A 53732-nucleotide genomic window follows, 5' to 3' on the forward strand; every position below is an offset into this window, starting at 1 on the left:
ACCGCTACATCGCCGCCATCGACCGCAACGGGGTGGTGTCCACCGGCCACTCCGCATTGGAATTGGCGCCCGACCTGTATATCAGCCACTATCCGGCCGACGAGATCGACCAGTCCGGCGTCAGCTTCGTGACCGCGTTGCGCAGCGGAGCCGAGAACGACGTGCCCGGCCGCTTCCTGCCGTCGTACGAGGAAGAGATCGCCGACTGGTGCCCCGCCGATGCGACGGTGGAGCTGTGGACCTACGATCGCTGGCGTCTGCGGGCCTTCTGGGCCGGATACCGGCAGGACAGCACCTACAACCTCTCCAACCGGAACTGTTCCGTCGTCGTCGCCGCAGCCCTGGACGCGACGCTGGAGGGCGCGCTGGCCAGCCGCTTCCCCTGGGTGCGTCTGCTGCGCCTGCTGATGGACCCGGATATCTGGGTCGCCTCCCTGATCCGCAGCCGTGCCGATGCGATGAGCTGGACGCCGGGTTTCGTGCTGGACTATGCGGCGGCCTTGGCCCGTGTCGTCGACCGCCCCGACCTGTCCTGGCGCCGCCGCCTGGACGGTTTTCTCAAACAGTTGCGCGGCACCGCCCGTCCGCCGGAAGGCAGCATGGATGGCCGGCCGGATACCCAGCCGTCATGACCGATACCCAAACACTTTCGGAAAAGGAGCAGGCATGACATCGGAGCCGACAGCGGATGACGGCGGCCTGCTGTCGCGCGCCGCGGTGATCGCCACGGCGATGATGTTCGGGCTGACCTACAGCCTGAGCGCCGCCCTGATCGCGCTGGACCTGTCGCGGCAGAATCTGAGCGACCTGACCATCGGCGCCAACGCGGCGATGCATGCGCTGGGCGTGCTGGCGATGGCGGTGCTGCTGCCGCGGATCGTGGCGCGGCTGGGCATTCGCCGGCTGGTGATCCTGGCGCTGGCGGGGGCGGCGGTTCTGCTGGCCCTGTTCCCCGCCACCCCGATCTGGATCTGGTTTCCCCTGCGCATCCTGCTGGGGGCGGCGTCGGAAACCCTGTTCGTCCTGTCGGAGACCTGGACCAACAGCCTGAGCAGCGAGGCGACACGCGCCCGCGCCATGGCGGTCTACACCGCGGCGCTGTCCTCCGGCTTCGCGCTGGGACCGCTGATGCTGTCGCTGCTGGGCTCCGGCGGGGCGCTGCCCTATCTGGCCGGCGCCGGAGTGGCCGCCGCCGCCGCGCTGCTGGTCGCCTCCCCCCGCATCCGGGCGCCGGAGTTCGAGCGGCCGTCGCGCGAGGGGCCACTGCATTTCATCCGGCTGGCCCCGGTCGCCATCGGCGCCATCGTACTGAATGCCGCCATCGAGACCGCCGGCCTGTCCTTCCTGGCGATCTACGCCACCAAGCTCGGCTGGTCGGAGACGGGAGCGACCAGCCTGATGTCCTGCATGATGATCGGCGCCATCCTGCTGCAGCTTCCCATCGGCTGGCTGGGCGACAAGATGGACCGGCTGACGCTGGTGATCGGGCTTGCGGTCTGCGCCGCGCTGGGGGCTCTGGTCTGGCCGGTCGCGCTGATGAGCGAGGTCGCCACCTACGCGCTGCTGTTCGTCTGGGGCGGCGCCTTCGTCGGCGTCTACACCATCATGCTGGCCATCGTCGGCAGCCGGTTCCAGGGGTCGGAACTGGTGGGAATCTACGCCGCCATGGGGCTGATGTGGGGCGTCGGCGCGCTGGCCGGTCCGGTGCTGGCCGGGGCGGCGATGGAGCTGACCCGGCATGGGCTGGCCTACTTCGCCGCCGCCGCCTGTCTTGCCTTCGCCGCGTCGGCGCTGCGCCAAAGAACGGTCGAAGGCGGCACCCAAGCGGGCACGGGGGCTTGAAGGCGGGCGGGAAAGGCCGTACGGTCGCGGCCTTACCTTTCTCTACTGCAAGAGCAGTCCCATGAGCGGCGCGTCCGGCAAACAGATCAAGAAAGTGGTGCTCGCCTATTCGGGCGGCCTCGACACCTCGGTCATCCTGAAGTGGCTGCAGGAAACCTATTCCTGCGAGGTGGTGACCTTCACCGCCGACCTCGGCCAGGGCGAGGAGTTGGAGCCTGCCCGCAAGAAGGCCGAGCTTCTGGGCATCAAGCCGGAAAACATCTTCATCGACGATCTGCGCGAAGAGTTCGTGCGCGATTTCGTCTTCCCGATGTTCCGCGCCAACACGCTCTATGAAGGCACCTACCTGCTCGGCACCTCGATCGCCCGGCCGCTGATCGCCAAGCGCCAGATCGAGATCGCCAACATGGTCGGCGCCGACGCCGTCGCCCATGGCGCCACCGGCAAGGGCAACGACCAGGTCCGCTTCGAGCTGGGCTATTATGCCCTGCGCCCGGACATCACGGTCATCGCGCCGTGGCGCGAATGGACCCTGAACAGCCGCACCACGCTGCTGGACTACGCCGAGAAGAACCAGATTCCGATCGCGAAGGACAAGCGCGGCGAGGCCCCTTACTCCACCGACGCCAACCTCCTGCACATCTCGTATGAGGGCAAGGCGCTGGAGGATCCGTGGGTCGAGCCGGACGAGGATATGTACACCCGCTCCGTCGCCCCGGAAAAGGCGCCGGACACCCCGACCTACATCGAGGTCGAGTTCAAGAACGGTGACGCGGTCGCCATCGACGGCAAGGCGCTGTCGCCGGCGGCCCTGCTGACCGAGCTGAACCGCCTGGGCGGCGAGAACGGCATCGGCCGCCTCGACCTGGTGGAGAACCGCTATGTCGGCATGAAGTCGCGCGGCGTCTACGAGACGCCGGGCGGCAGCATCCTGCTGGTGGCGCACCGCGCGATGGAGAGCATCACGCTCGACCGTGGCGCCGGCCACTTGAAGGACGAGCTGATGCCGCGCTACGCCGAGCTGATCTATTGCGGCTATTGGTGGAGCCCGGAGCGTCTGGCCATCCAGGCTCTGATCGACCAGACCCAGTCGCTGGTCAACGGCACCGTCCGTCTGAAGCTGTTCAAGGGCAACGTCACGGTCGTCGGCCGCCAGTCGCCCAACTCGCTGTACCGCATGGACTATGTGACCTTCGAGCAGGACAGCGTCTACAACCAGAAGGATGCGGAAGGCTTTATCAAGCTGAACGCGCTCCGCCTGCGTCTGGGCGCGATGGCCAAGCAGAAGATCGGGTAAGGTTGAAGTTGCCCCACCGCCCGCCAGCCGGGCGGTGGGGCTTTCCTCTGTTTATTGTGCCGCCAGCATGTCGCGGCGGATTTCCACGGCCCGGTCGGCCGCCTTGCCGACCACCTCCTGAAGCCGTTCGAACTCGGCGCTGTAACTGCCGACGCCGAAGGTCAGCGACCGCAGCTCCACGATCAGATCCTGCATGTCGGCCTGCGGCATGCACGCCTTCACCTCGTCCCAGCCGGGCCATCCCGGCCGCGCATCGAAGCCCAGCAGCTGGCCGCGCCGTCCGCTGACCAGACGCTGAACCTTCGGCGTGAAGGCGTTGGGCACCGCGATTGTGACGGTCAGGATCGGCTCCAGCAGCACCGGCTCACAGGTCGGCAGAGCCTCGGCCATCGCCTGCCGCGCCACCGTCTTGAAGGCCATGTCGGAGCTGTCGACGGCATGGAACTGGCCGCCGGTCAGCGCCACTGCGAAATCCACCACCGGAAAGCCCAGCGGCCCGCGCACCGCCGCATCGCGCACGCCGGCCTCCACCGCCGGGATGTACTGGCGCGGCACGGCGCCGCCGACCACCGCATCCTCGAACTGGATGCCCGACCCGCGCGGCAGCGGCCGGATCTCCACATGGATGTCGGCGAACTGGCCATGGCCGCCGGTCTGGCGCTTGAAGCGGGCATGGTGGCTGGCGCCCTTGCGGATCGTCTCCTTGTAGGGCACCTGCGGCGGCTGGCCCTTCACCGCGACGTTGAAGCGGCTGCGCAGCCGGTCCATCGCCAGTTTAAGATGCACGTCGCCCTGGCCCCACAGCACCAGCTCGCCGGTCTCGGCCGACTGGTCGAGCGTCAGGGACGGGTCCTCCTCCCGCAGCTTCTGCAGGGCGGCGGACAGCTTCACCTCGTCATTGCGGTTCTCGGCGCGGAGCGCCAACCCATGCACCGGCGGGGCGGAGACCGGCCAGTCGGCGGGCGGACCGAGATTGGCCTTCTCGGTCAGACGGTCGCCGGTCGCTGCCTTCTCCAATCGGCCGAGCGCCACGAGATCGCCGGCGACGGCCTGCGGAACCTTGGTCTGGTCGCGGCCGAACAGCTGGAAGATGCCGGACACCCGCTCAGCCCCCAGCGTCATGCCGTCGGTGACGGTGCCGCGCCAGATGCGGGCAAGGCTGAGCTTCCCGGCATGGGATCCCATCATCGTTTTCACCACCTGCGCCGCCACGGCCGCGTCGGCCGAAATGTCGATGCGGGCCGCGGTGGCGACAACGTCCGGCCCCTCGTGCCGCAGGGCCTTCAGCAAGCGGCGGATGCCGTTGTCGTTCTCTGCCGACCCGAAGAAGACCGGCACGATCAGGTCGTCGGCCAGCTCGTGCGCCAGCGTTTCATATAGCTCGGCACTGTCGGGAGCCATGTCCTCCAGCAGCTTTTCCAGCAGGCCGTCGTCGAAGTCGGCCGCCGATTCCAGCATCGCCTGCCGCGCCTCCGCCTCCCAATCGCGGGCGCTGTCGGGCAGGGCGACCAGATCGGACGGCTTGTGCGGGTTGAAGCGCCAGGCGCGCTCGCTGACCAGATCGACCAGCCCGGTGATCTGGCCGTTCTCGCGCAGCGGCACCTCGCGCAGCACCAGCTTGCGGGTCGAGACTTCCTGATAGGCGGCGACGACGTCGCGCACCCTGATATCGCCCAGCGTGTCGATCTTGTTGATGAACAGCAGATGCGGGATGCGGTGATCGTCCAGCACCTTGAACAGCGGGGCCAGCAGCACCGCCTTTTCCGGTGCGGCTTCCGCCACGACGATGGCGATGTCGGCGGCCATCAGCGCCGCCTGTGCCTCTCCCGCCAGCTCCACCGAACCGGGGCAGTCCAGGATCGACCAGCGTTCTCCCAGGTAATCGAAGGAGGCGACGTTCAGCTCGGTGCTCATCGACCGGGCCTTCGCCTCCGGCGAGTTGTCGCCCACGGCATTGCCGTCGCGCACGCTGCCCTTGCGGGTGACGGCCCCGGCGGCGAACAGCAGGCTTTCCAGCAGTGTCGTTTTGCCGGCGAGATAGGGGCCGACCAGCGCCGCGCAGCGCGCCGTCCGGATTTGCGTATGCGGCATTCACACCTCCCGTGGAAGCTTCGGGCTGTCGTGACCGGGGAGCGGGGCCTGGGCCGGAGATGGGCCGCCGGCACCGGCCGCCGGGGCGGCCCGTTCGCGTGTGGCTCTTCAGACAAGTCCGTTTGAAACTGGCACTTCCAGAAGACAGGCACGTCCGGATCGGGGGGCGGCGGACGCGTGGCGGAAACGCGCATCGGGTCCGGGGCCGGCGGAGCGCCCGCATCGGACCTCCGATGCTCCACCCGAACGGCGCGGCTGTCGATGGAAAAAAGGGGCGGCAAACCGTCACGCGCGATGCGGCTGCGCGGCCAATGCGTCGATTGGCCGCATCGAACGGAGCCCGGCCCGTTCGTCCGCTTCCAACAGCGACAACCATCCGTCTAAAGCGTTCAAACTGAACGGAATACCTCCTGAAGCTGCTGCACTCCGCCGATCATTCGTAATATTGCTATGTTGCAACGCAATATGAGCGCGTCGAAATGTGGCGGACAAACGCATGAAACCTTCTGCTAGTAGCCTCAGGTGATAATGGCCGCGCGTTCAAGACGATGACGGCCGGATAACAATCGATGGGGCGCCCGGCGTCCGCCGACCGCCCTCCATTCCTTGGGGAAAGAGCACATGCGCCTGTGGTTTCGTTTGCTGACGGCCGCCCTGATTGCCGTCGGGACTGCCGTTTCGGTCCCTCTGTCCACCCCCGCCGTCGCCCAGGATGCCAAGCCGACGCAGGAGGACGCCAAGTCGATCACCCTGAAGGCGGCGGACCTGATCGCTGCCCAGGGCCTGGACGAGGCCGCCAAGGCCTTCAACGCCGAAGGCCCGTTCAAGCACGGCGAGATCTACGTCAACGTCATCGACTTCGCCGGCACCTGGAAGGTCTATCCGCCGCGCCCGGCCGGCGTCGGCCAGAGCGTCATCAACGTCAAGGATCCGGATGGCCGCTTCATCGTCCAGGACGTCCTGGCCGTCGCCAAGGAGAAGGACGAGGGCTGGGTCGAGTATCGCTGGCTGAATCCGGCCAGCAACAAGATCGAACCGAAGGTCACCTATGTGAAGCGCGTGCCCGGCCAGGAACTGGTCGCCTATGTCGGCATCTACAAGTGACGGCTGCGGCGTAAGACGTTGACGGGCTGGGAGCTGTTGGGGGTGAGCATGAACGGCGGTGTCTTTGCGCGTCTGTCCGGCCTGTCGGTGGCGGGCCGGGTCTTCGCGGCTCCCCTGATGGGGATCGTCCTGACGGTGGCGGCGCTGGCGCTGGCCGACCGCCAGTCGGAGCAGGCGCTGGGCGCGGTGGACGCAATCCACCGCGAGGCGGCGGAACGGCTGGGCCGGATCGACCGGCTGGTCGCCATCGCCTACGTCATCCACAGCGACGTGTCGCGGCATCTCGCCTTGTCCGGCTCCGGCATCGAAGAGGCCAAGCTGCAGGCCATGCGCGACGCCATCGCCGCCAATCTGGGCAAGGCGCGCACCGCCATCGCCCAACTGCGCGCCATGCCGCTGGCCGAGGCGGAGCGGGCGATGCTGGACGAGGTGTCGGCACGGATCGGCGCCTATGCCAAGGCGGTCGACGAGATGAACCAGATGGCGGCCATCGACCGCCTGATCGGCATCCCGATGATGGCCCACACCGACGACCAGTTCGCCGCCCTGACCGCCAAGGTCATGGAGACGCAGGAGGCGATCGGCCGCTCCACCGCCGCCGCCACCCAGACCACCCGCGATGCCGCGGCTTCCGCCCGCCGCGACTTCGCGCTGGTGATGGCTGGGCTGCTGGCGGCGATGATGGCGGCCGGGCTGCTTCTGGCGCGGTCCATCACCCGGCCGCTGCAGCGGCTGTCCAGCAACACGGCCGATCTGGCCGCCGGAAAGCTCGACACCGCGGTCGAGGGCGGCTGGATGCGCAACGAGATCGGCGCCATGGCCCGCGCGCTGGAAGTGTTCCAGACCAACGCCCGCGAGGTGGAGCGGCTGACCGCCGACCAGCAGCGCCAGAAGGCGGAGGCCGAGGCGGAAAAGCACCGCGCCATCCGGGAACTGGCCGACCTGTTCGAGGCCCGCGTGGCCGAGGTGGTGCAGCAGGTGGGGGCCGGCGCCCATCAGGTGCGCAGCAACGCCGCCGGCATGCTGGAACGCGCCAACAGCGCCAACCGGCAGGCCGCCACCGTCGCCGCCGCCAGCGCCCAGGCGGGAAGCAGCGTCCAGACGGCTGCCGCCGCGACGGAGGAGATGTCGGCCTCCATCGCCGAGATCGGCGGTCAGGTCCGCCGCTCCTTCGATATGGTGCGCGGCGCCGTGCGGGCGGTGGAGGAGACCAACGCCCATGTCGTCGGCCTGTCCGACGCCGCCAACCGCATCGGCGAAATCGTCGGCCTCATCAACTCCATCGCCGCCCAGACCAACCTGCTGGCGCTGAACGCGACCATCGAGGCCGCCCGCGCCGGTGAAGCGGGCAAGGGCTTCGCCGTGGTGGCGAGCGAGGTGAAGAGCCTCGCCACCCAGACCGCCAAGGCGACCGAAGAGATCGGGACCCAGATCACCTCCATGCAGCAGGTGACCGGGGCCGCCGTCGCCGCCATCAAGGGGGTGGGCGAGACGGTGGTCGGCATCGACGAGATCGTCGGCTCCATCGCCGGCGCCATGGAACAGCAGGCAGCCGCGACGGAGGAGATCACCCGCAACGTGCAGGAGGCCGCCGCCGGCACCGCCGAGGTCTCCCACACCATCGCCACCGTCTCCGCCAGCGCCGGCGAGACCGGCACCGCCGCCGGCGAGGTCCTGCGCGCCGCGGAACTGCTGGACGGTCAGGCGGTGACGCTGAACCGCGAGGTGACGCACTTCATCGGCCGGCTGAGGGCCGGCTGAGGGGGCATATTCGCCTGGGTCTACGTCTGGCTCGCATCACCCATCCGCGAAGTTTGGCCGCATCGGACTTGAAACGGTCCGCCTGCGCCCAAGCTGTTGTCCGGGACCGCGGGGGCGGTGGCCGGTCACGGCCGCGCCGGAGCCGGGGCCAATGCAGGACCCAACAAAAAGGGATCGAAGAATGAAGATCGACATCGGGATCTCGGACGCAGACCGCAAATCCATCGCCGAAGGGCTGAACAAGGTTCTGGCCGACACCTTCGCGCTCTACATCAAGACCCATTCGTTCCACTGGAACGTCACCGGGCCGATGTTCAACACGCTCCACACCATGTTCATGACCCAGTACACGGAGCTGTGGACCGCGCTTGACGAGATCGCTGAGCGTATCCGCGCCCTGGGCTATCCGGCGCCGGGCAGCTTCTCGCAGTTCGCGGAACTGGCCTCGATCAAGGAAGAGGTCGGCGTTCCCAAGGCGAACGACATGATCCGCCAGCTGGTCGAAGGCCACGAGGCCGCCGCCCGCACCATCCGCAGTGTCTTCCCGTTGGCCGAACAGGGCAGCGACGAGCCGACCGCCGACCTGCTGACCCAGCGCCTGCAGATCCACGACAAGACCGCCTGGATGCTGCGCAGCATGCTGGAATAGTCGCGGGACCGGCCGGCGGATCGCCCTCTCCCGCGCCCCGGGAGAGGGAAACCTTACGCGTCCCCCTAGGCCGCGGTCCTGGCGCGCTGGCGGGCCGGCTGTTCGGGAATGGTCAGGGTGAAGATGGTGCCGCCGTCGCGCTCGATCTTCAGCGTAGCGCCGGCCTGATGGGACAGCGCCTGCACCAGATTCAGGCCGAGCCCGCTGCTGGAGCCGCCACGGCCGGGACGCTTGTGCTGACTCGGCATGCCGGCCGGCAGCCCGACGCCGTCGTCACGCACGATCAGCCGCATGCCGGTCTCGTCGCGCTGCAGCATCACGCGGACGGTGCCGGGATGCCCGTGCGGGAAGGCGTGCAGCAGGGCGTTCGACACAAGCTCGCTGGTGGCGATGGCCAGCGGCGTGGCGCGGTCGGCGTCGACGATCCAGTCCTGAGCCTCCAGCTCCAGCCGGGCGGCGGTCGGATTGTCGGAGCGGACCAGCCCGTCGCACATCTGGCGCAGCGCGTCGGCGAAGTTGATGTGCGCCGGCTCGTCGGAGCGGTGGAGCAGCTCGTGCAGCAGGCTCATGGTCTGGATGCGGCGCAGGCTCTCGTCGAAGCCGCGCCGGGCCTGCTCGTCGATCCTTGCCGCCTGCAGGCGCAGCAGGCTGCAGATGACCTGCAGGTTGTTCTTCACCCGGTGCTGAACCTCCTTCAGCAGGACCTCCTTGTCGGTCACCGCCGCCTCCAGTTGGGCGTTTGCGCGTTCCAGCTGGGCGGTGCGCTGGTGGACATGCTCCTCCAGCGTGTCGTAGGCGTGCTGCAGGGCGTCCTCGGCCTCACGCTCGCGCCGGGCACGCTGGATGGCGAGGGCGCCGATCACCGCGACCGTGGCGCAGGCCGCGGCGGCGAAGGCGGCGTAGATCCACAGCCGCTCGCTCCAGCGGCGCAGCACGCTGCCGGTGGCGATGGTCACCACGGCCGACAGGCCGGTGTCGCCCACCGGGCGGGTGACGATGATGTCGTCGGCATGGCTGGCGGTGTCGTCGCCGGCATTGCCGCCCATGGTGCCGCCGCCCTCCGGCTCGCGCAGCAGCGGGGTGCCGTCCGGCTGCAGAATGGCGATGCTGTGGCCATAGCCGACGTCGAGCGAGCGGTAGACGTCGCGGAAGGCCCGCGCGTCCAATCCGGCCACCGCCCAGCCGCGCGGCTCGCCGCCTGCCGCACCCGGCAGGGGTTGCGCCAGGGTGATGACCGAACGTCCGCCCAAACCTCCGCCGGGCCGGCCGCCCATCCGCCCGATACCGATGGCCATGCCGTCCGGCTTCAGTGCCGGCCGGGCGCCGCCGGGCGCGGCGTCGGGCAGGCTCGACAGCCGCAGCGCGCCGGACGAATCGCGGATCTCCAGCCCGACCACATGGGGCGCGCTGGCCGCCAGCAGGGCCATGCGGTCGCGCGTCGCCGTGTCGTCGGGCAGCGGCGTTCCGGCCGGACCGGCCAGCGTCGCCGTTTGTGTCAGCAGCAGGTCTCCCGACTCGATCAGCCGGGCGGCATGCTCCGCCGCCAGCAGGCCGATGTTGCCGGCGACGCCGGTCGCCTGCCGGACCGCCTCGTCGCGGTCGCGCCAGGCGAAGACCGCCGACAGCCCGATGGTCAGCAGAACCGCGGCGGTGCAGGCGATCAGGACCAGCGCCGAACCGGGCAGCCGGTAGAGCGGAGAGGGATGGGAACGCAGCGCGCGCAACGGCATCGTTTCGGAAACCATGTGGGGATACGGCCACTTCTTGCTTAGCCGGAAACGGTAACACCGCCCGGCGGGTGACGGTTCCGCCGAACGCTACCCGTGATGAAGCGGCAGCGGCCACCACCTATTGTGGGGTGCCGACAAAGTCATCCCGCCTTGGTAGGGCCGGGGGGGCGCTTGGAACGGCAAGGAGGGGTAGGTTTTATGCCGATCGACGGGACAGCCTATCTCGCCATCCGGCCGGACGGGGGATGCCCCGCCGCCCTCACGCCTTCGAGATCCGGTTGGCCCTTCGGCCCGGGCTGTTTCCGAAGCGGGGCTGAAAGGAAGAACGGTCAGGGACGGCGATCGGCCAACAGCCGCCGCCACAACGGGCGGCCGAGCAGACGCGGCCTGTCTTCCGCATTCTTGGCGTCAAGCCACTGGTCGGCCAATTCACGGACCTGCCAGTCACCGAGAAAACGGTCGCAGTCGATGGCGGTATAGAGTCGAACCCGCTCTTTTCCCAGCCTTTCGAAATAGGCAAGCGTTCTTTGGCGGTCGATGTCTTCCATAGGCCCCAATGAAACGGAGATTGCGGAACGTCCAGTTCTGACGGCCGCCGATTCATCGGATATTGGAAGAAGCCCGTCACCCGCGCAACTGTCCGTTCGTCGCGTTCCCATCACCCGGAAGGAGAATGGCCGTCCCTCTATCGTCGGCTGGAACCGAGTCGGCCGGTGTGGACGACGACGTCGGACAGCTGCACGCCGGCTTCCGCCGCCGCGCGTTCCAACGAAGCGCGATCGGGCCAATAGAGTTGCCCGCCGACCTCCGTCAATGCCCCCCGGCGCCGGATCACCCACAAGCCGGTGAACGCCATCTCGATGATCCGCCCCATTGGTGCATCCGGCGTCGGTGCGGGCGCCGGTGCGGATGGCGGGCGAGGTGGTCCCCTCCTGTCCAAATCCCTGTCGTTGATCGTCATCTCTGGTCTTCCCTGTGCCGGCCTTTCGCTGCGCAGTGTCCATCGACATGCGGCAACGGCCGATCTCCGTTTCCCAAAACATGATGCTTCGAGGTCGAAAGGGTTTCCTAGACAAGTCGCAATGATTTTTCACCGGGAATTTTTCGTCTCTTTGTAATTGCTCGTACACAATTGATGTGGTCTTACCACACAATTCAGTAACCATATTCAAAGAAAGGAAATGCAAATCCCTCAACATTGGTCGTGCTGATAAGAGACAGCCTGAACGTCGCGGCCATCTTGCGCAGCTTTGGAAGGTCGAAAGGGGTGGGATACACCGGTGGGATGGGAAACATACCCCGAAATGGTCACAGCAGCGGGCGCCGGCGCTCACCAAACATAAGCTTGACCGCCCAGCCTTGCCCAACAACGCGGGATTCGGCGGCGGTCGCTCATGTTGCCGTGCCTATGCTTGAAGGAAGAGACCGATGAAGACCACCACGCGGACATTCACCACCGGGGCGACGGCGCTGCTGATCGGCGCGACTCTGCTCGGCGGCTGTTCCAACCTGAATCATCGCGAGAACCGCGCGCTGACCGGCGGCGCCATCGGTGCGGCCGGCGGTGCGGCCATCGGCGCCGTCACCGGCGGCAGCGCGATCTATGGCGGCCTCCTGGGCGGTGCCGCCGGGGCCGCTGTCGGCGCATTGACGGCGGATGAGGGCAAGCACCGCCGGTAACGGACGGAGGGGGCGGTCCGCCGCCCCCTTCCCTTCCTATTCCTCGTCGTCCTCGAACTGGTCGAGGCTCAGCGAACGGACTTCGGTGCTGGGGTTCGGCGCCGGCGGAGCGGGCGGCGGCATGTTGGCCGGCCGTGCAACAGCCGGTCGGGCGGCGGCGCGGCCCGGCGGCATATGGGCGTTGGGGCCCTTCAGCGGACTGTTCAGCGTGCCGCGCGGGCCGATGCTGGGCTCGTCGCCGAAATCGGGCAGCGGCGGAATGCGGTCCATCACGCGGCGGATCAGGGCGGCGATGCGGTCGGCCTCGGCACGCAGCGCCTGCCCCCGCTCCCCCTCATAGAGCGGGTCGTCGAGGAACTTGCGGATTTCCAGCACGCCGCGCAGTTCCACCCCGCACATCTCGTGGGTGCCGATGGGAAGCGCCTTCACCCGCGCGAAGCTGGAGAAGAAGCCGGCACTGCCTTCCACGAACTGGACCACCATGCGGGCGTGCAGACGTTCCAGCGCGGTGGTCATGGGGTCGATCAGATCCTCCATTTCCTCCGGCGCCGCATCCAGCCGCTCCTGCGTCAGGGCGGCCAGCGCGAAGAAGTCGCGCACCCGCCTGCTGAAGCGGCGGTAGCGGGCCAGCCCGCCGACCGACACCCGCTCGCGCGCCGTCTGCGCCAGCTCCGCCGACTGCTTCAGCATGGCGTCGAGCCGCATCAGCAGCGTCGCGATCTCGCGCTGCCGCTGGGCCGCGCTGCGGCCGGGGTTGGGCGCCGGCGGGGCGGCCGGGCGGCGGGGAGGGTTGGAACGCATCATGCCGGTACGGGGTGGCTCCTTGACGGTCAGCAGTTGCGGTCAGCGGGCGGTGCGGACGGTCAGCGACTTTTGCCCGCCCTCGCGCATCACCGTCAACTGCACCGGCGTGCCGACGCGCAGAAGACCGATGCGGTTGCGGAAGTCGGTAGCGCTGCGCACCGGCCGGCCATCGACCGCGATCACCACGTCGCCGCTGCGCAAACCTCCGCTGTCAGCCGGCGAGCCGCGCTCGATCTTGGCGATCAGCGCGCCCTCGTCGCCCTTCAGGCTCATGCTTTCCGCAAGGTCGGGCGTCAGATCCTGAATGGCGACGCCCAGCCGGCCACGCCGAACCTCGCCATACTCGCGCAGCTGTTCCATCACCGAGCGGACGATGCTGACCGGAACGGCGAAGCCGATGCCGACCGAGCCGCCGGCCGGGCCGATGATGGCGGTGTTGATGCCGATCAGCTCGCCCTGGAAATTGACCAGCGCCCCGCCGGAGTTGCCGGGATTGATCGAGGCGTCGGTCTGGATGAAGTCCTCGTACCCCTCGATCTTCAGCCCGCTGCGGCCGAGCGCCGAAACGATGCCGGAGGTCACAGTCTGCCCCAGCCCGAACGGGTTGCCGATGGCGACGACGAAGTCGCCGACCTTGGCCCGATCCGAGTCGCCGATGGGCAGGGCGGTCAGCCCGTCGGCCTTGATCTGCAGCAGGGCGATGTCGGTGGCGGCGTCGCGGCCGATCAGCTTGGCGCGCAGGCGGCGGCGGTCCTTCAGGGTGACGGCGATTTCCTGCGCGTTCTCCACGACATGGTTGTTGGTGACGACATAGCCGTTGCGGGCGTCGACGATCACGCCGGACCCGGCGCTGACCTGCGGACGCGACTGCGGCATCTGGTCCGGCATGTTGAAGAAGCGGCGGAAGAAGGGGTCGCGCAGCAGCGGGTTTTCCGCCTGGGGCGCCTGGCTCAACACCGAGATGTTCACGACGGCCGGCGTCACCTGCTCCAGCATCGGGGCGATGGTGCCGCCGCCGACCGCGCCCAGCGGCAGTGCCGCCGCCGCGGGCGAGGCGCCGAGGCCGATGGCGGACCCGAACCGGCCCAGCGCCGAGTCGGCCGGAGCGACCAGCGCGCCGCCGGTCAGCGCCGCCAGTCCGACCGCCGCAGCAAACACCACCGGACGCACCGCCTTCTTCATGACCTTTTCCTTTCTTGCCGGGAATTTCTTGTCGAGATCGTCGCTTGATCGGGCTGATTTGGGACAAAAAGGAAGGCGGTTCAAGGTTGTCCGCCCCTTCGCCGCCCTCCGGACACCCCGTCACGGCGATGATAGCGCGGCGACGGCGGAAACTCCCGGTAAAGAAATTGGGTGGTATAGGACAGGGTCGGCGCAGCCCCCGGACATGCCGGGGAGGCGCGGCTGTCGAAAACGGGTTGAGCGCTATGAGCGGCGGGTCACTGCTCGAACTGACCGAGCAAGAGTATCTGCAGATGGAAGAGGCCCTGTCGCAGACCGCGCGGGGGCGGGCCTTCCTGCGCATGCGCGACCGGCGCAGCCGCGTCGTCGCCTCCGACGAGTTCCACCGGCTGGTCGACAGGCTGGAAGGCCAGGTCGACCGGCTGAGCGGCACCTCGTCCAGCGCCTTCACCTCCTTCTCCCCCGGCGAGGACCCGCGCATCCAGCAGGAGCTGACCGCCATCACCCAGGTGGTGCGCGAGGCCCGCAGCGACATCGCCGCACTGAAGGCGACCGACACCGGGTCCAACCGCATCGAGGCGGCGACCGGCGAGCTGGACGAGATCGTCGCCGCCACCGAACGCGCCACCACCGACATCCTGAACGCGACGGAGAAGATTCAGGAAATCACCATGTCGATCCCGCGCGACGACGACGATCTGGCCGAACGGATCGACGCGATCGAGGCGTGGTGCATCGAGATCATGACCGCCTGCTCCTTCCAGGACATCACCGGCCAGCGCACCACCAAGGTCGTCAACACGCTGCGCTACATCGAAGAGCGCGTGAACACGATGATCGAGATCTGGGGCGTCGAGCGGCTGACCGCCGCCGATCCGCAGCATCACGCGCCGGGCGAGGTCGCCTCGCACCGCAAGCTGGGCGACACCCGCCCCGACGCCCATCTGCTGAACGGGCCGCAGCTGGGCGGGCCGGAGGTCAGCCAGGACGCCATCGACGCGCTGTTCGCCAGCGTGCCGGAGGTGGCGGAACGGGCGGAGCCGCTGCCGGCCGACGTGGCGCCCTCCCCTCCCCCTCCCCCGCCACCACCCCCTCCGCCACCACCCGTCGCGAAGCCGGCCCCGCCGCCCCCTCCGCCGCCAGCCGCCCCGACCGGCGGCGACGGCGGCGGCGGGATCTCCCAGGCCGACATCGACGCCCTGTTCGCGTGACCGGCCATGGCGCAAGACGGCAAATCCCGCATCCGCCTGACCCAGGACCAGCTCGACCGCGTGTGCGAGCGCCATGTCCGATTCGCCGAGGGCCGCCCGAACGGCGCCCGTGCCAACCTGCCCTTCTTCGACCTGTCGGGCCTGTCGCTGGCCGGCCGCAACCTGACCGGCGCCCATCTGGCCGGCGCCATCCTGCGTGACGCCGACCTGCGCGGCGCGGTGCTGGACCATGCCGACCTCTACGGCGCCGACCTGCGCGGGGCCGATTTGTCGGAGGCGCGGCTGTTCCGCACCGACATGCGCGGCGCCAACGTGCGCGGCGCCCGGCTGGACGGCGCCACCATGGTGGAGGTCGACCTGCGCGACGGCAGCATGGTCAACCGCAACAGCGCCGGCGAGCTGAAGGTGGTCGGCTTCGACCCCGGCCCGGCCGACATGGCGTCGGCGAAGCTGACCAACGCCGACATGGCGCGGGCCAAGCTGTCCGGCAGCTTCGCGCGGGCGGCCGACTTCACCAACACCCGGCTGGCCGGCGCCCGTCTGGATCGCACCGACCTGCGCGACGCCAACTTCTCCGGCGCCGACCTGCGCGGTGCCGACCTCAACGGTTCCGACCTGCGCGGCGCCATCCTGGACGGGGCCAGCCTGGATCAGGACGGGCTGGAGCAGGCGATCCGCACCGATGAGCAGGCCCATGCCGCCCGGCAGACGCCGCCCCAGGCTCCGGTGCCCGAGCCGGAGCCCGAAGAGACGACGGCCGACGAGTTGCCGGCCCTGCCCGTCGACCAGCTGGACAGCATGCTGCGCCAGCACATGATCTGGCTGGGCACCAGCGGCAAGCAGGGCAGCCAGCTCGACCTGACAGGACTGAACCTGGAGGGGGCCGACCTGACGGGCAAGATCCTGACGCTGGCCAAGGGCAGCGGTGCCCGGCTGCGCCATGCCCGGCTGAACGGCGCCCAGTTGCAGGCCGCCCAGTTCGACGGCGCCGACCTGCGCTCCGCCGATCTCAGCCGCGCCGACCTGCGCGGGGTGAAGCTGGACCGCGCCATCCTGATCGACAGCCGGCTGGACGGCGCCAATCTGGGCATGCTGCTGGTCAGCGCCGGGGCCAAGGTGATGCGTGCGTCGCTGGTGCGGGCGCGGCTGGCGGGCGCGTCGCTGACTGAGACCAACCTCAAGGGCAGCGACCTGACCCTGGCCGACCTGACCGGCTGCGACCGCTCGTCGGCGGTGCTGGAGGGCGCGATCCTGGAGGGGACGCGGCTGGGCGGCGCCTGACCCCGCACCGGGTTTTCTTTCGCGAAGCCGTTGATTGCTTTCAAATTTCCGTCACGATCCATGCCGGAGATTGCCGCAAACCCCTTGGACCAGTTTGGGGAAACCAGACGGAAAAACACTTCCACCGTCCGGAAAAACGATTGTGTCGTAACGGCTTAGCACGGCGGGTGGGGCTTGACGCCTCCTGCCGCCGGTGGCACGCTGCTGTCCAAGCGCGGCGCGGCCCGACCATAAGCGCCCGCATCGAATGGGGGAACGTCAACGATCATGACCAAGTCGGAACTGATCCAACGGCTGGCGGAGCGGAACCCGCACCTGTACCAGCGCGACATCGAGAAGATCGTCGGCACCATCTTCGACGAGATCACCGAAGCGCTGGCGCGCGGCGACCGGGTGGAACTGCGCGGCTTCGGCGCCTTCTCCATCAAGAAGCGGGACGCGCGCACGGGTCGCAACCCCCGGACCGGAGAATCGGTTGACGTCGGCGAGAAATGCATTCCTTTCTTCAAGACCGGCAAGCAGCTTCGCGAGCGTCTGAACACGGAGTGAGCGCCGGCCCGGCCATGTCTCAGCGCCGTATTCCGGCCGTATCTCTCAAGGAACCTTCGCCTTGCGCCATATTTCCTGGATCGTCACCATTCCCGTGGCCCTCGTCGCGATTCTGTTCGCGATCTCCAACCGCGGGATCGTGACGCTGTCGTTGTGGCCGCTGCCCTTCACGCTCGCCACGCCGGTCTATCTGGCCACGCTGGTGGCGCTGGTGCTGGGCTTCCTGGCCGGCGGCTTCGTCGTCTGGAACAGCCAGCGCCGCCATCGCCGCCGCGCCCGCCGCGAAGGCAACCGCGTCCTGTATCTGGAGCGTGAACTGAAGGAGGCGCAGGCCCGCGCCGCCGCCGCCGAAAAGCGTCTGGCCGAGAGCACCCGCCCGGTTTCCGGCCCGGTCGCCGGCACTCTGCCCGGCTCCGCCCTGCCGGTCCCGACCGCCGAGAACAACGCGCCGACCGTCCACTAAGCGTCACCGGTCGCAGGGCTCCCGCCCCCCATCCTTGTACGGTTCGGGGAGCGGGATTGGCCGCCGGGCGGCGGAAGGGGGTTCCATGCGCACCGTCAGCGGCGCCGAGCTTCGATCCGTTCTGCACCACCGCATGCTGATCGAGCGCCTGCGGCAGACCTTCCGCGCCGGCGTGGAGTCCCCGCCGGCCCATCGGCACCGCGTTGAAACCTACGGCACCAATGACGCCGCACTGCTGATCGCTCCCGCCTGGGAGGTGAACCAGGCGATCGGGGTGCGGATCGACAGCGTTTTTCCCGACAATTCCGGCGGCGACCTGCCGCAGACCCAGGGTGTCTATCTGCTGGTCGACGGCAAGACCGGGGTGCCGCAGGTGCTGATGGATTCCTCCGCCGCGCTGGGCCGGCGCAGCGGCGCGGCATCCTCGGCGCTCGCCGCCTCCTATCTGGCGCGGCCGGACGCCGAACGGATGCTGGTGGTCGGCACCGGCCCGCTGGCCCTGGAACTGGTGGAGGCCTACACCGCGGTGCGGCCGATCCGCCATGTGCTGGTCTGGGGACGGGATCCGCAGAAGGCGCGCAAGCTCGCCACCCGCTTCCACCGGCCGAAATTCCGCATCGAGGCGACCGCCGACCTGGAAGGGGCGGTGCGCGGCGCCGACATCGTCGCCTGCGCCACCACCGCGCGCGAACCGCTGATCCGCGGCGATTGGCTGCAGCCCGGCCAGCATCTGGACCTGTTGGGCGGCGTGACGCCGGACATGCGCGAGGCCGACGACGACTGCATCCGCCGCGCCCGCGTCTTCGTCGACAGCCGTGACCGCACGCCGGCCGGAGCCGGCGACATCGCCCAGCCGGTGTCTTCCGGCACGCTGAACCCCGACGACATCGCCGGCGACCTGTTCGAACTGAGTCGCGGCGAACGGGCCGGCCGGCGCTTCTACGACCAGATCACCCTGTTCAAATCGGTCGGCACCGCCCTGGCCGACCTGTGCGCCGCCCGTCTGGCGACCGAGATGGTGCTGCACAACGACTCGATCCGCTGAGCCGGGATTCGATTCGCTCAGCCTGCCCCGCCAGCATCGCCCCAAACGGTTTTATACCGACCGGACCCACACGCGTCATAAGGGAGTATGCCGCACTTCTTCCCGACAATTTACTTGCGTCCTTACGATTTTCTCCAGAGGATCATCGCTGCCTCCGCACCGGCTGCCGGTGTTCCGAACGGCTCAATGTTCGCGCTAACGCCGCGGGCAACGCGCTGGACCGGTTCATCCGCCAACGGTTTGTCAGGGACGACTGATCGTGACCGTCACCTCCCCCATGGCCGGCCCACGCCTGCGGGTACCGACCAACCGGCTTCTGCTCGGTGCCGGATACATGCTGCTGTCGGCGCTGCTGTTCGGGATCGGCAATACGGCCGTACACTGGGCCGCGACGGTGATGGACCCGCTGGAGGTCGTGTTCTTCCGCAACCTGTTCAGCCTGCTGTGGATGCTGCCCTGGGCGCTGACGGCCGGGGCGCCCGCCTGCCGGTCGGTGCTGGCGGAACGGCGGCTGGGGCCCTATGTGACGCGGGCGCTGACCACGCTCTGCGCCATGAGCGGATGGTTCTACGCCATCTCCCGGATTCCACTGCCGACCGCGACCGCGGTCAGCTTCGCCATCCCGCTGTTCGTTGCGGCGGGGGCGGCACTGATCCTGCGCGAGCGGGTGCGGCCACGGCGCTGGGCCGCGATCTTCGTCGGTCTCGCCGGGGTGACCATCGTGCTGAGGCCGGGCGCGGCGCCGCTCGATCTGGCCTTTCTGGCGCTGTTCGTCCATTGCGTCGCCGCCGCCGGCACCATCTTGCAGATGCGGCTGCTCAGCCGGCGGGACAATGCGATGGTGATCGTCACCTTCCTGGGCCTGCTGGTCACACCGATGGCGCTGGTACCGGCCCTGTTGGTCTGGACCTGGCCGAGTTGGAGCGTGCTGGGCGGATTGGCGCTGCTCGGCGGCCTGCTGACGCTGGGGCAGTTGGCGATGACGAAGTCGCTGTCGCTGGCCGAATCCTCGGCAATGATGCCCTATGATTATGCCCGGCTGCCCTTCACCGCCTTCGTCGCCTGGATCGCCTTCGGCCAGACGATGGATCCGTGGGGGTGGATTGGCGCCCTGGTGATTGCCGGCTCCGCCCTCTACACCATGCACCGCGACGCAGCCGACGGACGCAGACTGGCGCAGGAGCAGACGCAGCGCGCCTAGGCAGTCGTCTCCGCGTCGCCGGCAACGGTTTCGGCGCGCAGGACCTCCTTCGCCCGCCCCCAATGGGCCGGGGTCAGATTGGCGCGCACCGTCTGCACGGCGGCGGCGAGCACCGCGGCGTCATCGGTGAAGCCGGCGATCAGCAGCCAGTCCGGCACCGCATCCACCGGCAGCACGAAATAGGCCAGCGCCCCCAGCAGGATCGCTTTCGCCCGGTAGGGAGTCGCCGGATCGGTCGCACAGAAATAGGCGGCCAGCAGGTCTTCCAGAAAGGGAATACGGTGCAGGTTGGCGCGCAGCTTCTGCCAGAAGCGGCGGCGGACCAGCCGTTCGTCACGCTCGACCCGGTCGGGATCGGGAACCGACAGCGCGGTGCCGGTACCGAGGGAGCGGCCAAGGGAGGGGAAGGCGGACGGTGCTGTCATGGACGCTGAAACCCTTTCGGAAGACGGTCCCAATCGGAAATCGGCCGGCGGCATCTCCGTCGGCATGATGGCCCCTTCCATACGGTGTGGTATGGTGATCCGGCCATCTGGTAAACAAGCCATCTGGTAAACAACAAGTGCGATCGCATCCTGTTGGACACAAGGCCGGCGCCATGCGCGGACCGGTCGCAATTAAGGAGGAGATGCCATGAACATCCAGGGTCTGTCCGCCATCGTCACCGGCGGCGCCTCGGGCATGGGGGCGGCGACGGCGCGTCATCTGGCCGGCCTCGGCGCCAAGGTGACCGTGCTGGACGTCAACGAGGACGCGGTTCTGAAGACCGCGCACGAGATCGGCGGGCTGGGTCTGGTCTGCGACGTCACCGATGGCGCCTCTGCCGAGCGGGCGCTCGATCAGGCGCGCTCCGCACACGGCCCGGCCCGCATCGCCGTCAACTGCGCCGGCATCGCGCCCGCCCAGCGCATCGTCGGCCGCGACGGCCCGATGCCGTTGGAGAATTTCCGCGCGGTGATCGAGGTCAACCTGATCGGCAGCTTCAACATCCTGCGGCTGGCCGCGGCCGACATGGCGAAGCTGGACCCGCTGGACAGCGGCGAGCGCGGCGTGATCGTCAACACCGCCTCCGTCGCCGCCTATGAGGGGCAGATCGGGCAGGCTGCCTATGCCGCGTCGAAGGGCGGCATTGTCGCCCTGACCATCTGCGCCGCCCGCGATCTGGCCCGTCACGGCATCCGCGTGATGACGGTGGCCCCCGGCCTGATCGGCACACCGATGCTGCTGAACATGCCGCAGGAGGTTCAGGACAGTCTCGCCGCGACGGTCCCCTTCCCCAAGCGCTTCGGCAAGCCGGAGGAATATGCCCGCCTCGTCCAGCACATCCTTGAGAACGAGATGCTGAACGGCGACGTCATCCGCCTGGACGGCGCCATCCGCATGGCGCCCCAGTAAGAACGTCGATCATGTGGCGGAGCGGCCCTGTTGCGGGGCCGCTCCCCCAGGCTTCAGGGCAGGCTTCAGGCCTCGGTCATGGCGGCTTCATCCGCCCGTTCCGCCTCGCCCAGCAGGTCGATCAGCAGAGTGGTGCAGTGCTGAAGCCGCTGGTCGGCGGTGGCGGTCGCCATATCGCGGCCGGTCTGCTCCTGCCATTCCTGCAGCATCAGCGCCAGATGTTTACGGACGTGGTCATCCCGATCCAGTCGCCGCGTTGCCATGTCGCCTCCCCTATTTCCGATCCACCCACATATAAGGCCAAATCCGATAGACACGCCCGGTTGCGCGCACCATCCTTTGTGTACCCTCTAATTAGGTAGCCGTCCCCTCCGTCAACAGTCGGATCCCAAGATGGTCACAGCTGGTCCGGCGCCCCCCGTCGGACCTGCCCTATCGACAAATCGGCCATGACCGGTTGGAAAGCTGCGCCTGGACCGACCATGTCAGCGGCATCGGATCCAGTGCCGGGAATGGGTGGGAAGCGACCCGCAGGAATACCCGCCGCCGCCCCGGCGAAAACCAAAGAAAGGCAACCGCTTCATGACCGACGCAACGGTGCGTGCCAAACTGCTGGGGCTGCCCGGCAGCCTGCGCAGCAACTCCAACTCGCTGGCCGTGCTGCGCGGCTTGCAGGATGCCCTGCCGGCCGGTGTCGGCATGGACATCCGCGACCTGCGCCTACCGCTCTACGACCAGGACATCGACACCCACGACGCCCCGGCGGAAGTCCATGCCCTGCGTCAGGCCATCGCCGAGGCCGACGGCGTCGTCATCGTCACGCCGGAATACAATTACGGCATGCCGGGCGTGCTGAAGAACGCGCTCGACTGGGCCTCGCGCCCCTACGGCAAGTCGGCGCTGATCGGCAAGCCGGTGCTGGTCATTTCCAACTCCCCCGCCTTCACCGGCGGCGTGCGGGCGCATCAGCAGGTTAACGACACGCTGCTGGCGCTTCCCGCCAAGCTGACGGCCGGCCCGCAGGTCGTCATCGGCGGCGTCGCCGACAAGATCAAGGACGGCAAGCTGGCCGACGAGGCGGTGCTGAAATTCTCGCTGGGCGCCATCGACCGGATGCTCGCTGCGAAGTAATGCCCACCAAAGAAGAAGGGCCGGCACCCCATGGGATGCCGGCCCTTTTCTTACTCGGTCACCGAAGCGCTCAGCGCAGGTTGCCGCAGGCGCGCTGGATGCGCTTGCACGCCTCTTCCAGCGCTTCCGTCGAGGTCGCGTAGGAGATGCGGAAGTGCGGGGCGAGGCCGAAGGCGGAACCCTGGACGACGGCGACGCCTTCCGACTCCAGCAGGTAGGTGACGAAATCCTCGTCGGTCTCGATCACCTTGCCGTCCGGGGTGGTCTTGCCGATGGTGCCGGCGCAGGACGGATAGACGTAGAAGGCGCCTTCCGGCTTCGGGCAGCTGATGCCGTTGGCCTGGTTCAGCATCGACACCACCAGGTCGCGGCGCTGGCGGAAGGCCTCGCCACGCTCCTTGATGAAGTCCTGCGGACCGTTCAGCGCCTCGACGGCGGCGGCCTGGGCGATGGAGGTCGGGTTGGAGGTCGACTGGCTCTGGATGACGCCGATGGCCTTGATCAGCTCCTTCGGGCCGCCGGCATAGCCGATGCGCCAGCCGGTCATCGCGTAGGACTTCGACACGCCGTTGACGGTCAGGGTGCGGTCGTACAGCGCCGGCTCGACCTGGGCCGGGGTGACGAACTCCAGGCCGTCATACAGCAGGTGTTCGTACATGTCATCGGTCATCACCCAGACATGCGGGTGCTTGACCAGCACGTCGGTCAGCGCCTTCATCTCGGCGCGGGTGTAGGCGGCACCCGACGGGTTCGACGGCGAGTTCAGGATCAACCACTTGGTCTTCGGCGTGATCGCCTTTTCCAGGTCGGCGGGCTGCAGCTTGAAGCCCTGCTCGGCCGGGCAGGAGACGAAGACCGGCGTGCCTTCGGCCAGTTCCACCATGTCCGGATAGCTGACCCAGTAGGGAGCCGGGATGATGACCTCGTCACCCTGGTTCAGCGTCGCCATCAGGGCGTTGTACAGCACCTGCTTGCCGCCGACGCCGACGGTGATCTGGTCGGGCGTGTACTTCAGGCCGTTCTCGCGCTCGAACTTGGCGCAGATCGCCTTCTTCAGGGCGGGGGTGCCGTCCACCGCGGTGTACTTGGTGTCACCGGACTCGATCGCCTTGATGGCGGCGGCCTTGATGTTGTCGGGGGTATCGAAATCCGGCTCGCCGGCACCCAGGCCGATGACGTCGCGACCGGCCGCTTTCAACTCGCGGGCTTTGTTGGTCACGGCGATGGTCGGCGACGGCTTGATGCGGGACAGGCGGGACGCGATGATCGACATGGCGATGGGCCCCCTCAGGGCTATGGAGACGGTGTGGCGGAGACGTCGTTGAGACGCATGCCCCTCCGGGTGGAAGGCGCGAGGCGGGACCTTACTTCCGCTCCACCCCGGTTGCAAGGCCGCTTGGCCGGTGAAAACCGCGGGGATCGGCGGTTTTTCCGTCCTGTGGCGGCGCCGTACCGGGCCGCAGTCTTCGGCGTTCCCAACCATTCAAGGGTCGAGATGTCGCCCCCCGCAAATCCCGACTCCAACCCTTCGCAGCATTATTTCTTACAACACAAATGAACGCGATGACGGCGCGGCATCGTCACCCCCACTTCACTTGACAGCTTCAGCATGGCGGTGTGTAACGTCTGGCGTGGGGGACAAAATTCGAAGAAGGAATGAGAACCGTGTTTTCCCGTATCGTGCTTGCGGCGTCGGCCGCGCTGATGCTGACCGGCGGCGCTGCTCTGGCCCAGGACGTGATCCAGACCCGCAAGGCCGGGTTCGAGGACTACAAGAAGGCGATGGGCGAGATCAAGGACGCGGTGGGCAAGGGCGACCTCGCCGCCATCGGCCCGGTCACCGACCGCATCGACGCCTTCGCCGCCAAGATCCCCAGCCTGTTCCCGCCGGGTTCCGACAAGGGCAAGACGGCGGCCAAGGAAGTGATCTGGGCCAACTTCCCGGATTTCACCGCCAAGGCGCATGACCTGCAGGCGTCCGCCAACGCCCTGAAGGTCGCCGCCGCTTCCGGCGACAAGGCCGCGACGGGCAAGGCGTTCGGCGCCATGGCCGACAGCTGCAAGGCCTGCCACCAGCGCTACCGCTCCGAATAAGCGGCTGGCCTGATGACAAGGAAAAGCCCTTCTCCACGGCCGTGGGGAAGGGCTTTTCCTTTGGCGGCTCCTTACTTGAACACGGGCTGCGGCGTGGCCGGGGTGCTGGCCGGCAGCAGCGGGTAGTCGACGCGCGGCTGCTGACCGGTCAGCGCCGTCAGGAAGGCGGTTATCTTGTCGATCTCCTGGTCGGACAGGGTGGCGCCGAGCTGGCTCGACCCCATCACCGCAACCGCCTGCCGCAGGTCCCACACCTTGCCGGAATGGAAATAGGGCGCGGTCAGCGCGACGTTGCGCAGGGTGGGCGCGCGGAAGACATATTCGTCGTCGGCGGTCTTGGTGACGGCGAAGCGGCCCTTGTCGCCCGGCGGCAGGATCTCCGCCCCCGGCTTGGTCACGACGCCGAAGGGGAAGTAATCGTGGCCGCCGACATTGACGCCGTTGTGGCAGCCGGCGCAGCCCTTGTCGATGAACAGCTCCAGACCGGCCTTCTGCGTGTCGGTCAGCGCGTCGGCCTTGCCCTCCAGATACTGGTCGAAGGGAGCGGCGGGGGTGGTCAGCGTCGCCTCGAACGCTTCGATCGCCATGGCGACATTGTCGAAGCTGACCGGGGTTTTCTCGTTGGGGAAGGCGTCGGCGAACCTCGCCTTGTAGGCGGGGATGCTGTTCAGCACCGCCATCACGCGGTCGGGCGTGCTGTTCATCTCCACCCCGGCCTGGATCGGCCCCTTGGCCTGGGCCTTCAGGTCTTCCGCCCGGCCGTCCCAGAACTGGGCGACGTTCAGCACCGCGTTCAGCACGGTCGGCGCGTTGCGCGGCCCCTTCTGCCAGCCATGGCCGACCGAGGTCTCCAGCCCGTCGACACCGCCGAGCCCCAGATTGTGGCAGCTGTTGCACGAGAAGACGCCACTGGCCGACAGGCGCGGATCGAAGAACAGCATCTTGCCCAGTTCGATCTTCTCATGGGTGACCGCATTGTTGCGGACCACCGGCAAGGTGGCGGGCAGCGGCTTGAACAGCTCGCGCGCGCGGCCCATCAGGGTGTCGCCACCGGCAGCGGCGCCAGTTGCGGCCCCGGATGCGGCCGGATCGGCGGCCGGTGCCGTGCCTGCGGTGGCGGCCAGGATGCCGAGAGCGGCGGCGGTGGCGACCAGCAGACCCTTCAGCGCTGCGGTCGGGCGGTGTCCGGTTTGTGCGTGCATGACTGGCGGTCTCCCGGCCGGCCTACATTTTCACCGCAACCTGAAGGTTCATTCAGGCAAAGGTCGATCGATCCCGGAAATCGGGCCGGCTTCATTGGTTTGGTGACGTTTCGTGCGGATCAATCTGGAGTTATTCTAGACTAGAAGACGCGAAGCCCCAGACGGCGCATTGTCGCACGATCCATCGGCATATGCCGCGGAGGTTCGGCTCCCCGCCGGCCGGCAGATCAACCAGCGGCCCGCAGCACCACCAAGACCAGCCCGGCGGTCGCGGCCAGAACCGCCAGCGCCAGTGCCGCCGGGGCACGCCGCGGCTCCGCCGCCGCCAGCCGCGCCGGCAGGGTCTTGCGGCCGGTCACCATCGGACGGATCAGATTGTCGCGCTTGACCAGCAGATAGAAGAACACCGCCACCACATGCAGCCCGACCAGCACGAAGATACCGTTGGCGAGCAGACGGTGCAGCGAACTCAGCAGCGCCACCGTGGCGCCGGAGACCAGCGACACCAGCGGGCCGTCGACCAGGATGTCGTCGCTGGTGAACAGCCCGCTGCCGGCCTGGACCAGAAGAATCAGCAGCAACGCCACGACCATCAACGCGCCAAGCGGGTTGTGGCCCAGGGTGACGGCGGCCTCCCCGCCCGCACGCGACCGCATCAGATAGTCGCGGATCGCGCCCGGCCCCTTCACGAAGTCGGCGAAGCGCGCGGTCTGGCTGCCGACCACGCCCCAGACCAGCCGAAACAGCACGAGGATCAGAACTGTTTCACCTGCCAACATATGAACATCAAGCACACCAAGCTCGGCCGCCAGAATCGCGACCGCCACCGCGGCGACCAGCCCCCAATGAAACAGGCGAGTCGGCAGGTCCCAGACCCGCAGCTCGCGCCCGTGTTTCTCCCGAGTCGCGGTATGACCACTTGGCATCGCTCGATCCTCGCAGTGTTCGGCCGTGTTTTCGGCGTCCGTCATCTGCGGCAAATGGACGGATTCTTTATGCTGATCCTGAAAACGCCGCGGTTCCGTGGTGGCAAAGGTCGGTGGGCCTGTCAACAGGCTTGAAGCGCCGCCCGGACGGCGGATATGAGAATGCGACGCATCAGCCGGCCTGCCGGCGCAACGACAGCCATAACTCCCCAATCACTCCCGGCTACAAGGACAAAGGTCATGCCCGACAAACAGCTCCTCCATCTCGTGTTCGGCGGCGAACTCGTGCGTCCGGATTCGGACCAGTTCGTCGATCCGTCGAAGCTGCACATCGTCGGCATCTTCCCGAGCTATGAGGACGCCTACAAGGCATGGCGCGGCGCCACCGGCCAGACCATCGACGACGCCCACACCCGCTACTACATCGTCCACCTGCACCGCTTCCTCGACCCGGCGGCGGACGACCACAAGCACTGAGCATCGGGCGGCCGGCGCCGGCCGCGGGCTCCCGGTTCGGGAACAGCCCGCGGCGCGCCGGCGTTGACCGATCGATGACCGTATACTTCACCAGCGACACCCATTTCGGCCATGGCGGCGCCCGGGGCCGCTTCCGCCGCCCCTTCGAGTCCACCGCCGAGATGGACGCGGCGATGGAGGCGAACTGGAACGCCACCGTCGGCCCCGGCGACGAGGTCTGGCACCTCGGCGATTTCGCCCTCCACATGAAGCCGGAGGCCATGGCCGCCCTGCTCGGCCGGCTGAACGGCACCAAGCACCTGATCGCCGGCAACAACGACGGCCCGGCGACGCTGGCGCTCCCCGGCTGGGCCAGCGTCGGGCATTACGCAGAACTGACGCTGGACGGCGTCGATCTGGTGATGTGCCATTACGCCTTCCGCACCTGGAACGGCATGCACCGCCGGGCGCTGAACCTGCACGGCCACAGCCACGGCCAATTGAAGCCGCAGCCCCGGCAGATCGACGTCGGCGTCGATGTCTGGAATTTCCGCCCCATCACGCTGGCAGATCTGACGATCCCCCGCCCGCGGCGGAAGGCGATCCCGGTTTCTGGCCCGGTTTCTGGCCCGGCTTCAGGCGGCCCCTAGCGCCGCCTGCCGCAGCCGCTCCATCAGCAGGCGGCAGGCGGCGTCCGCCGGCACCGGGCGGCCGGTCAACCAGCCCTGGACCTGGGTGCAGTTGTGGTGGCGCAGGAAATTGGCCTGCTCGGTCTTCTCCACCCCTTCGGCCACCACATGCAGGCCCAGCATGTCGGCCATGGCGATGATGGTGGAGACGATGCCGGCGTCCTCGCGCTCGTTCGGCACGCCGTTGATGAAGGAGCGGTCGATCTTCAGCGTGGTGATCGGCAGCCGCTTCAGATAGCTCAAGGACGAATGGCCGGTGCCGAAATCGTCCACCGCCACCCGGATGCCCATCGCCTTCAGCGACGCCAGCACGGACAGCGCGTGGTCGAGATCCTGCATCACCGCGCCCTCGGTGATCTCCAGCTCGATCAGGCCGGGCGGCAGGCCATGGCGGTCGATGATGCGCTGGAAATCCTCGGCGGTGCGGTTGCGCAGATGCTTGGGCGAGATGTTGACGGCGACCGGCACCGGCTCCATCCCCGCATCCAGCCATTCGCGCATCTGCCGGCACGCCTCGTCCAGCACCCAGTCGCCCAGCGGCACGATGAAACCGGTTTCCTCCGCAACCGGGATGAACTCGCCGGGCGGGATCATCATTCCCTTCTCCGGCCCCTCCCCCGGCTTCTCCCAGCGCAGCAGGGCCTCGAAGCCCTCCAGCGAATAGTCGATCAGCGACACCTTGGGCTGGTAATGCAGGCGGAACTGCTTCAGCGCCAGCGCCGCCCGCAGATCGCCGTCCAGCGCCAGTTGCCGCCGCGCCTGTTCGGCCAATTCGGGACGGAAGAAGGCATGGCGGCGTCCACCCATCCGCTTGGCGGCATAGAGCGCCGTTTCGGCCGAGCGCAGAAGCGCCTGCGGGTCGTCGCCATCCCAACGTTCCTCGGCGGTTCCCTCCCCCGCAAGATCGGACGGATAGACGGCGATCCCGACCGCCGGTCGGACGTAATGCTCGCAGCCCGGCAGGGTGACCGGCGCGTCGAAGGCGTCCAGGATGCGCCCGGCGATCGCTGCCGCTTCGTCGGCGTCACGGATCTCCTCCAGCACGACGGCGAAATCGTCGGTGCCGATGCGGCCGACCAGATCGGCGGCGCGCACCGAGGCGACGATCCGCCGCGCCACTTCCTGCAGCAGCGCGTCGCCGGCCTGATGGCCCAGCGTGTCGGTGATCAGCTTGAAGCGCGACAGGTCCAGGCACAGCACGGCGAAGGGGCGGCGATAGCGGCGGCTGCGCTCCACCGCCGCCTCCAGCAGCGATTCGATCATCGCCCGGTTGGGCAGGCCGGTCAGCCGGTCGCGGGTGGCCAGACGCATCAGTTCGCGTTCATGGCGCAGCCGTTCCGTCACGTCGGCCAGCGCGCAGACGAAGCCGCGCCGCCCCTGCACCACCAGCGGCGAGATGCTGAGCGACGCGTCGATCCGCTCGCCGCTTCCCGCGCGCTCGATCCCCAGCGTCTCCTCCCGAACCGGTTCAGGAGCCTCCGCCTCCGCCGCCAAGCCGGCCAGTAGCGAATCGATGCGCGCGCGGTCGGCGGCGGCGAACAGCCCGGACAGCGGCCGGCCGCGCAACTCCCCGGCAGGATCCCCGGCAGGCACGCCGAACAGCGCCACGGCGGCGGGGTTGTACTCCTCGATACGGCCGCGGGCATCGACCAGCAGGATCGCCTCGCCGACATTGTTCATGATGCCGGCCAGCCGCTCGTCCCGTTCGATCAGAGCGATGGCGGCGCGGCGGAAGAACTCCATGGCGCGAGCCATCGCGCCGAATTCGTCGCGGCGGTCGCAGCCGGGAATGTCGATGTCGGTCCGCCCCTCCGTCAGCAGGCGCATGCGGTCGGACAGCGCTTCCAGCGGGCCGACGACATGCTGCGACAGGAAGCGCGACCCCGGCCAGCTCAGCACCAGCAACGCCGCCAGGAACAGCAGGAAGCCCGACGCCTCGATCAGGAAGTCGCGGTCGAGGTCGCCGATGTCGCCGGCGGCGGCGATGGCCCAGCCCCAGGGCTCGAACCGTCCCTCGGCCGTCACTGCACGGTCGATGGCCGGCCAGCCCGACGGAACGATGCCGTCCGTGAAAATCCTGACATGAAAGGGCTTTGCGGACAGGGCCTGCAAGGCCGTCCTCGCGCGGTCGCGCGCCTCGTCGCCGGAGATCGCGCCGGAGGAGGCCGACCGCTCCAGATCGCGCAGCAGCAGGCCCGCCGAGTCCACCAGGGCGGCAGCGACCTGCCCCCGCTCGGCGATCATGCCCTGCCGCAGCAGGTAGAGCGCGGGAATCGCCGCCATCAGGCAGCCGATCAGGCCGATCCAGGTCAGCCAGCGAATCTTGCGGCGCAGCGTCATCGGGCCCGGCGTCGCTCTCTTGTCCGTTCGATAAACGGACGGTTAGTCATGCAGAGGAAAAGTGACGACTTCGTTTCAGTCGTGCAATGCAATTTTTCTTCGCACGCGCAATAGACACCTGTCCAACCTATACGAAGGTTGCAAGCTGCGGCGCTTTGTCCCTGTACGCATATCCGGTGTCGGCCGCCACTCGCCGTGTACTGGCGGGAATGGCGGCCGACGACGGCTCAACTCAGCGCTGGCCGGGATAGAGGCGCTGGAACCCTTCGGTGACGCGGGCGATCACCGCCGGATCACGGTCCCGCCAATAGCGCGGGTCGCGCATCAGGGTGCGCAGTTCGGCCTCGCCCTCGCCGCCGGCCGGCCGGTTGCCCGCCATCGACAGGGCGGCGGGCTCGCTGCCGGTCATCATCGCATAGAGCGCCATGACACCTTCGTAGGTGGTCGCCAGCCCTTCCACCGCGGCCGGCGGCAGGGTCTTGCCGGCCCAGGCCAGCAGTTGCCGCGACACCTCGCGCCAGCGCTCCTCGCCGCCGAACCGGGCGACCAGCCGCTCGACCTCGCGCTCCGCCTGGAACTCGGCGGCCATGGTCTGGATCAGCGGGATCATCCGCTCGGCGGCGAGATCATAGAGAAGCTGCGCCTGATCCGGGGTATAGCCGGCCTGATGCAGGCGGCCGTTGATCTCCGGATCGGACTGGAACAGGCCATGGTCGCAGGCGATGCTGTAGCCGTCCGGCGTCTCCGGCGCGCCCAGCAGCCGGCGGAGCTGCGCCGGGTCGAGGCTGGCGGGATCGAAAGGAATGGGAGTGGATTCGGGGACCGACTCGGATGCGGCGTCGGGCGGCGCCTGCCCGGACCGCCCCTGCGACGACAGGCGGCGTTCCAGTTCGAGGTAGGATTTCAGCAGAGCCTCGACGCGCAGGGCGCCGGTCCTGGGATCACGGAACTTCTCCGGGATCGGCAGCGGCGGAACGCCATCGATCGCGGCTGCGGATTCGGTCAGCAGAGTGTCGGCCATCATCAACTCCTGCAGGGAAGGGAAAAGAGGAGAGCGGCGGCACCGCCGGTCAGCCCGCCCGTCCGCGCGCGACCAGCGCGAGGATGGTGGCGACCAGTTGGCGCTGTCCTTCGAGGTGGCGCAGTGCCGCCTCCGGCGCATCGGGACCCAGCGCGCGGTCGAGCGTCATCGCCCGCAGCACCGCCAGCACCCGCATGCCGTCACCCCCGGCGAAGCAGCGGGCGAAGCTGGGCGCCGGATCGGCATCGGATGCCGCGGCAGGATCCGAGCCGGCGGAGGCCGATGCCTCCAGCCAGTCCCAGCCGGCCTGTTCGCCGGTCGGACGCTCAGCCATTGGCGGCTCCGGCGTCGGCCGCCACCACGGGAGGCGACACGGGAGGCGCCGGCGGTTCGGACGCAGGAGCGGCGACCTCCGCCCGCATCAGCTTGGCCGGCACGCCGAAGGCCTCGCCAAGCCAATGGGCGGTCGCCGCCGCGTCCACCGTCGCCTCCGCCTCCGGCCCCAGCGCCTTGACGCTGTCCAGCCAGCGCAGCGCCGCCTGCACGTCGCGCTGGGCCTGCGCCTGGGCCAGCGGGGAGCGGTGCTGCAATTCGACCAGCCGGCCATCGACGGTGATGTCCGGGATCTCGCCGCGCCGGCGCAGGATCGACACCGCCCGCAGCACCAGCGGCGTCATCAGCTCCGCCTGCAGCCGGCCATAGGTGGCGCCCAGCAGCCGCGCCATCTCGACGGAGCGTTCCAGCACCTCGGTCGCGGTCATCCGCGCCGACTCCACCGGCCCCAGCCGGTCGACCAGCAGAGCGTGGCGGATGCGCCCGCGCAGATCGTCCAGCACCAGCTGCGAGACGTCGAACCTCCCGGGGTTGGCCAGCGGCGTCAACCCGGCCGATCCCACCGCCTTGGGGATGATGGTGCCGGGCACCAGCCGGATGGTGGTGGGGTTCAGCACCCCGTCATCGTCCGCCTGCCAGATGCCGGTGACGGCGATGGAGGCGTTCTTCAGCACCAGCTCCACCACCTTGTTGGCGGTCTTGATGTCGGGCAGCGCCTTCATCACCGGCGAGCGGCCATAGGTCTCGCCCGGCGCCTTCAGCCAGCGGAAATTGACGAAGGGCGACTGGGCGAAGCGCCCCTGCGCCAGCCAGGACGGTTCGGCCAGTCCGCTGTCCAGCACCACGCCCCAGCGATAGGCCGCGCCGTCGGGCAGCACAGCCTCGACCAGGGGGAAGCGGCTGTCGGGATCCGCGGCGGCCTGCTTGCGCAGCTCGTCGGGCAGCTCGGCGCCGGGGAAGCGCTGGAGGAGCTGCGCCAACGTCGCCTCGCTGCGGCGGAAGGTGGCGTCGAGCCGGCCGTCCGGCCCCTCCTCCAGCACCGCTTCGGCGAGCGGCACGGCGGTGAAGCGCAGGCTGGACGGCGCGCCGGGGGCGGCCTCCTCCATCAGCAGGCTGGCGGTACCGACGGTGACGAGGTCGAGGAAGGCCTGATGGATCTCCACCGCGAAGTTGGAGCGGTCGAAATGGGCCTGGACGATGCCGGCGGCGCGGTCGAGCAGCGGGGCGACGCGGTCGCGCTCCGCCCCCGTCAGGGTGGGGCCGGGCTGGAAGCCGAACCAGCGCGACCAGGGCGGCGTCAGTTCAGACAGCAGGCTGGCGGCCAGCTGCTCCACCGCATCGGGCGCGGTGCCGTCGAACAGGCGGTCGACCCGGCGTTCGCCGGGCGTGCCGCCGCCGCGGAAAGGCCGGCCGTTGGGCAGCGCATGGTCGTAGCACTCCTGCCAATGGCTTTCCCACACCGTGCGCCGTTCGCGGGCGGCACGGTAGCGCTCCAGCAGGGTTTCGGGCTCCGACAGGTCCTTGCTTCGGCGGGCGGGCGGTTTCACGGCTGCGGAAGCGGGCATTCGCGGGTTCCTCCGGTCAGGTGGCGGTGCAGTTGCCAGGGGGTCAGCACCCGGCGGGCGCGCAGGCCGATCAGGCGCTTGACCGCCTCGACGCAGGTGAAGGGTCCCCAGGGGGCGGAGCCGGTCGGGCGGCGCAGCGGGGCGGCGTCCACCGTCAGCCCCTGGGCGCGGTACCAGCCCGGCAGGTCGAATTCGGCCGGCAGGTCCAGCACCGCCACGTCGGTGAAGCCGGCCAGCGGATCGACCGCCACCCAGCGCCGCCCGTCGGTCAGCAGCGCCAGGCAATGGCGAAAGCCGGGTTTCAGCAGCCGCAGCCACCACAGCGGCGCCTCTCCGCGATAGACCACCCAGGCGCCCGTCCAGGGAGTGGCGGTCATTGCCCAATGCCCCGGACGATGCCCTTTTCGCGCAGGGCGGGGGCGATGGCGGCGAAGGCCTCGGTCCACAGGGAATGGGCGCGCTGTTCGCGGAAGCGATCCGGCTCCGGCGCACTCTGGCGGCGGCCGTAATGGACCAGCACATGCAGATGGTCGCGCATCAGCTTGCGCATCCGGTACAGCCGATCGACCACGCGCAGCACGTCCTGCGGCTCGCAGGGCCGCGCCACCTGCCCGCAGCCGGCGACCACCCGCGCCCCGGCCGCCTTGGCGTCATGCGCCTGCACCGCCCAGAACCACGCCTCCTCCGCGTCGGCAAAGGGTTCGCCATCGACACTGTAAGGCTCCGCCTTCAAGGGCACGACCTGGGACAGGCGGGCGGCGGGCAAAGCGGGGGCGGCCGGACTCAGCATGCTGGTCTCCTTGCGGCTTCGAATTTTTGGAAGAGCGGGGGCCGGGCCTTGGGTGTGGCCGCACCGTCTGTTTGCGTTATGTTCCGCCCAACGCACGCGGTCAATGGTTTTATGAAAAAGTTCCTAGGGACGCTGTCGCGGCTTTATGAGATTATCGTCCCATGCTGAAACACACGGACATCTGGCGGGCCATCGACCGTCTCGCGGCGCAGCACGGGCTCTCCGCCTCCGGGCTGGCGCGGCGCGCCGGACTGGACCCGACCACCTTCAACAAGAGCAAGCGCACGACCAACGACGGCAAGCTGCGCTGGCCCTCGACGGAAAGCATCTCCAAGGTGCTGGACGCCACCGGCGCGTCGCTGTCGGAATTCGTGTCGCTGGTCGGCGACGGCGCCGGCACCGCCCCGCTGCAGCGGGTTCCGGTGATCGGCTATGCCCAGGCCGGGTCGGCCGGTTACTTCGACGACGCCGGCTTCCCCGCCGGCAGCGGCTGGGACGAACTGCTGTTCCCCAGCCTGGGCGACCCCCACGCCTATGCGCTGGAGATTTCGGGCGACAGCATGGAGCCGGTCTATCGCGACGGCGACACCATCATCGTCTCCCCCGCCGCGCAGATCCGCCGCAACGACCGCGTCGTCGTCCGCACCAAGGGTGGTGAGGTCATGGCCAAGCAGTTGATCCGCGAGACGGCGACCAAGATCGAATTGCTGTCGATCAACCGCGCCCACCCCGACCGCAGCATCCCGCTGTCGGATGTCGCCTGGATGGCGCGGATCATCTGGGCGAGCCAGTGAGAAGAAGGGATTGGAGAGGGGGAAAATGCCTCTTATCCCCCGAACTTTTCCTAGGAAAATTTCCCTTTACTGCTTGCCCCGGCAAGCGCTACCGTCCATTCCATGGACCGAGCCGCCCACCTGGACAGCCTTCACCGCGCCCATGACGGCCAGCCCCCGAAGCCCGAGCTTCGCACCGCCCTGCTTGGCGGCGCGACCCGTGCCACTGCCCTCAAACGATCCTCAAAACTCGATCTGCACAGCACGCTCGCGGCCGAAGCGCGCCTCGCCGCGGCCCGTCGTCGCGGCGCACTGAGCGCGACCGCCTGCCGGACCGATGCGTGGCTGGCCCGCTTGGCCGCCACGCTGGCCCATCACCGCCGGTCGGCGGTGGCGCTGCTCGATCAGCGGAAGGCGTATTCCCAATAGAGCGCCCGCGCCCGCTGGAAGATCGGGCCCGCGGCGAGGCTGCGATCCTCAACCTTGGTCACCGGCACGCATTTGGCGTGGTTGCCGGTGGAGAAGACCTCGTCGGCCTCCAGCACATCCCGCGGGGTCAGGGTGCATTCCTCCACCGTCACGCCATCGTTGCGCAGCAGGGCGATGATGCGCTGGCGGGTGATGCCGTTCAGGAAGCAGCCGTTCGGTACCGGGGTGCGCACGACGCCATCCTTGGCGATGAAGATGTTGGAGGTTGCGAACTCCGCCACATTGCCGATGGCGTCCAACATGATGGCGTTCTGGAAGCCGCGCTTGCGCGCCTCGGTCAGCGCCATGCCGGCGTTGGGATAGAGGCAGGCGGCCTTGGCCTCGGTCGGCGCCATGGTCGGGATCGGGCGGCGGCGGGTGGAGATGCAGGCGGCGAAGCCGGTCGGCTGCGGCAGCGGGTCCTCGTAGATCGACAGGACGAAGCGCGTGCTCTCCGGCGCCGGGGCAACGAAGCCGTCATCGGCGTAGAACATCGGGCGGATATACAGCTCCGCTTCCTTGGGGAAGCGGCGGATGCCGTCCCAGCACAGCTCCTCGATCTCGCCGGCGGTGACCATCGGCTCCAGCCCCATCACCTGGGCGGAGCGGATGGCGCGGGCGCAATGCAGGTCGAGGTCGGGGGCCACGCCCTGGAAGGCGCGCGCGCCGTCGAACACCGTCGAAGAGAGCCACAGCGTGTGGGACAGCGGTCCGACGATGGGCGGATTGCCCTCCATCCACTCGCCCTGGATCCAGCTCCACGCCTGGCCTGCCATGCCGCCCATGATTGGTCCTTCCCTAGAAAGAAAATGTGTCCATTCGCTGGGCGCCGCCGGCCGGCACCGCCCATTCGTGGTTCGTCGTCGTTGGTGATCTCCCGACGAGCATACCCCCTCGCCGCCGCCGGTCAACCGGTCCGCATGCAATCGTCCCGTGCGATGGAGCGGATTGCGGACTCGGCCGTTGATACAGGGGAGCGCACGACCGCAAACGATCAACAGAGGGGAAGCATTCCATGCCGATCAACGCCCACGGCCTCAGCGCCGCCCCGCCCAACCCTTTCCCCGGCCCGCACGAGGATGTCCCGGTCGTCGACCTGCCGGGAACCGACAACCCCGACCTGCCCGATCCCGGCGGTCCCGGCACCACCGACAGCCCGGCCCCCGGCAACGACCTGCCGCCGTCGCGGCCGACCGATCCGGACTTCGTCTGACCCCGCAGAAACGAAAAAGGCGCCCCCGGAGGGGCGCCTTTCTACGTTTCGCGAATGCTCTCCGCGATCAGCGGCGCACGACCATCAGCTTCTTGATCTCGGCGATGGCCTTGGCGGGGTTCAGACCCTTCGGGCACGCCTTGGTGCAGTTCATGATGGTGTGGCAGCGATAGAGGCGGAACGGGTCCTCGAGGTTGTCGAGGCGCTCGCCCGTCATCTCGTCGCGGCTGTCGGCGATCCAGCGATAGGCCTGGAGCAGGATCGACGGGCCGAGGTAGCGGTCGCCGTTCCACCAGTAGCTGGGGCAGGAGGTCGAGCAGCAGAAGCACAGGATGCACTCGTAGAGGCCGTCCAGCTTGGCGCGGTCCTCCGGCGACTGCAGGCGCTCGCGGCTCGGGGCCGGCGACTGGGTCTGCAGCCACGGCTTGATCGAGGCGAGCTGGGCATAGATGTGCTTCAGATCGGGAACCAGATCCTTCACCACCGGCATGTGCGGCAGCGGGTAGATCTTGACGTCGCCCGGAACCTCGTCGATCGCCTTCAGGCAGGCCAGCGTGTTCGTGCCGTCGATGTTCATCGCGCACGACCCGCAGATGCCCTCGCGGCAGGACCGGCGGAAGGTCAGGGTGCTGTCGACCTGGTTCTTGATGTAGATGATCGCGTCGAGGATCATCGGCCCGAACTTGTCGAGGTCGACCACATAAGAGTCGACGCGCGGGTTCTGGCCGTCCTCCGGGTTCCAGCGGTAGATCTTGAAGGTCTTGGCCCGCTTGGCGCCGTTCGCGACGTTGACGGTCTTGCCGACGCCGACCTTGGAGTTGGCTGGCAGGTTGAATTCAACCATGGCTGATTTCCTTTATCCGGCGGGCCTTAGTACACGCGGGCCTTGGGCGGGAAGACCTCGACCTCGTCGGTCAGGGTGTACATATGGACCGGGCGGTAATCGATCTTCGTCTCGCCGTTGTCCGCGACCCAGATGACGGTGTGCTTCATCCAGCTTTCGTCGTCGCGGTTCGGATAGTCCTCGCGGGCATGGGCGCCACGGCTTTCCGGACGGTTCTGGGCGGAATGCAGGGTGGCGACCGCCTGACCCAGCAGGTTGTCCAGTTCCAGCGCCTCGACCAGATCGGAGTTCCAGACCAGCGTACGGTCGGAGATCGCCATCTCGCCCTTCTTGGCATAGACGGCGTCGATCTTCTTCACGCCCTCGTCCAGGACCTCGCCGGTGCGGAAGACGGCGCAGTTGTTCTGCATCGTCCGCTGCATCTCCAGACGCAGGTCGGCCGACTTGATCGTGCCCTTGGCGTTGCGGATGCGGTCGAACCGCTCCAGCGCCTTGTCGCAGCTGTCGGCCTTGACCGAGGTGGCCTTGCCCGGCTTGACGACCTCGGCGGCGCGGATGGCGGCCGCGCGGCCGAACACCACCAGATCGAGCAGCGAGTTGGAGCCCAGGCGGTTGGCGCCGTGGACCGACACGCAGGCGGCCTCGCCGATCGCCATCAGGCCCGGCACCACCTGATCGGGGTTCTCCGCCGTCGGCGACAGAACCTCGCAGTGAACGTTGGTCGGGATGCCGCCCATGTTGTAGTGGACGGTCGGCAGAACCGGGATCGGCTCCTTGGTCACGTCCACGCCGGCGAAGATCTTGGCCGTCTCGGCGATGCCGGGCAGGCGCTGGTGGATGATCTCCGGCGGCAGGTGCTCGAGGTGGAGGTGGATGTGGTCCTTGTGCTCACCCACGCCGCGGCCTTCGCGGATCTCGATGGTCATCGAGCGGGACACGACGTCGCGCGACGCCAGATCCTTGGCCGACGGGGCATAGCGCTCCATGAAGCGCTCGCCGTTGGAGTTGGTCAGGTATCCGCCCTCGCCGCGCACGCCCTCGGTGATGAGGCAGCCGGAGCCGTAGATGCCGGTCGGGTGGAACTGCACGAACTCCATGTCCTGCAGGGGCAGGCCGGCGCGCAGGATCATGCCGCCGCCGTCGCCGGTGCAGGTGTGGGCCGAGGTCGCCGAGAAGTAGGCGCGGCCGTAGCCGCCGGTCGCCAGCACGACCATCTGGCCGCGGAAGCGGTGCAGCGTGCCGTCGTCCAGGTTCCAGGCCAGCACGCCCTTGCAGACGCCGTCCTCCATGATGAGGTCGAGCGCGAAGTATTCGACGAAGAACTCCGCCTCATGCTTCAGCGACTGCTGGTAGAGCGTGTGCAGGATGGCGTGGCCGGTGCGGTCGGCGGCGGCGCAGGTCCGGTAGGCCTGGGTCTTGCCGTACTGCGCGGTCATGCCGCCGAAGGCGCGCTGGTAGATCTTGCCTTCCGGCGTGCGCGAGAAGGGCACGCCATAGTGCTCCAGCTCGATGATCGCCGGGATGGCCTCACGGCACATGTACTCGATCGCGTCCTGGTCGCCCAGCCAGTCCGACCCCTTCACGGTGTCGTACATGTGGTAGCGCCAGTCGTCCTCGCCCATGTTGCCGAGCGCGGCGGAGATGCCGCCCTGCGCCGCCACGGTGTGGGAGCGGGTCGGGAACACCTTGGTGATGCAGGCGGTCTTCAGGCCCTTTTCGGCCATGCCGAAGGTGGCGCGCAGACCGGCGCCGCCGGCGCCGACGACGACGACGTCATAGGTGTGGTCGATGATGTTGTAGGCGGTCGCCATGGTCGTCAGGCTCCGATGAAGATCTTCACGACGGCCAGCACGCAGGCCGCCGCCAGGGCGAAGGACAGGAACTTGACGCCGATGATCAGCGCCATCTTCTGCCATTCCACATGCACGTAGTCCTCGATGACCACCTGCAGCCCGGACTGGGCGTGGTGGAAGACGACCACGGCGGTGAGGACCATCATGACGGCCGAGAAGGGCGACTTCATCCAGGCGATGAACCCGGCGTGATCGGCGCCGAGATGGCCGATGACGCCGAAGACGAACCAGACGGTCAGCGGGACAAGCGCGATCGCGGTCAGACGCTGCGACCACCAATGTTCGGTGCCATGCTTGGCGGAACCCAGACCGCGCGCGACCTGCAGCGGCGAACGGAGGGTCTTGCTATTGGACGCCATGTCTTATCTCCTCACCACACGGCCAGGCCGACGATCCAGGTCAGCACGGTCAGCACCGCCGTCGCGCCGAGGACGACCTTGTTGTTGCGGTCGGCATCGGTCAGCTCGAACGACTTGCCGGCGTCCCAGACCAGATGGCGGATGCCGTTGCACAGGTGGTAGTACAGCGCCGCCGACCAGCCGAACATCAGCAGCAGGCCGAAGAACGACCCGATGAAGCCCTGCGCGCGTGCGAACGCCGCCGGACCGGCGGCGGCGGCGACCAGCCACCAGACCAGCAGGAGCGTGCCGACAGCCAGCCCGACGCCCGTGATGCGGTGCGTGATGGACATGACTGCGGTCAACGGGAGTTTGTAGACTTGAAGATGCGGGGAGAGCGGCCGACCGCTGCCGTTTGCCATTGCGTCGTCCTCTGTTCGCGGCCGGACGCGGCGCAACATGACGATTGCCGCGGCGGCTGGGTGGTGCGTGCCCTTTTTAAGACGGCTGTCCCGTCCTATTGGTTGGCGCAATGAATTACGCTCCCGCAGCAGCCGAGTCAACGGCGGGGGGTGGCCGAAAGTGCTGGTGTGACGATTTTGGCGCAGCGCGGGAAGTGGCTGAAAAGAAACGGCCTTCCGGTTCTGTGGTATTACCAGCGAATGAGGCCAGTCGGAGACCGCCGCGCTTGGGCCCCTGCTACTTGTCGAAGCGGCGCACGTTCTCGACCATCATCGAGTACATCTGCGTAATCAGTTCCGCCGGTCTGAGACGGCCGAACGGAATGTTGTCCTTGGCCCATTCGACCAGCCCCGGCGGCGGCTTCACCGGCGCCACCTCGTACCCCGCCTTCTTCAGCGCGGCGGTCACGGCCTTCGCCTGCTTGGCGTAATCCTCGTTGAAGAAGGACTTGTCGGCGTCCTTGATCGCCTTGGCGATGATGTCCTCGATGGGGGCGGGCATGCCGATGCTTGGACCGGATCTGGTTGGCGGACGTGGCGACACCCTGTCACACCGCGTCGCCCTCCGCAATTACCGGGGGGTGACGCACTGTCAGGAAGCTGCCCTCACGAAACCAGCGCCGCGTCCTTCTCCGCGATGACGTTGGCGATGGCGGCGCGTTCGGCGGCGGTCAGGCGCAGGCTGGCGCTCTTCAGCTGGCCGCAGGCGGCCATGATGTCCTCGCCGCGCGGGGTGCGCACCGGGCTGGCGTAGCCGGCGTTGTTGACGATGTCGCCGAAGACCTGGATCGCCCGCGCGGTCGACCGCTCGTACGGCGCGCCCGGCCATTCGTTGAAGGGGATCAGGTTGATCTTGGCCGGGATGCCTTCCAGCAGCTTCACCAGCGCCCGCGCGTCGGCCGGCGAGTCGTTGATCCCCTTCAGCATCACGTATTCGAAGGTAATGCGCCGGGCATTCGACAGGCCGGGGTAGTTGCGGCAGGCCTCCATCAGATCGCGCAGCGGATATTTGCGGTTGATGGGCATGATGATGTCGCGCAGCTCGTCGGTCACCGCATGCAGGCTGACCGCGAGGTTGACGTTCAGCTCCTCGCCGCAGCGCTCCATCATCGGCACGACGCCGGAAGTCGACAGCGTGATGCGCCGCTTGGAGATCGAGATGCCGTCGCCGTCCATCACGATCTTCAACGCCTTGGCGACGTTGTCGTAATTGAACAGCGGTTCGCCCATGCCCATCATGACGATGTTCGACAGCATGCGCCCGTCAGGCGGCGCCGGCCATTCGCCCAGCATGTCGCGCGCCAGCATCACCTGGGCCACGATTTCCGCCGAATCCAGATTGCGCACCAGACGCTGCGTGCCGGTATGGCAGAAGCGGCAGGTCAGCGTGCAGCCGACCTGCGAGGAGACGCAGAGCGTGCCGCGGTCCTCCTCGGGGATGTGGACGCTCTCCACCTCCTGCCCGTCGGGCATGCGCAGCAGCCACTTGCGGGTGCCGTCCGCCGACTTCAGGTCCTTCACCACCGTCGGCCGCGCCACGATGTAGGCGTCGGCCAGCTTTTCCCGCACCGGCTTGGCCAGCGTGGTCATCTCGGCGAAATCGGTGGAGCCGCGGTGATAGATCCAGTGCCAGAGCTGGCGCGCCCGGAATTTTTCCAGGCCGACGGCCAGCATCTCGGCTTCCAGCTCTTCGCGGGACAGGCCGACAAGGTTCTTGCGTCCGTCGGCATCGGTCGCCGGCGGAACGAAGGCGGAGGCATGATTGGAGGCGCTCATGGCCCCATTACATAGGGCCATGCGCGCACGGAGTCAAAAGACTCGAGGGGAAAAAGACCAAGTAAAGCGCTGTGGCGATCAGCGCTTCACGCCGCAGGCCTCGTTGATGGCGTCATAGGCCTGGGTGACGCCGGTCAGGCTGTAGGTGTCGGTGGTCTTGGTGCCGCGGCTGGACACACCCTTCACCACCATCTGCTTGCCGTCGCGCATCGCCGTGGTCACGGCGCGGTCGCCGTCGGCATCGCGGGCCCAGGCGGTTTCGCCGTCGGTGAACAGCTTGAAGTCCTTGCCGTCGATGTCGACCTCGGCCTCGCTGCCCTTCTTGAACGGATAGCCGACGATGACGCTGACGACGTCCAGGGCCTTTTCGGCCGGACGGTGGGTGACCAGCGTATAGATGTCGCCGCGCTTCGCCTTCGGCTCCGTCTTCTTGGGCTGGCTGGAGATGTAGCAGACCTTCTGCCCCTTCTCCTCGAACACGAAGGCGTTCCAGTCCTTGAAGGTGCCGAGATGGCGCGGATCGGCCGCAGCGGCCGGCGCGGCAGCCATACCGGAGGCAAAAAGCCCGGCGGCGAAAACGGTGGACAGGACAGAACCGGCAAAGGCGGCCCCGGCAATTCGGCGGACGGCGTTGGGAAGCAACATCGGTCTTGCGTCTGCTCGTTGTTGGTCCGTGGGGTGCGGGCGGACACTACCCCAAACGGACAACGCATTCCAAGGCCGGCGGGTCGGAACCGGTCTGTTTCTCACAGCGTGGCATCCAAATGACCGGAACTGGGTGCCGCGTGACATTTTGACACGCGGAATGGCGCCCATACTATTGACTAGGACCTCTGGCTTATGCCGAAGTTCAGGCTATATCTGCGCGCGGCATCCAAATGACTGGAACTGGGCGACGGGAACTGGCATGGCCAAGCTGCTTGTGGTTGACGACGATCCGGTCACTCGCAACCTGATCCGCGCGATCCTGACGCGCGAAGGTCATGACCTGACCCTGTGCGCCGGCGCCACGGAGGCCATCGGCATCCTGTATGTGCAGAAGTTCGACCTTGTCCTGACCGACATCATCATGCCGGATCATGACGGGTTCGAGGTGATCAAGGCCGCCCGCTCCCTGCGTCCCGAGATGCCGGTGGTCATCCTGTCGGCCATCGACGACAAGGTGCCGTCCCAGCTGACCTCCGCCGCCTTCGCCAAGCTGGGCGTGACCCGCGTCATCGCCAAGCCGGTCAATCCCAGCCTGCTGGCGTCCGAGGTCCTGGCGGCGCTCGTCGCGGGCTGAACCACGGTAGCGGCTGCCTCTGCCGGCCGGGGCGCAGCGCTTTGGCAGGATCTTGACGCCCATCGGCATTTACGCCACTCACCGGCCGCCGAAACTCCCGCTATCCTCCATGGCGCATCCCTGAACCGGAGACCACGCCATGCTGGACCTGCGCCCCAACTGCGAATGCTGCGACCGCGACCTGCCGCCCGAGGCGCCGGACGCCTATATCTGCTCCTTCGAATGCACCTTCTGCGCCGACTGCCGCGCCCGTCTGCCGGGGGAGCGTTGCCCTAACTGCGGGGGCGAACTGGTGCGGCGGCCGATCCGTCCGGCGTCGAAGCTGGCGGCGAACCCGCCGTCGGCCACGCGGATCGTCAAGCCCGACGGCTGCGCCGCGCTGTTCGCGTGCGGCGGAGCCGCGCCGTTTTAAGTCCCGGAATTGCTCTTCGCTGTCGCTGGCGTTCGCCACGCAAATCGGCCAGACTGGCGCCGCCACGTCCGGGAACCCGCCCCGATCTGGCCGGTTTCGGGCGAACGCCCCATCTTACTTGCCTGCACACCATCTCCCGCCAGTTCCCCTGAACGCCATCAAGCCGTTCCAACCAGACGTTAGAGACATGCCGATCAACAACCGCATCGCCGCCTTCCAGGACGACATGACCGCGTGGCGGCGCGACATCCATGCCCACCCGGAACTGGGATTCGAGGAGGAGCGCACCTCCGACATCGTCGCCGCGAAGCTGGCGGAATTCGGCATCACGGTGCATCGCGGCCTGGGCGGGACCGGGGTGGTCGGCACCCTGAAGGGGCTGGGCACCGGCAGCGGCCGGACCATCGGCCTGCGCGCCGACATGGACGCGCTGCCGATGCCGGAGGCCAACGACTTCGACCATGCCTCGCGCCATGCCGGCAAGATGCACGCCTGCGGCCATGACGGGCACACGACGATGCTGCTGGGCGCCGCCCGCTATCTGGCGGAGACGCGCAACTTCGACGGCACCGTCCACTTCATCTTCCAGCCGGCCGAGGAAGGGCTGGGCGGGGCGAAGCGGATGATCGACGACGGGCTGTTCCGGCAGTTCGACTGCGAGCAGGTCTATGGCCTGCACAACTGGCCGGAACTGCCGGCCGGCCAGATCGCCGTGCATCCCGGCCCGGTGATGGCGGCGGCCAACCAGTTCGAAATCCATGTGACCGGCCACGGCGCCCACGCCGCCATGCCCCACCGCGGCATCGACCCGGTGCTGGTGTCGGCCCACATCATCACCGCGGCGCAGAGCCTGGTCAGCCGCGGCACCAACCCGGCCGACAGTGCGGTGGTGTCGATCACGGTGGTGGAGGCCGGGACCGCGGCCAACGTCATCCCCGACAGCGCGCGGATGCTCGGCACCATGCGCACCTTCTCCGAAGACAACCACCGCCGCATCCAGGAGCAGTTCACCCGCCTCGTCTCCAGCATCGCCGAGGGGCTGGGGGCCAAGGCCGAGTTGCGCTTCCGTCCCGGCTATCCCGCCACGGTGAACAGCGAGGCCGAGGCGCGCATCGCCGCCGCTGCCGCCGCCAAGGTGGTGGGCGACGAGAATGTGGTCTGGGCGCCGGACCCGACCATGGCGGCGGAGGATTTCGGGTACATGCTGAAGGAGCGGCCGGGCGCCTACATCTGGCTCGGCCATGGCGGCCATCGCGGACCTTCCTGCCGCCTGCACAACCCGCATTACGACTTCAACGACGCGATCCTGACCACCGGCGCCAGCTATTGGGCCTCGCTGGTCGAGACGATCCTGCCGCGGAGCGCCTGACCGTCCCATGAAGATGCCGTTCCGTCTCCGCCTGATCCCGCTGCTGTTCACGCCCGCGCTGCTTCTGGCCGCCTGTCAAGGCGGCAGCGACCGTGCCGACGGCAACCTGCTGCCGGCCCAGGCGGAGGCCGGGACCGGCTGGCGGGGCGACCACAGCAGCGCCGCCGAGCGCGCCTATGTCGTTGCCCGCGACGCCGGCGAATGGAGCGCATTGTGGGCGCGGGTCGGCGAGCCGGCCCCATCCTCCCTGCCCGGCGGCCGGATGGCGGTGGCGGTCTTCCTGGGGCCGCGCGATACGGCCGGCTATGGCGTCGCCATCGACAGCGTGCAGCAGAAGGGCGCCGACCTGATCGTCGGCTATCACGAGAGCGTGCCGGGTCCGGCCCAGGCGGTGGCGCAGATGCGCACCAGCCCCTACGCCATCCGCCTGCTGCCCAGCGCGGCGGGCACGCCGAAGTTCGTCCGGGGGAAGTAAGCCCGAGGTGGCGGCTTCAGGCCGCCACCCTCACCGCGGCATTTGCCACGGCAGTTCTCCGCCGACCAGCTTGCCCGCCTCCGCCGACGGCAAGGGGCGGGCGAAGTGGTAGCCCTGTCCGTAGTCGCAGGCCAGCGCGCGCAGCAGGTTGGCGTCGGCGCTGGTCTCGATGCCCTCGGCGATCACGTCGAAGCCCAGCAGGCGTGCCAGATCCATGATGATGCGGACGATGGCGCGGTTTTCCTCCGACTGGTGCATGGCCGAGACGAAGGAGCGGTCGACCTTCAGGCTGTCGATCGGCAGCTTGTGCAGGTAGGACAGCGACGAATAGCCGGTGCCGAAATCGTCGATCGACAGCTTGATGCCCAGCGCCCGCAGATCGCGCAGCAGGCGGATCGACTGTTCCGCCTTGTCCATCACCGCGCTTTCCGTCAGCTCCAGCTTGATCCAGGACGGTTCCACCCCGGTTTCGCGCAGAACCTCGCGCACGACCTGGACGAAGTTGGGGTCTGACAGCTGGTGGCTGGACAGGTTGACGCTCATGAACAGCGGGGCGGAGCCCGGTTCGCGGCGGTCCTGCCACTCCGCGATCTGCAGGCAGGCCTGCCGCAACACCCAGGTGCCGAGCGATACCACCAGACCGGTGCTCTCGGCGATCGGGATGAAGATGCCGGGCGGGATGTTGCCGCGTTCGGGATGGGTCCAGCGCATCAGCGCCTCGAACCCCGCCAGACCGCCGGTCACCATCTCGACGATCGGCTGGTAGGCGACCCACAGGTCGTTGCCGCAGTCCAGCGCCCCACGCAGATCGTGTTCCAGCCGCACCTGCTCGACCACATGGGAATGCATCGCCGGATCGAACCAGGCCTGCCGCCCGCCGCCCTGCTCACGGGCGCGGGCGGTTGCGATCTCTGCATCGCGCAGCACGTCGTCGGGGCGCTCGTGCGTCGGCATCGAGACGGCGACGCCGATGCTGGCGGACAGGAACACGGTGCCGCCCGAGCTGGAGCGGGCCGAGCGCACCACCGCAGCCAGTTCCTCGATGGCGCTTTCCAGCGCCGGCCGGTCGCAGACGCCGCCGGCCAGCATGGCGAAGGCATGGTCGCTGACACGCGCGATCAGATCGAAGGACGCGGCCTGCGCCGCCATCCGCTGCGCCAGACCGTCAAGCAGCTCGTTTGCGAAGCCCTGCCCCATGCTGCTGCGGATTTCGGCGAAGCGGTCGATGTCCAGGATGACGAGCGTGAAGGGCTCGCCCATGTTGCGATAGTCCGCCATGTGCTTCAGCAGCATGAGGCGGTTGGCGAGCCCGGTCACCGGGTCGTAGTAGGCGAGGCGGAACAGGTCGTCCTGCACCTGCCGTCGCTCGGTCATGTCCTGCAGGATGACGAAATAGCCGGTGATGGCGCCGTCTTCCGCCCGGTGCGGCGCGTGCAGCCGCATCACGTAGCGCTGCTGGCCGTCGGCCTGGGTGATCCAGCCTTCGGTCTGCACCGTCTCGCCCGCCAGCGCGCGCTCTGCCGCCGCCTGCGTGTTGCGGAGAAGCTCCGGCCCCAAAAGCTCGCCGATGGTGCCGCCGACCGCCTTGTCCAGCGTCGTCCCCATCATCTCCAGATAGGCGCGGTTGGCGTAGATGTGCCGCCGCTGCGGGTCCATCAACGCCACCTTCACCGTCATGGCGTCGAGAATCTGACGCAGGGCGTCAAGCCCCGGCGCACCGGAAGCGGCACCCGATAAAGCGTCGGCCAGCGCGGAGATTCGGGGATCTGGACTCATGGCGAGGATAGAGTGGGGTACTCATCAGGAAATCGATACCCAACACTTACGCGAAGTGTCACCCGCCCGTCAAAACCAAAGCTGCCATAGTGCAACAGAGCTTGGACATTTCTACAGGCGATGCAACGGAGACACATGGCGATGACCATGGGCATATCATAGTATTCATTCAAGTCGCGGTTGCAGCAAAACAAAGCACACAATCCGGCTTTTTCCGTTCCGCTGCGAAAGAGCACTGGAATTATCTGCGTTCTTTGCCACACCACTTGCGGCCTGGGATTGCACCTTCGACCGGAAGTCCGACCACAGGTCGCTTTTGTGCGGTGCAGGAACGCGGCAAGGGCATGGCTGTGCCCTGGAATGGAAAGGCGGCGGCCGGGCCGGTCGGATTTATACTGCCAATACAAGTGGGGCCAACGCGGCCGGGGGATGTCGCCCCGATCGGCACCGCATGGTCGTACAACCCCCGACGATAACGGCAACGATCACAAATTTGGGCAGGAACAACGCCATGGCTCTCAAGGACTTCCTGGTCGTCGTCGATGATACGCCCGCGTCCGCGGCACGTCTCGACCTTGCTGCGCGGATCGCGACCCGGTGCGATGCGCATCTGACCGCGCTCTATGCCTTCACCGACATGGTGTTCCCCGGCTATATCGAAGCCGAAATCCCGCAGGAGTTGCGCGACAGCCGCCGACAGAGCCGCAAGGACCAGACGGACCGGATGGCGGCGGCCTTCGACGAGGCCATGCACCACCATGGCCTGACCGACCGGTCCGAATGGCTGGCGCAGGAAGGCGATCCGACCATCACCGCCGCGGTGCGCGGCCGCTATGCCGACCTGATCGTGGTGGGCCAGCCCGATCCGGACCGCGACCGCGACCAGCCCGTCGCCCAGCCGGCCGATCTTCTGTTCGAATGCGGCCGACCGCTTCTGGTTGTGCCCTATGCCGGCCGTTTCGCCACCATCGGCGAACGGGTCCTGGTCGGATGGAACGGCAGCCGCGAGGCGGCGCGCGCCGTCGGTGACGCCCTGCCGCTGCTGAGCACCGCCAAGCGCGTGGTGGTGATGGCCGCCAATCCGAAGCCGGGCATGGACGGGCTGGGCGACGAGCCCTGCGCCGACATCGCCCGCCACCTGTCCCGCCACGGCTGCCGCGTCGAGGCCACCCATGTCGCCACCGATGTTGTGGAGCCCGGCGACACGCTGCTGAACATGGCGGCCGACGAAAGCTGCGACCTGCTGGTGATGGGCGCCTACGGCCGTTCCCGCTTCCGCGAGTTGGTGCTGGGCGGCATGACCCGCTTCATGCTGCGGCACATGACGGTTCCCGTGTTGATGAGCCATTGACGACGCTTCGGCTTCGAATGCCCCCTCCCCGACCCTCCCCCGCTCTCAGCGGACCTCCGGTCCGCCTGTCGCGTCAGCACAAAGCAGAGCGTTGTGCGAGAGCTTCGCGGGAGAGGGGGGTGAGTGCATGAACGGCAGAGTTCCGTCTCCCGCGATCGGACCGGCCTTCGGCCGGCAGAGGGCGGGGGAGGGTTAGGGAGGGGGCAACGGCATTGTCCCGCCCGTGGGGTTAAGCGACCGCTCCACTGCCCCCGAGTCCCTCCGCAACCACCGCGAGTCGTCCCTCGCGGCCCGTGGGGAAAAGCGACCGGAACCCTTTTTCCACCCCGGTCCCCGTGGGGAAAAGCGTCGGGAACGTGGGGAAAAGCGGCGCGACTCGGGCTTTCCCCATGGGGATAAGCGGCGACTCAACTAATAAGTCTAACAACTAACTGTCGACTAGCCCGGTCGCCTAACCCCACGTTGACTCCATCGCCCGCCGCTCCCCAGGATGCCACAACATCCGGGTGAGGCTGCCATGGGCGACATACACAGGCTGGTGATCGAACATGGCCGGGACAAGGCGCGCGCCCTGGTCCGGCCGGAGGAGCGGACGCTGGTGGACATCGCCGCCGACATCCTGGCGGACGAGAACCAGCATCTCGGCATCACCTACAGCGGCTTCTGCCTGACCAGCCTGCCACACAAGAAGCTGGCCGACGACGTTCCCTGGGAAAAGCGCGGGCATCAGGTGACGCTGCTGGTCGAACCGGGCCGGCTGAAGGTGAACGGCAAGATGAAGCTGTTCGGCGTCCCCTACGGCGCGCGGGCACGCATGATTCTCATCTATCTGCAGACCCAGGCCGTGCGCACCGGCCGGCGCGAGGTCGAACTCGGCCGCTCCATGCGCGACTGGCTGACCCGGATGGGGATCAGCGTCGGCGGTGAGACCTTCCGCGGCTTCCGCGAGCAGTCGCTGCGCATTTCCGCCTGCACCCTGAAATTCTTCTGGGACGGCGAGGACGCCGACGTGTTCGAGAAGGGCGGCATCGTCAAGCGCGGGCTGATCTTCCACGACGACCTCGGCGACGACCGCCAGGGCACGCTGTGGAATGACGTGGTGCAGTTGGACGAGACCTTCTTCCAGGCCCTGCGCGACCATCCGGTGCCGCTTCTGGAGGAGGCGGTGCGGCAGTTGAAGGACCGCTCGCTCAGCCTCGACCTCTATGTCTGGCTGGCCTACCGCCTGCATTCGCTGAGCCGGCCGCAGCCGATCTCCTGGCCGTCGCTCTATGCCCAGTTCGGCGCCGGCTACGACCAGATGAAGCATTTCAAGCCGCGCTTCGTCCAGGCCCTGCAATATGCGCTGGCCGCCTATCCGGATGCGAAGGTCGAACCGGCCGACGACGGCGTCGTCCTCCACCCCAGCCGCCCGCCCATTGCCCGCCTGCTGGCGTGAGGGCCGTGGGGTTAAGCGACCGTCACAGAAAATCGGGTGGAACCATCCCCGGTCGCTTTCCCCCACACCCCCCGAAAGCGCGCCTCCACCATTGACGCACGTCATTGGGCCGCCCTCCCCATCCCCCTATGATCGCCGCGAGTTCCCGAACCGGAGAGGCCTTGTCTTGGACGCGCTGTCGCTGCTGGATGCCGGACTGAACCAGTGTGCCGTGGTCATCGACCGCGACGGCGGGCTGCTGCTGGCCCTGCTGACCGCCGGGCTGGTCGGCGGCACCACCCATTGCACCGGCATGTGCGGCCCCTTCGTGCTGGCCCAGGTGTCGGCACGGCTGGAGCGGGTGCCGCTGTCGGCGATGTCGGAGTTCCGGCGCCTGACCGGAGCCGCCGTGCTGCCCTACCATGCCGGCCGGGCGACGACCTATGCGCTGATCGGCGCGCTGTCCGCCTCGGTCGCCGGCCATGTCGGCGCGCTTCCCGGCCTGCGCTGGCTGTCGGTGGCGCTGCTGGCGCTGGCGGCGCTGTTCTTCCTCGGCTATGCCGTGCGCAACGTCCTGTCCTGGCTGCCCAGGATCCCGTCCTTGGGCGGCAACAGGCTGCAGCGCTGGTGGAGCGACCGGGTGTCCGGCCTCGCCCGGCCGCTGTTCGGCAATCCGACCGGCTGGCGCGGCTATGGGCTGGGGGTGGCGCTGGGCTTCATCCCCTGCGGGATGCTCTATGGCGCCATCGCGGTGGCGGCCGCGAGCGGCAGCGCGCTGACCGGCGCGCTCGGCATGGCCGCCTTCGCGCTCGGCACGGTGCCGAGCCTGCTGGCGGTCGGGCTGGCCGGCCATATCGCCGGCCGCACCTGGCGGACCGCCGTCGCCCGGGTCGCTCCGGCGATCATGCTGGTGAACGCCGGGGTTCTGGGCTGGATGGCGTGGAAGCTGGTTGCGTAAACCGGCCCCTCGCCATGTTTCAGTGGATGCCGCCGCCCTTCAACGCGTCGCCCAGCGGAATCTGTCCGCTGCCGGGCTTCAGCGGTTGCTGCTGGCTTTCATGCGGCGACCAGCCGGCGAGATAGAGCACCTCGAAGGTCACCGGAATCCGCCCGTCCGGCTCGGCATAGAGCTGGGCGTAGCGCTGGGCCGCGTCGAACAGCATGGACCGGGTTGCCGGAACCTTGCGGCGGGCCAGCACGGCGTTGGTCTCGCCCATGCCGCGCAGTTCGCGCATCAGGGCGAAGGCGTCGGAATAGGTCACGGTGATGACGTCGCTGTCGACCACCGGCAGGGCGAAGCCGGCGCGTTGCAGCAACCCGCCGGCGTCCTTGATCTCGGCGAAGGGCGACACGCGGGGGGAGACGCCGCCCGACACCTCCATCTCCGCTTCGAAGAGGCAGCGGCGCAGTTCGGCCAGAGTCTGACCGCCGAGCATGGAGGCGCAGAAGAAGCCGTCGGGCTTCAACGCCTGCCGGATCTGCACCAGGGCGCCCGGCAGGTCGTTGACCCAGTGCAGGCTGAGATTGCTGACCACCAGATCGAAGCTGCCGGGAGCGAAGGGCAGGAACTCCTCATCGGCGGCAACCGTCGGATTGCCGGGCGCGAGGGCGGCGCGCGCGAAGTCGGGCGACAGGTCGCAGGCGACCAGCCGTTCGATGCCCTTGCGGCCTTTCAGGATGCGCCCCATCGCCCCGTCGTGGCAGCCGACGTCGAGCGCCAGCGGGAAGGGACGGATCACGTCCTCCAGCCGGTCGGCCAGCCGGTCGGCGATCTCCTCGAACAGGAATGAATGGTCGGTGAATTCGGCGACGGCGCGGTCGCGGCGGCGGCGGACCAGCGCGCGGTCGAAGACGGTCATGCTGTCGGGGCTTGTCATGCCCGCACTATACCCCAGCCCGTCGGCGCGGCAACCGTGCTACACTCGCAGCCCAGACAGCATTTCCGCGCCACCTTCTCCACGCCACCACCCGCACAGGCATTGGAATGGGCATCGACGAGGCCATCGCCGTCAGCCACGAAGCGCTGATGGTCATCCTGAAGATCGCGCTGCCGCCGCTGGGCATCACCGCCCTGCTGTCGGCCGGGCTGATGCTGTTCCAGAGCGCCACCAACATCAACGAATCGTCGCTGCAGCAGGACACCAAATTCTTCGCCACGCTGCTGATCCTGTTCGTCACCGGCCCGGCGATCTATCTGGCGTTGCGCGACTATACCGGCGTGATCTTCGAACGCATCGCCATGCTGCAGTGACCGGGGCGGCGGCGATGCAGCCATCCGCCATCCTGTCCGGACTGGGCCGCACCGCGGCAGGCGCGGCGACCCTGCTGCTCGACGCGCTGCTGCCGCCGCGCTGCCTCAGCTGCGGCGAGGCGGTGGACCGGCAGGGGGGCCTGTGCGCCGCCTGCTGGGTCAAACTGACCTTCATCGCCCCACCCCTGTGCGCCTGCTGCGGGCTCCCTTTCGAATATGAGGCGCAGGAGGGAACGCTGTGCGGCTCCTGCATGGCCTCCCCGCCGCCCTTCGCCCGCGCCCGCGCCGTCCTGGCCTATGACGACGGCAGCCGGCCGCTGGTGCTGGGCTTCAAGCATGGCGACCGCATCCATGCCGCCAAGGCCTACGGCGTCTGGCTGGCCCGCGCCGGGCGGGAGTTGCTGGAGGATGCCGACCGGCTGCTGCCGGTGCCGCTGCACCGTGCCCGCCTGTTCCACCGCCGCTACAACCAGGCGGCCCTGCTGGCGCAGGCGCTGTCGCGCCACTGCGGCGTCCCCGCCGTTCCGGACCTGCTGCAACGCCATCGGTCCACCCCGACCCAGGGCGGACTGGACCGCCAGGGCCGCCACCGCAACGTCAAGGGCGCCTTCCGCCTGCGGCCTGGGCAGTCGGTGACCGGACAGCGTCTGGTGCTGATCGACGACGTGATGACCACCGGGGCGACGCTGGCGGAATGTGCGCGGGTCCTGCGGCGTGCCGGCGCGGCGCGGGTCGACGTGCTGACGCTGGCACGCGTGGTGCACCGCTGACGCTTGAAAAGGGGCGTGCCCGGCGACGCTGACCGGCGTTCGGCGCGGGTTGCAACGTCTGGCGCCTCCCGCAGGTTGATCCTATAGTTTCTCCACCTGCAACAGGAGCCCAGTGGCATGGCCGACGTCGTCATCTACACCACGCCCTTCTGTCCCTACTGCATGCGGGCCAAGAGCCTGCTCGACGGCAAGGGCGTGACATACGAGGAAATCGACCTCTACGCCCAGCCGGGCCGCCGCAGCGAGATGATCGAGCGGTCGGAGGGCCGGACCACCGTCCCGCAGATCTTCATCGACGGGAAGCCCTACGGCGGCAGCGACGACATCCACGCGCTGGACCGCGCCGGCAAGCTGGACCCGCTGCTCGGCATCGCCGCATGAGCGACGGCCTGCCCGAACATGCCGGTGGCGGCAAGCTGAAGGCCGCCTGCGTCCAGGTGAATGCAGGCACGGAGCTTGAGCCGAACCTGCGGGCGGCGGGCGACCTCGTCCGCCGCGCCCGCGACGCCGGGGCAGATTTCATCGCCTTGCCGGAGAATGTCGGCTGGATCGTCCAGGGCCGCGCCAAGACCATGGAGCGCGTGCGCACCGAGTCGGAGCATCCCGGCATCCCCGTCTTCGCCGATCTGGCGCGGGAGACCGGTGCCTGGATTCTCGGCGGCACCCTGCATGTCCTGCTCGATGACGGGCGCGCCGCCAACCGCAGCTACCTTTTCGATGCCGGGGGGCGGGTCGTCGCCTCCTACGACAAGATCCACATGTTCGACGTCACGCTGAAGGACGGCGAATCCTATCGCGAATCGGCGACCTTCCAGCCGGGCGAGCGGGCGGTGGTGGCGGCCAGCCCTTGGGGCGGCATCGGCATGACGGTCTGCTACGACGTGCGCTTCGCCTATCTGTATCGGGCGCTGGCCCAGGCGGGGGCGTCGATCCTGACGGTGCCGGCCGCCTTCACCGTGCCGACCGGCCGGGCCCATTGGCACACGCTTCTGCGCGCCCGCGCCATCGAAACCGGCTGCTTCGTCGTCGCTCCGGCCCAGACCGGCAGCCACGACCAGGGCCGCCAGACCT

General features: G+C 68.2%; 59 protein-coding genes (2 of these 59 only partly in view). 32 read left to right on the forward strand and 27 right to left on the reverse strand.

The annotated features are described in order from the left end of the window. The 3 genes from PWS46_RS12140 to PWS46_RS12150 all read left to right on the forward strand — a co-directional run. Nucleotides 1–632, forward strand: the end of a protein-coding gene (locus PWS46_RS12140) for a protease (protein WP_434615469.1). The gene continues 736 nt to the left of window position 1, outside the view; 632 of the gene's 1368 nt are visible here — the last part of the coding sequence; the start codon falls outside the window, past its left edge; the stop codon is at nucleotides 630–632. A gap of 34 nt (nucleotides 633–666) precedes the next feature. Further along, nucleotides 667–1842: an MFS transporter gene (locus tag PWS46_RS12145; protein WP_434615472.1), complete on the forward strand. Its 1176-nt coding sequence runs from the start codon at nucleotides 667–669 to the stop codon at nucleotides 1840–1842. A gap of 61 nt (nucleotides 1843–1903) precedes the next feature. Continuing rightward, nucleotides 1904–3139, forward strand: coding sequence for an argininosuccinate synthase (locus PWS46_RS12150; RefSeq protein WP_098738883.1), 1236 nt, complete (start codon nucleotides 1904–1906; stop codon nucleotides 3137–3139). Between the two features lie 51 nt (nucleotides 3140–3190). Here PWS46_RS12150 and PWS46_RS12155 read toward each other — a convergent pair whose 3' ends face one another. Further along, nucleotides 3191–5230, reverse strand: coding sequence for an elongation factor G (locus PWS46_RS12155; RefSeq protein ID WP_434615475.1), 2040 nt, complete (start codon nucleotides 5228–5230; stop codon nucleotides 3191–3193). A 621-nt stretch (nucleotides 5231–5851) separates the two neighbouring features. On the opposite strand from PWS46_RS12155, the gene PWS46_RS12160 reads away from it, so the two are divergent. The 3 genes from PWS46_RS12160 to PWS46_RS12170 all read left to right on the forward strand — a co-directional run bounded on the left by PWS46_RS12160 (nucleotide 5852) and on the right by PWS46_RS12170 (nucleotide 8744). Beyond that, a complete protein-coding gene (locus PWS46_RS12160) occupies nucleotides 5852–6334 on the forward strand; it encodes a cache domain-containing protein (protein ID WP_434615477.1) in 483 nt (160 codons plus the stop codon). A 48-nt stretch (nucleotides 6335–6382) separates the two neighbouring features. Continuing rightward, nucleotides 6383–8095, forward strand: coding sequence for a methyl-accepting chemotaxis protein (locus PWS46_RS12165; RefSeq protein WP_434619990.1), 1713 nt, complete (start codon nucleotides 6383–6385; stop codon nucleotides 8093–8095). A 181-nt stretch (nucleotides 8096–8276) separates the two neighbouring features. Continuing rightward, complete coding sequence (locus PWS46_RS12170; RefSeq protein ID WP_045581209.1) at nucleotides 8277–8744, forward strand: Dps family protein; 468 nt, start codon at nucleotides 8277–8279, stop codon at nucleotides 8742–8744. Nucleotides 8745–8809: 65 nt separating this feature from the next. Here the strand turns inward: PWS46_RS12170 and PWS46_RS12175 are convergent, their stop codons facing one another. The 3 genes from PWS46_RS12175 to PWS46_RS12185 all read right to left on the reverse strand — a co-directional run bounded on the left by PWS46_RS12175 (nucleotide 8810) and on the right by PWS46_RS12185 (nucleotide 11435). Then, nucleotides 8810–10474 carry a sensor histidine kinase gene (locus PWS46_RS12175; protein ID WP_434615482.1) on the reverse strand — a complete coding sequence of 555 codons (1665 nt, stop codon included), beginning with the start codon at nucleotides 10472–10474 and terminating at the stop codon, nucleotides 8810–8812. A 329-nt stretch (nucleotides 10475–10803) separates the two neighbouring features. After that, nucleotides 10804–11022 (reverse strand): hypothetical protein, encoded by a 219-nt coding sequence (locus PWS46_RS12180; protein ID WP_085090421.1) that lies wholly within the window; start codon nucleotides 11020–11022, stop codon nucleotides 10804–10806. A 137-nt stretch (nucleotides 11023–11159) separates the two neighbouring features. Next, nucleotides 11160–11435, reverse strand: coding sequence for a hypothetical protein (locus PWS46_RS12185; protein WP_434615485.1), 276 nt, complete (start codon nucleotides 11433–11435; stop codon nucleotides 11160–11162). A gap of 467 nt (nucleotides 11436–11902) precedes the next feature. On the opposite strand from PWS46_RS12185, the gene PWS46_RS12190 reads away from it, so the two are divergent. Beyond that, entirely contained in the window at nucleotides 11903–12154 is a 252-nt protein-coding gene (locus PWS46_RS12190) for a hypothetical protein (RefSeq protein ID WP_109074618.1), read from the forward strand. Nucleotides 12155–12190: 36 nt separating this feature from the next. Here the strand turns inward: PWS46_RS12190 and PWS46_RS12195 are convergent, their stop codons facing one another. Both PWS46_RS12195 and PWS46_RS12200 read right to left on the reverse strand, forming a co-directional pair. Beyond that, nucleotides 12191–12958, reverse strand: a complete 768-nt coding sequence (locus PWS46_RS12195) for a hypothetical protein (RefSeq protein ID WP_434615489.1) — start codon at nucleotides 12956–12958, stop codon at nucleotides 12191–12193. Nucleotides 12959–12997: 39 nt separating this feature from the next. Continuing rightward, complete coding sequence (locus PWS46_RS12200; RefSeq protein ID WP_434615492.1) at nucleotides 12998–14140, reverse strand: Do family serine endopeptidase; 1143 nt, start codon at nucleotides 14138–14140, stop codon at nucleotides 12998–13000. Between the two features lie 245 nt (nucleotides 14141–14385). Between PWS46_RS12200 and PWS46_RS12205 the strand changes: the two genes are divergently transcribed. The 6 genes from PWS46_RS12205 (at nucleotide 14386) to PWS46_RS12230 (ending at nucleotide 19890) form a co-directional block, all read left to right on the forward strand. Further along, nucleotides 14386–15351: a hypothetical protein gene (locus tag PWS46_RS12205; protein WP_434615494.1), complete on the forward strand. Its 966-nt coding sequence runs from the start codon at nucleotides 14386–14388 to the stop codon at nucleotides 15349–15351. 6 nt (nucleotides 15352–15357) lie between these two features. Further along, nucleotides 15358–16632 carry a pentapeptide repeat-containing protein gene (locus tag PWS46_RS12210; protein WP_434615497.1) on the forward strand — a complete coding sequence of 425 codons (1275 nt, stop codon included), beginning with the start codon at nucleotides 15358–15360 and terminating at the stop codon, nucleotides 16630–16632. Nucleotides 16633–16899: 267 nt separating this feature from the next. Further along, nucleotides 16900–17181, forward strand: coding sequence for an integration host factor subunit beta (gene ihfB / locus PWS46_RS12215; protein ID WP_085090428.1), 282 nt, complete (start codon nucleotides 16900–16902; stop codon nucleotides 17179–17181). A gap of 61 nt (nucleotides 17182–17242) precedes the next feature. Next, entirely contained in the window at nucleotides 17243–17644 is a 402-nt protein-coding gene (locus PWS46_RS12220; protein WP_434615501.1) for a lipopolysaccharide assembly protein LapA domain-containing protein, read from the forward strand. An 85-nt stretch (nucleotides 17645–17729) separates the two neighbouring features. Continuing rightward, entirely contained in the window at nucleotides 17730–18689 is a 960-nt protein-coding gene (locus tag PWS46_RS12225; RefSeq protein WP_434615504.1) for an ornithine cyclodeaminase family protein, read from the forward strand. A 259-nt stretch (nucleotides 18690–18948) separates the two neighbouring features. Then, complete coding sequence (locus PWS46_RS12230) at nucleotides 18949–19890, forward strand: DMT family transporter (protein ID WP_434615507.1); 942 nt, start codon at nucleotides 18949–18951, stop codon at nucleotides 19888–19890. On the opposite strand, the gene PWS46_RS12235 is transcribed toward PWS46_RS12230, so the two are convergent. Then, nucleotides 19887–20315: a YkvA family protein gene (locus PWS46_RS12235; protein WP_434615510.1), complete on the reverse strand. Its 429-nt coding sequence runs from the start codon at nucleotides 20313–20315 to the stop codon at nucleotides 19887–19889. The two genes, PWS46_RS12230 and PWS46_RS12235, sit on opposite strands and share 4 nt — an antisense overlap. Before the next feature lie 208 nt (nucleotides 20316–20523). Here PWS46_RS12235 and PWS46_RS12240 point away from each other — a divergent pair, with 208 nt between their 5' ends. Beyond that, the gene (locus PWS46_RS12240; protein WP_085090432.1) at nucleotides 20524–21285 is read left to right on the forward strand and encodes an SDR family NAD(P)-dependent oxidoreductase; all 762 of its coding nucleotides are present in this window, start codon (nucleotides 20524–20526) and stop codon (nucleotides 21283–21285) included. Between the two features lie 65 nt (nucleotides 21286–21350). Here PWS46_RS12240 and PWS46_RS12245 read toward each other — a convergent pair whose 3' ends face one another. Further along, nucleotides 21351–21548, reverse strand: coding sequence for a hypothetical protein (locus PWS46_RS12245; RefSeq protein ID WP_085090433.1), 198 nt, complete (start codon nucleotides 21546–21548; stop codon nucleotides 21351–21353). 319 nt (nucleotides 21549–21867) lie between these two features. Here PWS46_RS12245 and PWS46_RS12250 point away from each other — a divergent pair, with 319 nt between their 5' ends. Then, a complete protein-coding gene (locus PWS46_RS12250; protein ID WP_434615515.1) occupies nucleotides 21868–22416 on the forward strand; it encodes an NADPH-dependent FMN reductase in 549 nt (182 codons plus the stop codon). 70 nt (nucleotides 22417–22486) lie between these two features. Here the strand turns inward: PWS46_RS12250 and PWS46_RS12255 are convergent, their stop codons facing one another. Continuing rightward, nucleotides 22487–23689, reverse strand: a complete 1203-nt coding sequence (locus tag PWS46_RS12255; protein ID WP_434615518.1) for an aspartate transaminase — start codon at nucleotides 23687–23689, stop codon at nucleotides 22487–22489. A gap of 383 nt (nucleotides 23690–24072) precedes the next feature. On the opposite strand from PWS46_RS12255, the gene PWS46_RS12260 reads away from it, so the two are divergent. After that, complete coding sequence (locus tag PWS46_RS12260; RefSeq protein ID WP_085090435.1) at nucleotides 24073–24510, forward strand: c-type cytochrome; 438 nt, start codon at nucleotides 24073–24075, stop codon at nucleotides 24508–24510. A 71-nt stretch (nucleotides 24511–24581) separates the two neighbouring features. Here the strand turns inward: PWS46_RS12260 and PWS46_RS12265 are convergent, their stop codons facing one another. Both PWS46_RS12265 and PWS46_RS12270 read right to left on the reverse strand, forming a co-directional pair. Beyond that, nucleotides 24582–25712: a cytochrome-c peroxidase gene (locus PWS46_RS12265; protein ID WP_434615522.1), complete on the reverse strand. Its 1131-nt coding sequence runs from the start codon at nucleotides 25710–25712 to the stop codon at nucleotides 24582–24584. Nucleotides 25713–25939: 227 nt separating this feature from the next. Further along, a complete protein-coding gene (locus PWS46_RS12270) occupies nucleotides 25940–26638 on the reverse strand; it encodes a cytochrome b/b6 domain-containing protein (protein ID WP_434615525.1) in 699 nt (232 codons plus the stop codon). A gap of 240 nt (nucleotides 26639–26878) precedes the next feature. Between PWS46_RS12270 and PWS46_RS12275 the strand changes: the two genes are divergently transcribed. Together PWS46_RS12275 and PWS46_RS12280 are read left to right on the forward strand one after the other, a co-directional pair. After that, nucleotides 26879–27115, forward strand: a complete 237-nt coding sequence (locus tag PWS46_RS12275) for a DUF4170 domain-containing protein (protein ID WP_014248961.1) — start codon at nucleotides 26879–26881, stop codon at nucleotides 27113–27115. Between the two features lie 74 nt (nucleotides 27116–27189). Beyond that, nucleotides 27190–27744 carry a metallophosphoesterase family protein gene (locus PWS46_RS12280; RefSeq protein ID WP_434615528.1) on the forward strand — a complete coding sequence of 185 codons (555 nt, stop codon included), beginning with the start codon at nucleotides 27190–27192 and terminating at the stop codon, nucleotides 27742–27744. Here the strand turns inward: PWS46_RS12280 and PWS46_RS12285 are convergent. The 6 genes from PWS46_RS12285 to PWS46_RS12310 all read right to left on the reverse strand — a co-directional run bounded on the left by PWS46_RS12285 (nucleotide 27730) and on the right by PWS46_RS12310 (nucleotide 33832). Then, nucleotides 27730–30123 carry a putative bifunctional diguanylate cyclase/phosphodiesterase gene (locus PWS46_RS12285; RefSeq protein WP_434615531.1) on the reverse strand — a complete coding sequence of 798 codons (2394 nt, stop codon included), beginning with the start codon at nucleotides 30121–30123 and terminating at the stop codon, nucleotides 27730–27732. The two genes, PWS46_RS12280 and PWS46_RS12285, sit on opposite strands and share 15 nt — an antisense overlap. Before the next feature lie 232 nt (nucleotides 30124–30355). Then, nucleotides 30356–31147: a capsid assembly protein gene (locus PWS46_RS12290; RefSeq protein ID WP_434615534.1), complete on the reverse strand. Its 792-nt coding sequence runs from the start codon at nucleotides 31145–31147 to the stop codon at nucleotides 30356–30358. Nucleotides 31148–31193: 46 nt separating this feature from the next. Beyond that, complete coding sequence (locus tag PWS46_RS12295; RefSeq protein WP_434615537.1) at nucleotides 31194–31478, reverse strand: hypothetical protein; 285 nt, start codon at nucleotides 31476–31478, stop codon at nucleotides 31194–31196. Beyond that, nucleotides 31471–33042: a portal protein gene (locus PWS46_RS12300; RefSeq protein ID WP_434615540.1), complete on the reverse strand. Its 1572-nt coding sequence runs from the start codon at nucleotides 33040–33042 to the stop codon at nucleotides 31471–31473. Before PWS46_RS12300 ends, PWS46_RS12295 begins: the two co-directional genes overlap by 8 nt. Continuing rightward, nucleotides 33021–33419, reverse strand: coding sequence for a hypothetical protein (locus PWS46_RS12305; protein WP_434615543.1), 399 nt, complete (start codon nucleotides 33417–33419; stop codon nucleotides 33021–33023). The genes PWS46_RS12300 and PWS46_RS12305 overlap by 22 nt, the downstream gene beginning before the upstream one ends. Then, nucleotides 33416–33832, reverse strand: a complete 417-nt coding sequence (locus PWS46_RS12310) for a hypothetical protein (protein WP_434615546.1) — start codon at nucleotides 33830–33832, stop codon at nucleotides 33416–33418. The genes PWS46_RS12305 and PWS46_RS12310 overlap by 4 nt, the downstream gene beginning before the upstream one ends. A 161-nt stretch (nucleotides 33833–33993) precedes the next feature. Here PWS46_RS12310 and PWS46_RS12315 point away from each other — a divergent pair, with 161 nt between their 5' ends. Then, nucleotides 33994–34626 (forward strand): S24 family peptidase, encoded by a 633-nt coding sequence (locus PWS46_RS12315; RefSeq protein WP_109076104.1) that lies wholly within the window; start codon nucleotides 33994–33996, stop codon nucleotides 34624–34626. Nucleotides 34627–34728: 102 nt separating this feature from the next. Continuing rightward, nucleotides 34729–35034: a hypothetical protein gene (locus PWS46_RS12320; RefSeq protein WP_434615549.1), complete on the forward strand. Its 306-nt coding sequence runs from the start codon at nucleotides 34729–34731 to the stop codon at nucleotides 35032–35034. On the opposite strand, the gene PWS46_RS12325 is transcribed toward PWS46_RS12320, so the two are convergent. Further along, complete coding sequence (locus tag PWS46_RS12325; protein WP_434615552.1) at nucleotides 35010–35858, reverse strand: branched-chain amino acid aminotransferase; 849 nt, start codon at nucleotides 35856–35858, stop codon at nucleotides 35010–35012. The genes PWS46_RS12320 and PWS46_RS12325 overlap by 25 nt on opposite strands. Nucleotides 35859–36088: 230 nt before the next feature. Between PWS46_RS12325 and PWS46_RS12330 the strand changes: the two genes are divergently transcribed. Continuing rightward, nucleotides 36089–36286, forward strand: coding sequence for a hypothetical protein (locus tag PWS46_RS12330; RefSeq protein WP_434615555.1), 198 nt, complete (start codon nucleotides 36089–36091; stop codon nucleotides 36284–36286). Nucleotides 36287–36353: 67 nt separating this feature from the next. On the opposite strand, the gene PWS46_RS12335 is transcribed toward PWS46_RS12330, so the two are convergent. The 7 genes from PWS46_RS12335 to PWS46_RS12365 all read right to left on the reverse strand — a co-directional run bounded on the left by PWS46_RS12335 (nucleotide 36354) and on the right by PWS46_RS12365 (nucleotide 42203). Beyond that, nucleotides 36354–37130: a succinate dehydrogenase iron-sulfur subunit gene (locus PWS46_RS12335; protein WP_085090448.1), complete on the reverse strand. Its 777-nt coding sequence runs from the start codon at nucleotides 37128–37130 to the stop codon at nucleotides 36354–36356. Nucleotides 37131–37156: 26 nt separating this feature from the next. Beyond that, entirely contained in the window at nucleotides 37157–38941 is a 1785-nt protein-coding gene (gene sdhA / locus PWS46_RS12340; protein ID WP_434615558.1) for a succinate dehydrogenase flavoprotein subunit, read from the reverse strand. Between the two features lie 5 nt (nucleotides 38942–38946). Beyond that, complete coding sequence (gene sdhD / locus PWS46_RS12345; RefSeq protein WP_149197749.1) at nucleotides 38947–39342, reverse strand: succinate dehydrogenase, hydrophobic membrane anchor protein; 396 nt, start codon at nucleotides 39340–39342, stop codon at nucleotides 38947–38949. An 11-nt stretch (nucleotides 39343–39353) separates the two neighbouring features. Next, the gene (sdhC, locus tag PWS46_RS12350; RefSeq protein ID WP_434615563.1) at nucleotides 39354–39743 is read right to left on the reverse strand and encodes a succinate dehydrogenase, cytochrome b556 subunit; all 390 of its coding nucleotides are present in this window, start codon (nucleotides 39741–39743) and stop codon (nucleotides 39354–39356) included. A gap of 277 nt (nucleotides 39744–40020) precedes the next feature. Next, the gene (locus PWS46_RS12355) at nucleotides 40021–40284 is read right to left on the reverse strand and encodes a hypothetical protein (protein ID WP_014248979.1); all 264 of its coding nucleotides are present in this window, start codon (nucleotides 40282–40284) and stop codon (nucleotides 40021–40023) included. A gap of 104 nt (nucleotides 40285–40388) precedes the next feature. Next, complete coding sequence (gene rlmN / locus PWS46_RS12360) at nucleotides 40389–41558, reverse strand: 23S rRNA (adenine(2503)-C(2))-methyltransferase RlmN (protein WP_434615566.1); 1170 nt, start codon at nucleotides 41556–41558, stop codon at nucleotides 40389–40391. A 78-nt stretch (nucleotides 41559–41636) separates the two neighbouring features. Beyond that, nucleotides 41637–42203, reverse strand: coding sequence for an invasion associated locus B family protein (locus tag PWS46_RS12365; protein ID WP_434615569.1), 567 nt, complete (start codon nucleotides 42201–42203; stop codon nucleotides 41637–41639). A gap of 262 nt (nucleotides 42204–42465) precedes the next feature. Between PWS46_RS12365 and PWS46_RS12370 the strand changes: the two genes are divergently transcribed. From PWS46_RS12370 to PWS46_RS12385, 4 genes are all read left to right on the forward strand, one after another. After that, on the forward strand, nucleotides 42466–42840 hold the full coding sequence (locus PWS46_RS12370; protein ID WP_109076094.1) for a response regulator: 375 nt from the start codon (nucleotides 42466–42468) through the stop codon (nucleotides 42838–42840). 139 nt (nucleotides 42841–42979) lie between these two features. Further along, entirely contained in the window at nucleotides 42980–43252 is a 273-nt protein-coding gene (locus PWS46_RS12375) for a DUF1272 domain-containing protein (protein WP_434615572.1), read from the forward strand. A 187-nt stretch (nucleotides 43253–43439) separates the two neighbouring features. Next, the gene (locus PWS46_RS12380) at nucleotides 43440–44621 is read left to right on the forward strand and encodes a M20 aminoacylase family protein (protein ID WP_434615575.1); all 1182 of its coding nucleotides are present in this window, start codon (nucleotides 43440–43442) and stop codon (nucleotides 44619–44621) included. A gap of 7 nt (nucleotides 44622–44628) precedes the next feature. Then, nucleotides 44629–45096 (forward strand): protease complex subunit PrcB family protein, encoded by a 468-nt coding sequence (locus PWS46_RS12385; protein ID WP_434615578.1) that lies wholly within the window; start codon nucleotides 44629–44631, stop codon nucleotides 45094–45096. A gap of 30 nt (nucleotides 45097–45126) precedes the next feature. Here PWS46_RS12385 and PWS46_RS12390 read toward each other — a convergent pair whose 3' ends face one another. Beyond that, nucleotides 45127–46872 carry a putative bifunctional diguanylate cyclase/phosphodiesterase gene (locus tag PWS46_RS12390; RefSeq protein WP_434615581.1) on the reverse strand — a complete coding sequence of 582 codons (1746 nt, stop codon included), beginning with the start codon at nucleotides 46870–46872 and terminating at the stop codon, nucleotides 45127–45129. A 511-nt stretch (nucleotides 46873–47383) separates the two neighbouring features. Between PWS46_RS12390 and PWS46_RS12395 the strand changes: the two genes are divergently transcribed. The 3 genes from PWS46_RS12395 (at nucleotide 47384) to PWS46_RS12405 (ending at nucleotide 50598) form a co-directional block, all read left to right on the forward strand. Then, nucleotides 47384–48223, forward strand: a complete 840-nt coding sequence (locus PWS46_RS12395) for a universal stress protein (protein WP_434615584.1) — start codon at nucleotides 47384–47386, stop codon at nucleotides 48221–48223. A 517-nt stretch (nucleotides 48224–48740) separates the two neighbouring features. Next, nucleotides 48741–49661, forward strand: a complete 921-nt coding sequence (locus PWS46_RS12400) for a replication protein RepA (RefSeq protein WP_085090460.1) — start codon at nucleotides 48741–48743, stop codon at nucleotides 49659–49661. A gap of 166 nt (nucleotides 49662–49827) precedes the next feature. Beyond that, the gene (locus PWS46_RS12405; protein WP_434615587.1) at nucleotides 49828–50598 is read left to right on the forward strand and encodes a sulfite exporter TauE/SafE family protein; all 771 of its coding nucleotides are present in this window, start codon (nucleotides 49828–49830) and stop codon (nucleotides 50596–50598) included. A 19-nt stretch (nucleotides 50599–50617) separates the two neighbouring features. On the opposite strand, the gene PWS46_RS12410 is transcribed toward PWS46_RS12405, so the two are convergent. After that, on the reverse strand, nucleotides 50618–51517 hold the full coding sequence (locus PWS46_RS12410) for a methyltransferase domain-containing protein (RefSeq protein WP_434615590.1): 900 nt from the start codon (nucleotides 51515–51517) through the stop codon (nucleotides 50618–50620). 107 nt (nucleotides 51518–51624) lie between these two features. Between PWS46_RS12410 and PWS46_RS12415 the strand changes: the two genes are divergently transcribed. The 4 genes from PWS46_RS12415 to PWS46_RS12430 all read left to right on the forward strand — a co-directional run. Beyond that, a complete protein-coding gene (locus tag PWS46_RS12415) occupies nucleotides 51625–51891 on the forward strand; it encodes a flagellar biosynthetic protein FliQ (RefSeq protein WP_434615592.1) in 267 nt (88 codons plus the stop codon). Nucleotides 51892–51905: 14 nt separating this feature from the next. After that, nucleotides 51906–52661, forward strand: a complete 756-nt coding sequence (locus tag PWS46_RS12420; protein WP_085090464.1) for a ComF family protein — start codon at nucleotides 51906–51908, stop codon at nucleotides 52659–52661. Nucleotides 52662–52778: 117 nt separating this feature from the next. Next, nucleotides 52779–53042 carry a glutaredoxin 3 gene (grxC, locus tag PWS46_RS12425; RefSeq protein WP_014248998.1) on the forward strand — a complete coding sequence of 88 codons (264 nt, stop codon included), beginning with the start codon at nucleotides 52779–52781 and terminating at the stop codon, nucleotides 53040–53042. After that, on the forward strand, nucleotides 53039–53732 hold the 5' portion of the coding sequence (locus tag PWS46_RS12430; protein ID WP_434615597.1) for a carbon-nitrogen hydrolase family protein. The gene runs 170 nt beyond the window's last position; only the first 694 of its 864 coding nucleotides appear in the window; it begins with the start codon at nucleotides 53039–53041; the stop codon falls past the right edge of the window. Before grxC ends, PWS46_RS12430 begins: the two co-directional genes overlap by 4 nt.

Origin of the sequence: Azospirillum sp. B2RO_4 (genome assembly GCF_051124815.1) — a bacterium.
Lineage (GTDB): Bacteria > Pseudomonadota > Alphaproteobacteria > Azospirillales > Azospirillaceae > Azospirillum.

Excerpts from the sequence above, each read along its gene's own strand:
- PWS46_RS12145 (WP_434615472.1), top strand. The coding sequence starts at position 667 with ATGACATCGGAGCCGACAGCGGATGACGGCGGCCTGCTGTCGCGCGCC.
- PWS46_RS12150 (WP_098738883.1), top strand. The coding sequence starts at position 1,904 with ATGAGCGGCGCGTCCGGCAAACAGATCAAGAAAGTGGTGCTCGCCTAT.
- PWS46_RS12155 (WP_434615475.1), bottom strand. The coding sequence starts at position 5,230 with ATGCCGCATACGCAAATCCGGACGGCGCGCTGCGCGGCGCTGGTCGGC.
- PWS46_RS12160 (WP_434615477.1), top strand. The coding sequence starts at position 5,852 with ATGCGCCTGTGGTTTCGTTTGCTGACGGCCGCCCTGATTGCCGTCGGG.
- PWS46_RS12165 (WP_434619990.1), top strand. The coding sequence starts at position 6,383 with ATGAACGGCGGTGTCTTTGCGCGTCTGTCCGGCCTGTCGGTGGCGGGC.
- PWS46_RS12170 (WP_045581209.1), top strand. The coding sequence starts at position 8,277 with ATGAAGATCGACATCGGGATCTCGGACGCAGACCGCAAATCCATCGCC.
- PWS46_RS12175 (WP_434615482.1), bottom strand. The coding sequence starts at position 10,474 with ATGCCGTTGCGCGCGCTGCGTTCCCATCCCTCTCCGCTCTACCGGCTG.
- PWS46_RS12180 (WP_085090421.1), bottom strand. The coding sequence starts at position 11,022 with ATGGAAGACATCGACCGCCAAAGAACGCTTGCCTATTTCGAAAGGCTG.
- PWS46_RS12185 (WP_434615485.1), bottom strand. The coding sequence starts at position 11,435 with ATGACGATCAACGACAGGGATTTGGACAGGAGGGGACCACCTCGCCCG.
- PWS46_RS12190 (WP_109074618.1), top strand. The coding sequence starts at position 11,903 with ATGAAGACCACCACGCGGACATTCACCACCGGGGCGACGGCGCTGCTG.
- PWS46_RS12195 (WP_434615489.1), bottom strand. The coding sequence starts at position 12,958 with ATGATGCGTTCCAACCCTCCCCGCCGCCCGGCCGCCCCGCCGGCGCCC.
- PWS46_RS12200 (WP_434615492.1), bottom strand. The coding sequence starts at position 14,140 with ATGAAGAAGGCGGTGCGTCCGGTGGTGTTTGCTGCGGCGGTCGGACTG.
- PWS46_RS12205 (WP_434615494.1), top strand. The coding sequence starts at position 14,386 with ATGAGCGGCGGGTCACTGCTCGAACTGACCGAGCAAGAGTATCTGCAG.
- PWS46_RS12210 (WP_434615497.1), top strand. The coding sequence starts at position 15,358 with ATGGCGCAAGACGGCAAATCCCGCATCCGCCTGACCCAGGACCAGCTC.
- ihfB (WP_085090428.1), top strand. The coding sequence starts at position 16,900 with ATGACCAAGTCGGAACTGATCCAACGGCTGGCGGAGCGGAACCCGCAC.
- PWS46_RS12225 (WP_434615504.1), top strand. The coding sequence starts at position 17,730 with ATGCGCACCGTCAGCGGCGCCGAGCTTCGATCCGTTCTGCACCACCGC.
- PWS46_RS12235 (WP_434615510.1), bottom strand. The coding sequence starts at position 20,315 with ATGACAGCACCGTCCGCCTTCCCCTCCCTTGGCCGCTCCCTCGGTACC.
- PWS46_RS12240 (WP_085090432.1), top strand. The coding sequence starts at position 20,524 with ATGAACATCCAGGGTCTGTCCGCCATCGTCACCGGCGGCGCCTCGGGC.
- PWS46_RS12245 (WP_085090433.1), bottom strand. The coding sequence starts at position 21,548 with ATGGCAACGCGGCGACTGGATCGGGATGACCACGTCCGTAAACATCTG.
- PWS46_RS12250 (WP_434615515.1), top strand. The coding sequence starts at position 21,868 with ATGACCGACGCAACGGTGCGTGCCAAACTGCTGGGGCTGCCCGGCAGC.
- PWS46_RS12255 (WP_434615518.1), bottom strand. The coding sequence starts at position 23,689 with ATGTCGATCATCGCGTCCCGCCTGTCCCGCATCAAGCCGTCGCCGACC.
- PWS46_RS12260 (WP_085090435.1), top strand. The coding sequence starts at position 24,073 with ATGAGAACCGTGTTTTCCCGTATCGTGCTTGCGGCGTCGGCCGCGCTG.
- PWS46_RS12265 (WP_434615522.1), bottom strand. The coding sequence starts at position 25,712 with ATGCACGCACAAACCGGACACCGCCCGACCGCAGCGCTGAAGGGTCTG.
- PWS46_RS12270 (WP_434615525.1), bottom strand. The coding sequence starts at position 26,638 with ATGCCAAGTGGTCATACCGCGACTCGGGAGAAACACGGGCGCGAGCTG.
- PWS46_RS12275 (WP_014248961.1), top strand. The coding sequence starts at position 26,879 with ATGCCCGACAAACAGCTCCTCCATCTCGTGTTCGGCGGCGAACTCGTG.
- PWS46_RS12280 (WP_434615528.1), top strand. The coding sequence starts at position 27,190 with ATGACCGTATACTTCACCAGCGACACCCATTTCGGCCATGGCGGCGCC.
- PWS46_RS12285 (WP_434615531.1), bottom strand. The coding sequence starts at position 30,123 with ATGACGCTGCGCCGCAAGATTCGCTGGCTGACCTGGATCGGCCTGATC.
- PWS46_RS12290 (WP_434615534.1), bottom strand. The coding sequence starts at position 31,147 with ATGATGGCCGACACTCTGCTGACCGAATCCGCAGCCGCGATCGATGGC.
- PWS46_RS12295 (WP_434615537.1), bottom strand. The coding sequence starts at position 31,478 with ATGGCTGAGCGTCCGACCGGCGAACAGGCCGGCTGGGACTGGCTGGAG.
- PWS46_RS12300 (WP_434615540.1), bottom strand. The coding sequence starts at position 33,042 with ATGCCCGCTTCCGCAGCCGTGAAACCGCCCGCCCGCCGAAGCAAGGAC.
- PWS46_RS12305 (WP_434615543.1), bottom strand. The coding sequence starts at position 33,419 with ATGACCGCCACTCCCTGGACGGGCGCCTGGGTGGTCTATCGCGGAGAG.
- PWS46_RS12310 (WP_434615546.1), bottom strand. The coding sequence starts at position 33,832 with ATGCTGAGTCCGGCCGCCCCCGCTTTGCCCGCCGCCCGCCTGTCCCAG.
- PWS46_RS12315 (WP_109076104.1), top strand. The coding sequence starts at position 33,994 with ATGCTGAAACACACGGACATCTGGCGGGCCATCGACCGTCTCGCGGCG.
- PWS46_RS12320 (WP_434615549.1), top strand. The coding sequence starts at position 34,729 with ATGGACCGAGCCGCCCACCTGGACAGCCTTCACCGCGCCCATGACGGC.
- PWS46_RS12325 (WP_434615552.1), bottom strand. The coding sequence starts at position 35,858 with ATGGGCGGCATGGCAGGCCAGGCGTGGAGCTGGATCCAGGGCGAGTGG.
- PWS46_RS12330 (WP_434615555.1), top strand. The coding sequence starts at position 36,089 with ATGCCGATCAACGCCCACGGCCTCAGCGCCGCCCCGCCCAACCCTTTC.
- PWS46_RS12335 (WP_085090448.1), bottom strand. The coding sequence starts at position 37,130 with ATGGTTGAATTCAACCTGCCAGCCAACTCCAAGGTCGGCGTCGGCAAG.
- sdhA (WP_434615558.1), bottom strand. The coding sequence starts at position 38,941 with ATGGCGACCGCCTACAACATCATCGACCACACCTATGACGTCGTCGTC.
- sdhD (WP_149197749.1), bottom strand. The coding sequence starts at position 39,342 with ATGGCGTCCAATAGCAAGACCCTCCGTTCGCCGCTGCAGGTCGCGCGC.
- sdhC (WP_434615563.1), bottom strand. The coding sequence starts at position 39,743 with ATGGCAAACGGCAGCGGTCGGCCGCTCTCCCCGCATCTTCAAGTCTAC.
- PWS46_RS12355 (WP_014248979.1), bottom strand. The coding sequence starts at position 40,284 with ATGCCCGCCCCCATCGAGGACATCATCGCCAAGGCGATCAAGGACGCC.
- rlmN (WP_434615566.1), bottom strand. The coding sequence starts at position 41,558 with ATGAGCGCCTCCAATCATGCCTCCGCCTTCGTTCCGCCGGCGACCGAT.
- PWS46_RS12365 (WP_434615569.1), bottom strand. The coding sequence starts at position 42,203 with ATGTTGCTTCCCAACGCCGTCCGCCGAATTGCCGGGGCCGCCTTTGCC.
- PWS46_RS12370 (WP_109076094.1), top strand. The coding sequence starts at position 42,466 with ATGGCCAAGCTGCTTGTGGTTGACGACGATCCGGTCACTCGCAACCTG.
- PWS46_RS12375 (WP_434615572.1), top strand. The coding sequence starts at position 42,980 with ATGCTGGACCTGCGCCCCAACTGCGAATGCTGCGACCGCGACCTGCCG.
- PWS46_RS12380 (WP_434615575.1), top strand. The coding sequence starts at position 43,440 with ATGCCGATCAACAACCGCATCGCCGCCTTCCAGGACGACATGACCGCG.
- PWS46_RS12385 (WP_434615578.1), top strand. The coding sequence starts at position 44,629 with ATGAAGATGCCGTTCCGTCTCCGCCTGATCCCGCTGCTGTTCACGCCC.
- PWS46_RS12390 (WP_434615581.1), bottom strand. The coding sequence starts at position 46,872 with ATGAGTCCAGATCCCCGAATCTCCGCGCTGGCCGACGCTTTATCGGGT.
- PWS46_RS12395 (WP_434615584.1), top strand. The coding sequence starts at position 47,384 with ATGGCTCTCAAGGACTTCCTGGTCGTCGTCGATGATACGCCCGCGTCC.
- PWS46_RS12400 (WP_085090460.1), top strand. The coding sequence starts at position 48,741 with ATGGGCGACATACACAGGCTGGTGATCGAACATGGCCGGGACAAGGCG.
- PWS46_RS12410 (WP_434615590.1), bottom strand. The coding sequence starts at position 51,517 with ATGACAAGCCCCGACAGCATGACCGTCTTCGACCGCGCGCTGGTCCGC.
- PWS46_RS12415 (WP_434615592.1), top strand. The coding sequence starts at position 51,625 with ATGGGCATCGACGAGGCCATCGCCGTCAGCCACGAAGCGCTGATGGTC.
- PWS46_RS12420 (WP_085090464.1), top strand. The coding sequence starts at position 51,906 with ATGCAGCCATCCGCCATCCTGTCCGGACTGGGCCGCACCGCGGCAGGC.
- grxC (WP_014248998.1), top strand. The coding sequence starts at position 52,779 with ATGGCCGACGTCGTCATCTACACCACGCCCTTCTGTCCCTACTGCATG.